The 57,671-nt window shown below is 45.9% G+C and carries 51 protein-coding genes, 2 tRNA genes and 1 other annotated feature (2 of these 54 cut by a window edge); of the genes, 44 read left to right on the top strand and 9 right to left on the bottom strand.

What is annotated here, in order from left to right; all coding sequences use genetic code 11:
* Positions 1 to 196, top strand: the 3' portion of a protein-coding gene (locus tag ACTNBF_RS03750; RefSeq protein ID WP_427806473.1) for a P-type ATPase. It extends 62 nt beyond the left edge of the window; the window shows 196 of its 258 coding nt (coding positions 63-258); its start codon lies off the left edge, out of view; it ends in the stop codon at positions 194 to 196.
* Between the two features lie 47 nt (positions 197 to 243).
* Here ACTNBF_RS03750 and ACTNBF_RS03745 read toward each other — a convergent pair whose 3' ends face one another.
* On the bottom strand, positions 244 to 1,116 hold the full coding sequence (locus ACTNBF_RS03745) for a DegV family protein (protein ID WP_441088784.1): 873 nt from the start codon (positions 1,114 to 1,116) through the stop codon (positions 244 to 246).
* Positions 1,117 to 1,296: 180 nt separating this feature from the next.
* Between ACTNBF_RS03745 and ACTNBF_RS03740 the strand changes: the two genes are divergently transcribed.
* The 3 genes from ACTNBF_RS03740 to ACTNBF_RS03730 all read left to right on the top strand — a co-directional run bounded on the left by ACTNBF_RS03740 (position 1,297) and on the right by ACTNBF_RS03730 (position 5,037).
* Positions 1,297 to 1,866, top strand: coding sequence for a TetR family transcriptional regulator (locus tag ACTNBF_RS03740; RefSeq protein ID WP_427806471.1), 570 nt, complete (start codon positions 1,297 to 1,299; stop codon positions 1,864 to 1,866).
* Between the two features lie 319 nt (positions 1,867 to 2,185).
* The gene (locus tag ACTNBF_RS03735; protein WP_441088783.1) at positions 2,186 to 4,456 is read left to right on the top strand and encodes an AMP-binding protein; all 2,271 of its coding nucleotides are present in this window, start codon (positions 2,186 to 2,188) and stop codon (positions 4,454 to 4,456) included.
* 83 nt (positions 4,457 to 4,539) lie between these two features.
* Positions 4,540 to 5,037: a MarR family winged helix-turn-helix transcriptional regulator gene (locus tag ACTNBF_RS03730; RefSeq protein WP_441088782.1), complete on the top strand. Its 498-nt coding sequence runs from the start codon at positions 4,540 to 4,542 to the stop codon at positions 5,035 to 5,037.
* A gap of 189 nt (positions 5,038 to 5,226) precedes the next feature.
* On the opposite strand, the gene ACTNBF_RS03725 is transcribed toward ACTNBF_RS03730, so the two are convergent.
* Positions 5,227 to 5,811 (bottom strand): AAA family ATPase, encoded by a 585-nt coding sequence (locus ACTNBF_RS03725; RefSeq protein WP_441088780.1) that lies wholly within the window; start codon positions 5,809 to 5,811, stop codon positions 5,227 to 5,229.
* 4 nt (positions 5,812 to 5,815) lie between these two features.
* Complete coding sequence (locus tag ACTNBF_RS03720) at positions 5,816 to 7,201, bottom strand: MATE family efflux transporter (protein ID WP_441088779.1); 1,386 nt, start codon at positions 7,199 to 7,201, stop codon at positions 5,816 to 5,818.
* A gap of 261 nt (positions 7,202 to 7,462) precedes the next feature.
* Here ACTNBF_RS03720 and ACTNBF_RS03715 point away from each other — a divergent pair, with 261 nt between their 5' ends.
* From ACTNBF_RS03715 to ACTNBF_RS03685, 7 genes are all read left to right on the top strand, one after another.
* Positions 7,463 to 7,621, top strand: coding sequence for a DUF2935 domain-containing protein (locus ACTNBF_RS03715; RefSeq protein ID WP_427806468.1), 159 nt, complete (start codon positions 7,463 to 7,465; stop codon positions 7,619 to 7,621).
* A 119-nt stretch (positions 7,622 to 7,740) separates the two neighbouring features.
* The gene (locus tag ACTNBF_RS03710; protein WP_441088778.1) at positions 7,741 to 8,502 is read left to right on the top strand and encodes a class I SAM-dependent DNA methyltransferase; all 762 of its coding nucleotides are present in this window, start codon (positions 7,741 to 7,743) and stop codon (positions 8,500 to 8,502) included.
* A gap of 44 nt (positions 8,503 to 8,546) precedes the next feature.
* Positions 8,547 to 9,425, top strand: coding sequence for an Hsp33 family molecular chaperone HslO (gene hslO / locus ACTNBF_RS03705; protein ID WP_427806466.1), 879 nt, complete (start codon positions 8,547 to 8,549; stop codon positions 9,423 to 9,425).
* Positions 9,426 to 9,435: 10 nt separating this feature from the next.
* Positions 9,436 to 11,346 (top strand): NAD(+) synthase, encoded by a 1,911-nt coding sequence (locus tag ACTNBF_RS03700; protein ID WP_427806465.1) that lies wholly within the window; start codon positions 9,436 to 9,438, stop codon positions 11,344 to 11,346.
* 68 nt (positions 11,347 to 11,414) lie between these two features.
* The gene (locus ACTNBF_RS03695; protein ID WP_427819113.1) at positions 11,415 to 12,773 is read left to right on the top strand and encodes a spore germination protein; all 1,359 of its coding nucleotides are present in this window, start codon (positions 11,415 to 11,417) and stop codon (positions 12,771 to 12,773) included.
* Between the two features lie 122 nt (positions 12,774 to 12,895).
* Positions 12,896 to 14,266 (top strand): MATE family efflux transporter, encoded by a 1,371-nt coding sequence (locus tag ACTNBF_RS03690; RefSeq protein ID WP_441015884.1) that lies wholly within the window; start codon positions 12,896 to 12,898, stop codon positions 14,264 to 14,266.
* Positions 14,267 to 14,285: 19 nt separating this feature from the next.
* The gene (locus ACTNBF_RS03685) at positions 14,286 to 15,152 is read left to right on the top strand and encodes a DegV family protein (RefSeq protein ID WP_427806462.1); all 867 of its coding nucleotides are present in this window, start codon (positions 14,286 to 14,288) and stop codon (positions 15,150 to 15,152) included.
* 124 nt (positions 15,153 to 15,276) lie between these two features.
* On the opposite strand, the gene ACTNBF_RS03680 is transcribed toward ACTNBF_RS03685, so the two are convergent.
* Positions 15,277 to 16,632 carry a sodium-dependent transporter gene (locus tag ACTNBF_RS03680; RefSeq protein ID WP_441088777.1) on the bottom strand — a complete coding sequence of 452 codons (1,356 nt, stop codon included), beginning with the start codon at positions 16,630 to 16,632 and terminating at the stop codon, positions 15,277 to 15,279.
* A gap of 333 nt (positions 16,633 to 16,965) precedes the next feature.
* Between ACTNBF_RS03680 and infC the strand changes: the two genes are divergently transcribed.
* The 8 genes from infC (at position 16,966) to ACTNBF_RS03640 (ending at position 22,860) form a co-directional block, all read left to right on the top strand.
* A complete protein-coding gene (gene infC, locus ACTNBF_RS03675; protein ID WP_427806458.1) occupies positions 16,966 to 17,460 on the top strand; it encodes a translation initiation factor IF-3 in 495 nt (164 codons plus the stop codon).
* A gap of 33 nt (positions 17,461 to 17,493) precedes the next feature.
* A complete protein-coding gene (gene rpmI / locus ACTNBF_RS03670; protein WP_427806457.1) occupies positions 17,494 to 17,691 on the top strand; it encodes a 50S ribosomal protein L35 in 198 nt (65 codons plus the stop codon).
* A 32-nt stretch (positions 17,692 to 17,723) separates the two neighbouring features.
* Positions 17,724 to 18,080, top strand: coding sequence for a 50S ribosomal protein L20 (gene rplT / locus ACTNBF_RS03665; protein WP_427806455.1), 357 nt, complete (start codon positions 17,724 to 17,726; stop codon positions 18,078 to 18,080).
* A 491-nt stretch (positions 18,081 to 18,571) separates the two neighbouring features.
* Positions 18,572 to 19,207, top strand: a complete 636-nt coding sequence (locus ACTNBF_RS03660) for an HD domain-containing protein (protein ID WP_427819116.1) — start codon at positions 18,572 to 18,574, stop codon at positions 19,205 to 19,207.
* 143 nt (positions 19,208 to 19,350) lie between these two features.
* The gene (locus ACTNBF_RS03655) at positions 19,351 to 21,258 is read left to right on the top strand and encodes a BMP family ABC transporter substrate-binding protein (RefSeq protein ID WP_441088776.1); all 1,908 of its coding nucleotides are present in this window, start codon (positions 19,351 to 19,353) and stop codon (positions 21,256 to 21,258) included.
* A 7-nt stretch (positions 21,259 to 21,265) separates the two neighbouring features.
* Entirely contained in the window at positions 21,266 to 21,886 is a 621-nt protein-coding gene (locus ACTNBF_RS03650) for a metallophosphoesterase family protein (protein WP_427806452.1), read from the top strand.
* Positions 21,887 to 21,901: 15 nt separating this feature from the next.
* Entirely contained in the window at positions 21,902 to 22,657 is a 756-nt protein-coding gene (lgt, locus tag ACTNBF_RS03645) for a prolipoprotein diacylglyceryl transferase (RefSeq protein ID WP_441088775.1), read from the top strand.
* On the top strand, positions 22,654 to 22,860 hold the full coding sequence (locus ACTNBF_RS03640; RefSeq protein WP_427806450.1) for a maltose acetyltransferase domain-containing protein: 207 nt from the start codon (positions 22,654 to 22,656) through the stop codon (positions 22,858 to 22,860). The genes lgt and ACTNBF_RS03640 overlap by 4 nt, the downstream gene beginning before the upstream one ends.
* 56 nt (positions 22,861 to 22,916) lie before the next feature.
* Here ACTNBF_RS03640 and ACTNBF_RS03635 read toward each other — a convergent pair.
* Both ACTNBF_RS03635 and ACTNBF_RS03630 read right to left on the bottom strand, forming a co-directional pair.
* Positions 22,917 to 23,001: transfer RNA gene (locus tag ACTNBF_RS03635), tRNA-Leu, on the bottom strand.
* A 152-nt stretch (positions 23,002 to 23,153) separates the two neighbouring features.
* Positions 23,154 to 23,238, bottom strand: a tRNA-Leu gene (locus tag ACTNBF_RS03630).
* Between the two features lie 280 nt (positions 23,239 to 23,518).
* Here ACTNBF_RS03630 and pap point away from each other — a divergent pair.
* The 7 genes from pap to ACTNBF_RS03595 all read left to right on the top strand — a co-directional run bounded on the left by pap (position 23,519) and on the right by ACTNBF_RS03595 (position 32,294).
* Positions 23,519 to 25,009, top strand: a complete 1,491-nt coding sequence (pap, locus tag ACTNBF_RS03625) for a polyphosphate:AMP phosphotransferase (protein ID WP_427806449.1) — start codon at positions 23,519 to 23,521, stop codon at positions 25,007 to 25,009.
* 42 nt (positions 25,010 to 25,051) lie between these two features.
* Positions 25,052 to 26,056, top strand: a complete 1,005-nt coding sequence (locus tag ACTNBF_RS03620; RefSeq protein WP_427806490.1) for a deoxyguanosinetriphosphate triphosphohydrolase — start codon at positions 25,052 to 25,054, stop codon at positions 26,054 to 26,056.
* 99 nt (positions 26,057 to 26,155) lie between these two features.
* The gene (gene dnaG, locus ACTNBF_RS03615) at positions 26,156 to 27,931 is read left to right on the top strand and encodes a DNA primase (RefSeq protein WP_441024484.1); all 1,776 of its coding nucleotides are present in this window, start codon (positions 26,156 to 26,158) and stop codon (positions 27,929 to 27,931) included.
* A 39-nt stretch (positions 27,932 to 27,970) separates the two neighbouring features.
* Positions 27,971 to 29,086, top strand: coding sequence for an RNA polymerase sigma factor RpoD (gene rpoD / locus ACTNBF_RS03610; RefSeq protein ID WP_427806447.1), 1,116 nt, complete (start codon positions 27,971 to 27,973; stop codon positions 29,084 to 29,086).
* 8 nt (positions 29,087 to 29,094) lie between these two features.
* Positions 29,095 to 29,799 (top strand): tRNA (adenine(22)-N(1))-methyltransferase, encoded by a 705-nt coding sequence (locus ACTNBF_RS03605; protein WP_427806446.1) that lies wholly within the window; start codon positions 29,095 to 29,097, stop codon positions 29,797 to 29,799.
* A gap of 12 nt (positions 29,800 to 29,811) precedes the next feature.
* Positions 29,812 to 30,582: a Nif3-like dinuclear metal center hexameric protein gene (locus ACTNBF_RS03600; RefSeq protein WP_427819121.1), complete on the top strand. Its 771-nt coding sequence runs from the start codon at positions 29,812 to 29,814 to the stop codon at positions 30,580 to 30,582.
* Between the two features lie 44 nt (positions 30,583 to 30,626).
* Entirely contained in the window at positions 30,627 to 32,294 is a 1,668-nt protein-coding gene (locus tag ACTNBF_RS03595) for a nucleoside kinase (RefSeq protein WP_441024485.1), read from the top strand.
* A 40-nt stretch (positions 32,295 to 32,334) separates the two neighbouring features.
* On the opposite strand, the gene ACTNBF_RS03590 is transcribed toward ACTNBF_RS03595, so the two are convergent.
* Both ACTNBF_RS03590 and aroC read right to left on the bottom strand, forming a co-directional pair.
* Complete coding sequence (locus ACTNBF_RS03590; RefSeq protein ID WP_427806443.1) at positions 32,335 to 33,276, bottom strand: RluA family pseudouridine synthase; 942 nt, start codon at positions 33,274 to 33,276, stop codon at positions 32,335 to 32,337.
* Positions 33,277 to 33,293: 17 nt separating this feature from the next.
* Positions 33,294 to 34,397 carry a chorismate synthase gene (gene aroC / locus ACTNBF_RS03585; RefSeq protein ID WP_441088774.1) on the bottom strand — a complete coding sequence of 368 codons (1,104 nt, stop codon included), beginning with the start codon at positions 34,395 to 34,397 and terminating at the stop codon, positions 33,294 to 33,296.
* Positions 34,398 to 34,631: 234 nt separating this feature from the next.
* Between aroC and ACTNBF_RS03580 the strand changes: the two genes are divergently transcribed.
* The 14 genes from ACTNBF_RS03580 to aroB all read left to right on the top strand — a co-directional run bounded on the left by ACTNBF_RS03580 (position 34,632) and on the right by aroB (position 52,954).
* Positions 34,632 to 36,521 (top strand): L,D-transpeptidase family protein, encoded by a 1,890-nt coding sequence (locus ACTNBF_RS03580; RefSeq protein ID WP_441088773.1) that lies wholly within the window; start codon positions 34,632 to 34,634, stop codon positions 36,519 to 36,521.
* Positions 36,522 to 36,592: 71 nt separating this feature from the next.
* The gene (tgt, locus tag ACTNBF_RS03575) at positions 36,593 to 37,726 is read left to right on the top strand and encodes a tRNA guanosine(34) transglycosylase Tgt (RefSeq protein ID WP_441088772.1); all 1,134 of its coding nucleotides are present in this window, start codon (positions 36,593 to 36,595) and stop codon (positions 37,724 to 37,726) included.
* Positions 37,727 to 37,836: 110 nt separating this feature from the next.
* Entirely contained in the window at positions 37,837 to 38,115 is a 279-nt protein-coding gene (gene yajC / locus ACTNBF_RS03570; protein ID WP_427806438.1) for a preprotein translocase subunit YajC, read from the top strand.
* 105 nt (positions 38,116 to 38,220) lie between these two features.
* Positions 38,221 to 39,708 carry a 4-alpha-glucanotransferase gene (gene malQ / locus ACTNBF_RS03565; RefSeq protein ID WP_441088771.1) on the top strand — a complete coding sequence of 496 codons (1,488 nt, stop codon included), beginning with the start codon at positions 38,221 to 38,223 and terminating at the stop codon, positions 39,706 to 39,708.
* Positions 39,709 to 39,736: 28 nt separating this feature from the next.
* On the top strand, positions 39,737 to 40,762 hold the full coding sequence (locus ACTNBF_RS03560; protein WP_441049680.1) for a LacI family DNA-binding transcriptional regulator: 1,026 nt from the start codon (positions 39,737 to 39,739) through the stop codon (positions 40,760 to 40,762).
* A gap of 179 nt (positions 40,763 to 40,941) precedes the next feature.
* Complete coding sequence (gene leuB, locus ACTNBF_RS03555) at positions 40,942 to 42,027, top strand: 3-isopropylmalate dehydrogenase (protein ID WP_427806488.1); 1,086 nt, start codon at positions 40,942 to 40,944, stop codon at positions 42,025 to 42,027.
* A 65-nt stretch (positions 42,028 to 42,092) separates the two neighbouring features.
* Positions 42,093 to 43,760, top strand: coding sequence for a dihydroxy-acid dehydratase (ilvD, locus tag ACTNBF_RS03550; RefSeq protein WP_427806436.1), 1,668 nt, complete (start codon positions 42,093 to 42,095; stop codon positions 43,758 to 43,760).
* A gap of 28 nt (positions 43,761 to 43,788) precedes the next feature.
* Positions 43,789 to 45,480 (top strand): biosynthetic-type acetolactate synthase large subunit, encoded by a 1,692-nt coding sequence (ilvB, locus tag ACTNBF_RS03545; protein WP_427819127.1) that lies wholly within the window; start codon positions 43,789 to 43,791, stop codon positions 45,478 to 45,480.
* Between the two features lie 28 nt (positions 45,481 to 45,508).
* On the top strand, positions 45,509 to 46,591 hold the full coding sequence (serC, locus tag ACTNBF_RS03540) for a 3-phosphoserine/phosphohydroxythreonine transaminase (protein WP_441088770.1): 1,083 nt from the start codon (positions 45,509 to 45,511) through the stop codon (positions 46,589 to 46,591).
* A 2-nt stretch (positions 46,592 to 46,593) separates the two neighbouring features.
* Positions 46,594 to 47,754 (top strand): phosphoglycerate dehydrogenase, encoded by a 1,161-nt coding sequence (locus ACTNBF_RS03535; RefSeq protein ID WP_427806433.1) that lies wholly within the window; start codon positions 46,594 to 46,596, stop codon positions 47,752 to 47,754.
* A 207-nt stretch (positions 47,755 to 47,961) separates the two neighbouring features.
* On the top strand, positions 47,962 to 49,440 hold the full coding sequence (locus tag ACTNBF_RS03530) for a polysaccharide deacetylase family protein (protein WP_427806431.1): 1,479 nt from the start codon (positions 47,962 to 47,964) through the stop codon (positions 49,438 to 49,440).
* A gap of 88 nt (positions 49,441 to 49,528) precedes the next feature.
* Positions 49,529 to 50,398, top strand: coding sequence for a shikimate dehydrogenase (locus tag ACTNBF_RS03525; RefSeq protein ID WP_441088769.1), 870 nt, complete (start codon positions 49,529 to 49,531; stop codon positions 50,396 to 50,398).
* A gap of 64 nt (positions 50,399 to 50,462) precedes the next feature.
* Positions 50,463 to 50,725 (top strand) — a binding site (T-box leader).
* A gap of 123 nt (positions 50,726 to 50,848) precedes the next feature.
* Entirely contained in the window at positions 50,849 to 51,862 is a 1,014-nt protein-coding gene (aroF, locus tag ACTNBF_RS03520) for a 3-deoxy-7-phosphoheptulonate synthase (protein ID WP_427806429.1), read from the top strand.
* Positions 51,863 to 51,895: 33 nt separating this feature from the next.
* Positions 51,896 to 52,954 (top strand): 3-dehydroquinate synthase, encoded by a 1,059-nt coding sequence (gene aroB / locus ACTNBF_RS03515; protein ID WP_441016015.1) that lies wholly within the window; start codon positions 51,896 to 51,898, stop codon positions 52,952 to 52,954.
* Between the two features lie 40 nt (positions 52,955 to 52,994).
* Here the strand turns inward: aroB and ACTNBF_RS03510 are convergent, their stop codons facing one another.
* Positions 52,995 to 54,173, bottom strand: coding sequence for a ribose-phosphate pyrophosphokinase (locus tag ACTNBF_RS03510; protein ID WP_427819131.1), 1,179 nt, complete (start codon positions 54,171 to 54,173; stop codon positions 52,995 to 52,997).
* Between the two features lie 112 nt (positions 54,174 to 54,285).
* On the opposite strand from ACTNBF_RS03510, the gene ACTNBF_RS03505 reads away from it, so the two are divergent.
* The 4 genes in view from ACTNBF_RS03505 to ACTNBF_RS03490 are tightly spaced (at most 21 nt apart) and all read left to right on the top strand, a layout consistent with a single transcriptional unit that may run on beyond the window.
* The gene (locus tag ACTNBF_RS03505; RefSeq protein WP_441024491.1) at positions 54,286 to 55,653 is read left to right on the top strand and encodes a DUF512 domain-containing protein; all 1,368 of its coding nucleotides are present in this window, start codon (positions 54,286 to 54,288) and stop codon (positions 55,651 to 55,653) included.
* Entirely contained in the window at positions 55,650 to 56,978 is a 1,329-nt protein-coding gene (gene der, locus ACTNBF_RS03500; protein WP_441088768.1) for a ribosome biogenesis GTPase Der, read from the top strand. The genes ACTNBF_RS03505 and der overlap by 4 nt, the downstream gene beginning before the upstream one ends.
* 1 nt (position 56,979) lies before the next feature.
* Positions 56,980 to 57,624 carry a glycerol-3-phosphate 1-O-acyltransferase PlsY gene (plsY, locus tag ACTNBF_RS03495; protein WP_427819136.1) on the top strand — a complete coding sequence of 215 codons (645 nt, stop codon included), beginning with the start codon at positions 56,980 to 56,982 and terminating at the stop codon, positions 57,622 to 57,624.
* A gap of 21 nt (positions 57,625 to 57,645) precedes the next feature.
* A protein-coding gene (locus tag ACTNBF_RS03490; RefSeq protein WP_427806421.1) for an NAD(P)H-dependent glycerol-3-phosphate dehydrogenase crosses the window boundary here: on the top strand, positions 57,646 to 57,671 show its start. Its footprint extends 988 nt past the window's final position; 26 of the gene's 1,014 nt are visible here — the first part of the coding sequence; it begins with the start codon at positions 57,646 to 57,648; its stop codon lies beyond the right edge, outside the window.

Genomic DNA, 57,671 nt, shown 5'->3' with positions numbered 1-57,671 from the left:
CTGTGGGACGATCAATCGGTTCGGTACCATTGACATCCGCGCAACGGAGGTGGGACAGGATAGTTCTTTGCAGAAAATGATACATATGGTGCAGGAAGCGGAGGAGAAGAAGGCTCCCATGGCAGCAATCGGTCAGGCGACAAAGCACGGTGTGATCATCAAATCCGGGGAAACAAAAGATTTCAACACAATATAATGAGGGAATGCTTAAGAAAATGTAATGTATTTCTGTGGCTGCAAGCGCTATTTACGCTTTGCAGTCACAATGGCTCCTAGCCCGGCGGCATTGATTCCGACATGGCAGGCAATACTGCAGGACAGAGGTGAATAGTAGACCGGATGATCCGGAAATGCGGATTGTACCAGGTCTACCCAACGTTTTGCGTCTTCTTCCTTTTCAAAAGTTCCGGCAGTCGCGATCTGGAGTCTGTCTGACGGAACATCCAGGAAACGGGATGCGATGTCCGCTTTCAGTGCCTCGATCAGCTTCTTTTCACTTTGCCTGCTTCCTCTTACTTTGGCAAAGAGATCCAGTTTTTCGCCCTGTATGGTAAGCAGAGGTTTGATATTGAGAATATTGGCAATGGCGGCAGCGGAGGATGTGATTCTTCCGCTTTTTTTTAGGTATTTCAGCGAATTTACAGTCAGGAAAATGCTTGCCTGATAGGCAGTTTCTTCCAGATACTTTCTGGTTTCTACTGCAGATTTTCCCTGGTCGGCAAGGAATTTTGCATCATAGACGGATTCCATTAAGGTGACAGAAATCCGATGGTTGTCTACGACCTGGACTTTGGAATCATAGTCAAGAGCGAGCTGTTTCGCTGTCTGGCAGGAACCGCTGAGTCCGCTTGACATGGGAATGTGGACGATCTCATCGTATCCGCTTTCTAATACACGGTTCCAGAGATCCATGACATCTCCCGGTGAGGGCTGTGAGGAAGAAAGATTCTTGTCAGCCGTCATTGCCTGGTATAAATCTTCATTTGTGATATCGACTCCTTCCAAATAACAGTGTTCTTCTATAATGACAGGCATGGGAAGAACAAAAATACCGGATTGTCTGCCTTCTTCTACCGTGATTCCACTGTTGGTATCTGTTACGATTGCTGTTTTCATAAGTAGTTTCTCCTTGCTATTGACAAATCAAATTATATAGATAAAATAATATGAAACAACTGTATCACATCTGGAATGATTCAACAAGGGATAAGAGTGATACAAAATGAAGAAAATTGTAACATGTTGATTCACTGTAATGATTTTTGACGGAATTGCAGGGTAGAAGTGGGAGTAGATATGGATAAACGAAAAGAAGCAAATATGCGTGTGAAGGATAATATTACAAAGTCACTGTTTGATTTAATGCACAAGAAAAGTTTTTCGAATATTTCTATTACAGAGCTGATACAGACTGCCGGTGTGGCCCGGGTCTCATTTTACCGGAACTATGATTCCAAGGAGGACGTACTTGTGAAGCTGATCGATGATGTTCTGGAAGAGTATCGCAGTGAGATTGACTGGAGCGGACCGGATTATTATACGGAGCAGAATATCTGCAGGAGTTTCGCTTGCTTTAAAAAATACGGTGAATTTGTGCTGGATCTATGTGAGTTTGGCTATGGATCGATTCTGCTGGAAAAATTGAACCGGTTCCATGAAGAGATAGCGGGAAACATGCCAAACAGTTCGATGGACAAATATTATCTTTATATGTTTATAGGAGCCTTATTTAATACTTCAATCGTTTGGCTTCAGAACGGAGCAAAAGAAGATGAGAGTGAAATTACAGCGACGTTCTGCACCATCTGCGGTATATTCATGAAAAAAAAGAATTGTTCATTTCCTATAGAAGAGCATACAGTATAGAGTAGAGAATGCGCTTGCAATAACAAAATGTTGAATGCTTGGAATCAATGTGACAGGGTATTTTACATTTGTGAAAAAATGTGATTCACATTGACAAAGCGGTTCGCTTTATTGACAAAGAAATTATTGGGGCGTATACTTTCGGAGTATTCTTTGTTTTGGATTTGAAATCAGAAGATCTTGTATATATGGCGTGAATACGATTTTATAATCTGATGAAGATATGAAAGTGTGGTAAAGCGATGAGTTCAAATTGAATTTCCGATTTACTGATATTGATATTCTGGTTAAATGAAAGTACGAAAGAGTGGGTAAGGAAATGAATTTAGAAACAACAGGATTAACAGGGAAAGCAAGTGTAGATAAGCCTTGGCTGAAATACTATCCGGAAGAACTTCGGGATTTGAAAGTACCGAAAATGACAGTAGAAGCATTTTTGAAAATGAAAAACCCGGATGAGAACAAATACGCATTTGAATATTATGGCACGAAGATAACGTGGAAAGAATTTTGGCAGGAGGTTGAAATTGCCGCTAAGGCATTAAAAGTGCTGGGATTTGATGAGGGAGACAGAATTCCTGTTTTCTTACAGGCAGTACCATCGCATTTTATCCTGCTTCTGGCAGCAGAAAAAATTGGGGCGACCATGATCTGCCGTGATGATACTCCTGAGGAACTGTGTTTTGCAATACGTAAATCAAAAGCATCCACAGCTTTTGTTCATGACTATACATCAAAAGAAGACGAGAAGCTATTCAGAGCAACGACACCTATGACACGTATGATCAAGGTTTCACCTTTTGAATATGCGGATAAGAATTGTATACCGGATTATATCATGAAGGAAATTGAATCCCGTTATTCTGCAGAGGCAGGATCAAGTGAAAGTGATCTTACATGGGATGAATTCATGAATCTGGGAAGAAACTATATCGGAGATTTTGCGGCATCCGTGAATCCGAACAGGCCATTATTCGGAGCATATACCAGTGGATCTACGGGAATTTCAAAACTGGTTATTCATTCGGGAGCTAATATCGTGGCTGTTGCGTTCCAGATGTCAATCTTCCTTCCGCCAACAGAGGTACAGGAGACATGGTGGATTCCGATTCTGACACCGGCTCTGGTAGCGGTAACTGTAGCCATGGGAGTATTCCCGCTGTCCGCAGGACTTAGAGTGAATCTGGATCCGTTCTGTCCGGTCAATGATATTGATATCCGGTTTATGGAATTAAAACCGAACTACTGGGCACTGATTCCGATGATGTGCGAGATTATGATGAAGAGCACCAGAATTCCGGATGATTATGATATGTCACATCTGAGAACGATCGGACCGGGCGCAGAAGCTATGAACGAGAGAAAATGTCGTGAAGTTGAAGACTTCTTCCACAGACATAATTGTATGGCTACGTTAAGTGCCGGTTACGGTCAGAGTGAAGGTGGTTCCTGCTTTACACTTCCGAACCCGATGTTCCCGCTGAAAGACGGATGTGTAGGTATGCCGATGCCCGCAACCACCTTAGCAATCTTCGATTCAGAGACCCTGGAAGAGAAGGGATATGGAGAAATCGGAGAACTGTGCATGAATGGTCCGACAAAGATGCTAGGATACAGCGGCTATATGGGTGAGGAAATGACAGATCGTACACTGATTGCCCATCCGGACGGTGAAATCTGGCTGCACACAGGTGATATCGGATATATCACAGAGCAGGGTATTGTTCACGTTCTCGGCCGTGGGTTTACGGAACGTTTTGGCGGTGGACATCTGTTCGTGATGAGAATGGAGAGCCGTGTGGTTGAGGCAGAAGGTGTGAAGGATGCTTTCTTCTGTTTAGTTCCGGATCAGGATCATGAGGGATATTTTGTACCATATTTATTCGTTGAACTGGATGAAGGCAAGACATTAGAAGAAGTAAGACCGGCAATCCTCGCAACACTGGAAGAATACGAATACCCGGCTGATATCACAGTGATCAAGGAAAGACCATATTTCCATTTTAAAACAAACAGAAAAGAATTAACGGCAGCCATCGTTGCAAGACTGGCAGAAAAAGGAACCGGAAAAATGAAGGTTGTATGGACAGAGAACGAGATGGCTTCCGGATATCAGATCTGCTACAGTACAAACAGTGCGTTTAACGGAAGCAAATCCATCGATGTTCCGTCTACTCAGAAGCTTCAGGAAGTGATTGGCGGACTGAAGAAGGGAGACCGTTACTATGTCAGAGTCCGTGCTTTCAATTCTGCCGGCTCTACAACCTACTATTCAGCATGGTCAGAGACCGAGTCCATCATTCATACTTCAATTGATTTGAAGAATGCAGTGGATGGTATTGAAGTTTCATGGACTAAAGTGAATGGGGCAAGCGAGTATCGCATTTATCGTAAGAAATTCGGGGAAAGTAATTTTGCCAGAATTGCAGTGATTAAAGATGACAATCTTTATCTTGATGATGAAGTGGAAAACGGAGCACGTTATTGCTACTATGTGGTACCGCAGGTTCAGGGTGTGAAAGCGACGACTAATATCGCGGCACAGATGTATTTGGCTGTTCCGAAGATTGAAAAATTGTGGAATAATTAATAAATATAGGAAGTTGTTTAGAGGGAACAGTGTTTTGACACTGTTCCTTTTGTAATCTAAGCAACGGATTATGTATTTTACCCATGACGGATTGGAAAGAATGTGCTAAAATTCTGGTAGGAATATTTTGGATAGGAGCAGGTGATAAAATGGATGTTCAAATGGAGATGATTCTGAAAGGCGGGCAGTTTAAGAAGCTGCTGGAAGAGCAGAGCCTTGAACTGCGTCAGAAATATGATATGAAAAAGGCGGAACTGGAAATTTTATATTTTCTCTCTCATAGTGGGATGCATGATACTTCTACCGACATTCATCAGCAGCTGCTGATGAACAGAGGCCACATTTCCCAGGCGGTCGACAGCCTCTGCAGGCGCCGTTATATCATTGCGATTCCGGATACGAATGACCGGCGATATGTTCATTATAAGATTTCGGATTCTGCCAGAGAGATCGTGGTTGAGATGACGAAAAGAAGAGAGGAGATGAACCAGAAGATTCTGGAAGGAATCTCGGAGGAAGAATTGAGAGTTTTCCGGGAAGTTTCTGAGAAGATCAGGAAAAATATCGAGAATCTTTTGTAAAAGCAGAGGAAAAGATGAAGCACAGTATGAAAAATCAATATAATAAGACAGTGACCGCATCAATCTGGACCGATTTATGATTTGGCCCGGAACCTTCAGCAAAGCATCCGCGGCGTTTCCGAAGGGTGGAACTGCGATGTTCGCGCTTCTGGCGCTTGGAGGCGATCTGGGATGTGCAGGAGTATGGATTTATTCCATACTTTTTTTTATGAGTTCCATACAGGTTTCATATCCGAGGATACTGCTGTTCATGCATAAGGCATAGTTGCGTGTATCTCCCCATTTTTGCTCTGTATGGTAGGCGTAGTTGATCGATCTTTTCTTGTCCGTATCCTTCATCATGGCAAGCGCTTCTTTTCTTGATTTCTCATAGAGTTTCATGATTCGCTGGCATTTTTCTTCTTCATTTCCGTGGATAAATACATTCAGCACGTCGGTTCTGTCCTGTAAGATATAGTCGGCACATCTTCCGACGATGACACAGTTTCCTTTTTCTGCAATATCGCGGATAATATTGCGCTGTTTCTGGTAAATATAATCATCTACAGAGCCGCCTTGTGCATTTCTTCCAACGAATGCATAAGAAAAACGGTTGTGGGTCGGAGCATATTCCCCGCGCTCGGCGATGTATTCTTTGGAAAATCCAGTTTCTTTTGCCACCTGTTCGATGATATTCTTGTCATAGAATGTAAAATTCAGTTCCTTTGCCAGCGTTTCTCCGATGAAACGCCCGCCGCTTCCGAACTCGCGGCTGATTGTGATGATCGTTTTCATAGGTTTATCCCTCCAGTTTTGAAATGACGTTATGGTTGATTCTTTTCATAAAAACGGTTGCGATGATGCAGGATAATGTCTCGGCGATGATAAATGTCAGCCACACGGTCCAGATCAGATCGGGTGATTCTCTTGCAAATAAGGAAAATACCCAGGCAACCGGCAATACAAATAAAAATTGTCTCAGTACAGAAATAATCAAGGATTCCAATCCACTGTCCAGGGCCTGGAAGATTCCCTGATAAGCGATGTTCATTCCTGCGAAAATAAAACTGAGTGAGATGATTCTCATCGCGCTGATGCAGATATCCTGTGTGGTTCCGGATAATCCGAAAAGGGATGAAAACGGTACGGCGAGCAGCTCGATCGCTGCAAGTCCGATGATCATGATCAAGATTGTGTAGAGCATTCCGTATTTGACCCCTTCTTTTACACGGCGTTTACTGCGCATACCATGGTTGAAAGAAACGATCGGCGTGATCGCATCTCTGAGACCGAAGGCCGCAAAGAGAATAAACTGTTGTACTTTATAGTACAGACCATAGGCTGTAACAGCAGACTCGCTGATGCTTCCGAGAATAATGTTCATTCCGTAGGTCATGACAGACATCAGCGCCTGCGCGATAATGGCCGGAAGACCGATGGAATAGATTGCTTTGATGATCCGTGGACTCGGCTTCATATATTTCAGACCGTTTGTAATCTCTTTGTTCTGAGTCAGATGGAAAATGAGTCCTAAAAGGGCGGATGCAATCTGACCGAGAATAGTCGCGTACGCAGCACCTGCAACTCCCAGTGCGGAAATACCAAAAAGCCCATAGATCAGCACAGGGTCAAGCACGATATTAATGACAGCCCCTGCAATCTGTGCAATGGTCGAATACATAGAATGCCCCGCAGCCTGCAGTAGTTTCTCAAAAATTGAAAAAAATACGATTCCCATCGAAGCGATACAGCAGATTCTGAGGTAAGTGACCACCATTTCTTTGATTTCCGGATTCGAAGTCTGACTGGAAGCGTAAACGCCGACGCCGAAAATTCCAAATAATAGAAACAGAATATAAATGACGAATCCCAGAAACAGAGAATTTCCCGCTACTTTGCTTGCCTTTTTGTAATCACCCTGCCCAATACTTTTGGAAAGAAGGGCATTGGTGCCGACTCCGGTGCCGATTCCGATTGCCACCATCAGCATCTGCACCGGGAAAGCAAGAGTCAGTGCGTTTAGTGCCATTTCTCCATTTACGGGCATGTTGGAAACGAAAGCGCTGTCAACGATATTATAAACCGCCTGGAGCATCATAGAAAGTATCATTGGAATCCCCATTGACAGCATCAGCTTGCTGATTTTCATCGTTCCTAATTTGTTCATAGATAGTTCTTCGCTCATATGAACCTCCTTCGTGTTTTTTAGGAGACTTTTTTTAATTAGTACACTGACGCATTGATATTTAGACAAAGCTCCTTGACGATGGGAAATGATTCTACGAAGTTTTATCAGATATCAACGTGTCAGCACACCAGGAAAGCTACCATAACCTGTATTATGTGTATGGCCGGTGTGCGCGGTTGCATCACAGTTTCGCAAAAGAAAAAAGGTGTAAATCCAGCAATCTGGATTTACACCTTTTATGGCCACACGACATAAAACATGATAGCAGTTTTTAGGAATAGATGTCAAGTCAAATATTTTGGAAGCAAATTAAAAAAGAATAATCCGCTTTTGATTGAACACATCCTGAGAGAGGCAAATCATTATCTGAGAATCCTGGATATGAAAGAGCAAAGAAAGGAGTGTGACTGCAAATAGCCGGTGAATAGACTTTTGCAAGGACTTTCGTATGCGGCAAAAAATTGGGTTGTCAAAGTGCGTTCCAAAGGATACAATATAGGGAGTGAAAAGGGCTATTTAGACGGGAGATAAGATTTATGGATACATATACAAGTTTTGCCCGCGTTTACGATACCTTCATGGACAATATTCCATACGAAGAGTGGGCGGTATACCTGACAGGGCTTTTAAATGAGTACGGTGTGAACGACGGTCTGGTTCTTGATCTTGGATGCGGGACCGGAAATATGACGGAGCTTCTGGCTAAGGAAGGGTATGATATGATCGGCGTGGATAATGCAGAGGAAATGCTGGAGATCGCGATGGAGAAGCGGGAAAAATCCGGCCATGATATCTTGTATCTTCTGCAGGATATGCGTGAATTCGAGCTTTACGGCACGGTGCGCGCAGTGGTAAGTGTCTGTGATTCGGTGAATTACATCGATGAGGAAGAAGATCTTACGGAGGTGTTCCGTCTGGTAAATAATTATCTGGACCCGGGCGGCGTGTTTATTTTTGATTTTAATACGCTATATAAATACCGTGAGATTTTGGGAGACCGGACGATCGCTGAAAATCGCGAAGACTGCAGTTTCATCTGGGATAATTATTACTATGAAGAAGAACGGATCAATGAGTACGAGCTGAGTATTTTTATCCGTGAGAAAGAGAATCTGTTCCGCAGATACGAGGAGACACATTTTCAGAGAGGCTATACACTGGATGAGATGATACGCATGATCAAAGATTCGGGGTTGGAGTTTGTGACGGCCTATGACGCATTTACCCGCGAAGCGCCGAAGGAAGACAGCGAAAGAATCTATGTGATTGCAAGAGAAAAAGGGAAAATCAAGAAATAAATTTCTGGTTTTGTGGAAAAATATACAGACAGGAGAGTTAAAATATGAAGGATTATATTGTAAGAGCAACAGCAGGAGATGGGCAGGTGCGTGCATTCGCAGCGACGACGGGAAATCTGGTCGAGGAGGCGAGAAGGCGCCATAATACCAGCCCGGTGGCAACGGCTGCTCTTGGGCGTCTTCTTACGGCAGGCGCTATGATGGGAAGTATGATGAAGAATGACACGGATGTTCTGACGCTGCAGATCAAGGGAGATGGGCCGCTTGGGGGCATCACCGTCACCGCAGATGCAAAAGCGAATGTGAAAGGATTTGTGGAAAATCCGGATGCCATGTTGCCGCCGAAGAACGGGAAGCTGGATGTAGGCGGAGCGGTGGGAATCGGTCTTTTGAATGTGATTAAAGATATGGGAATGAAGGAACCCTATGTGGGTCAGACAATCCTTCAGACCAGCGAGATCGCGGAGGATCTGACCTATTATTTTGCGACCAGTGAGCAGGTGCCATCTTCCGTAGGACTTGGTGTGCTGATGAACAAAGACAATACGGTGCACTGCGCCGGTGGGTTTATTGTGCAGGTGATGCCGTTTGTGACAGATGAGGTGCTCAGCCGTCTGGAAGAAAATATTCAGAAAATCTCATCTGTGACACAGATGCTGGATGACGGCCATACACCGGAACAGATGCTGGAACGGGTCCTTGAAGGGCTGGACATCGAGATCACCGATACCATCCCGGCAAATTTCTTCTGTAATTGTTCGCATGAGCGAATTGAAAAGGCAATCATCAGCATCGGGAAAAAGGACATTCAGAGTATGATCGATGAAGGAAAAGAAGTGGAGGTAAAATGCCATTTCTGCAACACGGCATATAAGTTCAGTGTGGAAGAACTGAAGGAGATTCTGAAGCACGCAAAGAGATAGGAGAAAAGACATGAAGCATGGATTTATCAAAGTGGCGGCAGTGACGCCGGATATCCGGGTGGCGGATGTGTGGCATAACTGTGAGGAAGTTCGCAGGAAGATTAAAGAGGCCGAGCAGGAAGGTGCGAAGATCATTGTATTTCCGGAGCTCTGCCTTACCGGTTATACCTGCAGCGATCTGTTTACACAGGATATTCTTCTAAAAGAATCTGAAAAAGCAATTCAGTTCATTGCAAAAGAAACGAAGGAAGGAAACAGTCTTGTATTTGTAGGAATGCCGCTTTCGGTGGACGGGGAGCTCTATAATGTGGCTGCAGCGCTTAATAACGGGGAAATCCTGGGATTTACGACTAAGTCGTTTCTTCCAAACTACGGAGAATTCTATGAGATGCGTCAGTTCCGTCCGGGACCAAAGAAAGTACGGATGATTTCGTTTGGTGGGAAGGAAATTCCGTTCGGACCGCAGATCCTTTACCAGGCAGCGGAGATGAAGGAGCTTGTTGTATCCGCGGAAATCTGTGAGGACGTCTGGTCACCGATTCCACCGAGTATTGATGCGGCAAGGGAAGGAGCGGTGATCCTGGTCAACTGTTCGGCAAGTGATGAGACCATCGGCAAGGACAGTTACCGGGAGGAATTGATTAAAGGACAGTCCGCACGTCTGATCGCAGGGTATGTCTATGCCAATGCGGGGGATGGTGAGTCGACGACCGATGTTGTGTTCGGCGGCCACAATATCATCGCGGAAAACGGAACGATTTTAAAAGAAGCAAGACGTTTTGCGAATGAAATGATCCTAAGTGAAATCGATATCTGCAGGCTTTTAAGTGAGCGCAGAAAGAATACTACCTTCCTGACGAAGGAAGAGCGGATCCTGCCAAGGATTCTATTTACGATTCCGGTGGAAGAGACGGATCTCACCAGAGAATTTTCTCCGGCGCCGTTTGTGCCGCAGAATCAGTCTGAGAGAGACCGGCGCTGTGAGGAAATTCTGATGATCCAGGCGATGGGGCTGAAGAAGCGGCTTGTACACACCAATTCCAGAACGGCAGTTGTGGGAATTTCCGGAGGATTGGATTCAACGCTGGCACTTCTGGTGACTGCCAAGGCATTTGACATGGCGGGGAAGAAAAGGGAGGATATCATTGCGGTGACGATGCCCTGCTTTGGCACGACCGACAGAACTTATCAAAATGCATGCCGGATGTCAGTGAAGCTGGGAGCAACATTAAAAGAAGTGCGGATCGCGGATGCGGTGCAGACCCATTTCCGGGATATCGGGCACGATGAAGAGGTGCATGATGTGACCTATGAAAATTCTCAGGCAAGGGAGAGAACCCAGGTTCTGATGGACATTGCCAATCAGGAATGGGGGATGGTTATCGGTACCGGAGACATGTCGGAGTTGGCACTCGGATGGGCTACCTATAATGGCGATCATATGTCCATGTACGGAGTCAACGCTTCTGTGCCGAAGACGCTCGTGCGGCATCTGGTACAGTATTATGCGGATACCTGCCGGGATGAGGAATTAAAGGCAGTGCTTCTGGATGTGCTGGATACACCGGTCAGCCCGGAACTTCTGCCGCCGAAAGACGGAGAGATCGCGCAGAAGACGGAAGATCTGGTGGGTCCGTATGAGCTGCATGATTTTTATCTCTACTATGTATTGCGATTCGGATTTGAACCGTCCAAGATTTACCGGCTGGCAAAGCTGGCTTTTGCGGGTGTGTATGAGGACGAGATCATACTGAAATGGCTGAAGACGTTCTACAAACGGTTCTTTGCACAGCAGTTTAAACGATCCTGTCTTCCAGACGGACCGAAGATCGGTACGGTGGCACTTTCACCGAGAGGAGACTGGCGTATGCCGAGTGACGCCTGTGCCGCAGTATGGATGAAGGATCTGGAGCGGCTGTAAAATAGAGAAAATATCGTATAATTTCACCTTCTGACGGGAAGAATGATTCCATATGGAGGAATTTCAATATGGAAGATTTAGAGGTAAGTAAAAAACTGGAGGATAATATCCGAAAGATATCCGGCATTCTTCCCGTGCAGGAGAGCTTTGACATCATACAACGGACTATGGAAATCGGAGGACGGAAAGGAACGTTCTATTTTATTGACGGTTTTACAAAAGATGAATCGATGCTGAAAATCATGGATTCATTTTTTCATATCAAGCCGGAAGATATGCCCGATGATGCAACCGCATTTGCAGAGAAAAATGTGCCTTATGTGGAGGTAGACATCCTTGGAAATTTTGATGAGATCGTGAAAAATATCCTGTCGGGGGTGACCTGTCTTTTTATTGAAGGTTATGAGGCGTGCGTTGCGATCGACTGCAGAACCTATCCGGCCAGGAGCGTGGAAGAGCCGGAGAAAGACAAATCCCTGCGTGGATCAAGAGACGGATTCGTGGAAACGATCGTGTTCAACACAGCGTTGATGCGGCGCAGGATCCGGGATGAGAATCTGATCATGGAAATGTCTGAAGTGGGCAAAAGCACCCGAACGGATGTAGCGATTTGCTACATGGCGGATCGGGTGGATCAGGAAATGCTCCAGAATATCCGGAAGAAGCTTGCGGATATTCATGTGGATGATCTTCGCATGAATCAGCAGAGTCTGGCGGAAGCACTGTTCAAGAGGAAATGGTTCAATCCTTTTCCGAAGTTCAAATTTACAGAGCGTCCCGACACAGCTGCAGCCTGCCTTCTGGAGGGGAAGATTATTCTTCTGGTTGACAATTCGCCGTCTGCGCTGGTTGTTCCGACTTCGATCTTTGATATGATCGAGGAGGCGAATGATCACTATTTCCCGCCCATTACAAATATTTATTTGAAGGTCTCCAGAGCGATCATCACCGTGCTGACCATCTTCGTGGTGCCGCTTTTTCTTCTGTTGATGCAGAACCCTCAGTGGGTGCCGAAGGCTTTTGATTTCGTCGTTGTAAGGGATACGGTCAATGTCCCGCTGATTTACCAGATCCTTATCCTGGAACTGGCGATCGACGGATTACGTCTTGCTGCGTTGAATACGCCAAGCATGTTAAGTACGCCGCTCAGTGTGATCGCAGGTATTGTTATGGGCGAGTTTTCGGTGCAATCAGGATGGTTCAACTCCGAAGTGATGCTTTACATGGCGTTTGTTTCCGTTGCCAATTACACACAGCCGAATTTTGAACTGGGTTACGCACTCAAATTCATGCGTCTATTGCTTCTGATTCTGACCGCAGTCTTTAATCTGGTTGGATTTGTTATCGGATGCGTGATCGTAATCTGGTGTATCTGTGTCAATAAAACACTGTCTGGAAAAAGTTATTTGAATGTCAAACTACCTTAAATGAGAGATTATTTTTTACAAAAACTGTAAAAAGAATCTTAAGATGATCTGGGAACGCTTGTGAAAAAAGGAAAAGCATATTATAATCTATCTGTTGAAATTATGAGAAAGCAGGTTATAATATGGAGAAAAAACAGGATGAAAGGCTGGGCACGGAGCCGCTTGGAAGGTTGATTGTAAGTCTCGCGCTTCCGGCGGTTGCGGCCCAGCTGATTAATGTACTCTATAATATCATTGACCGGATTTACATTGGTCATATTGAAGGGTACGGCGATATGGCGCTGACAGGTGTGGGAGTGACGTTCCCGATTATTATGATTATCTCGGCGTTCAGTGCATTTGCAGGTATGGGAGGTGCACCGCTTGCTTCAATTGAACTCGGCAAGAAGAATTACGAGCAGGCAGAAAAGATTCTGGGGACTTGTACGGCACTTCTTATTACGTTCTCGATCGCGCTTACGGTTATTTTCCTGATCGTGAAGACGCCGGTGCTTTATATGTTCGGCGCGACGGAAAATACCATTACTTATGCCAGCGAGTACATTACCATTTACCTTCTGGGAACGATATTTGTACAGTTTGCGCTGGGACTGAATACGTTTATCAGTGGACAGGGGAATGCAAGGACAGCGATGCTGTCGGTCCTCATCGGAGCAGTGATCAATATTATCCTGGATCCGATTTTTATTTTCGTTTTGAAAATGGGAGTCAGGGGTGCGGCATTTGCAACAATCCTTTCACAGGCGGCGAGCGCAGTATGGGTTGTCAGATTCCTGACTTCTAAAAAGAGTGTGGTCCGCATTCGCAAAGACTATGTACGGCTGGACGGAAGAATGATCCGCCATATTGCAGCACTCGGCATTTCGCCCTTTATCATGCAGAGTACCGAATCGCTGGTGATGATTACACTGAACAGCAGGCTGAAGATTTATGGAGGTGACCTTTATGTGGGCTCCATGTCGATCCTGACCAGTGTCATGCAGCTGATCTCTGTTCCGGTACAGGGACTGAATCAGGGAATGCAGCCGATCATCAGCTATAATTATGGAGCAGGCAATAAAGAACGGGTACTCGGCACCTTTAAACGTATGGTGACGATCTGCCTGACGGTGACACTGGTGATGAGTGGGATTGCCATCCTGCACCCGCAGGTGTTCAGTGGGCTTTTTACGAATAAAGAAGAGCTTCTTACAGTTACCAATCAGGTTATGCCGGTCTATTTCCTCGGAACGACATTGTTCGGGATACAGATGGCATGTCAAACTACATTTATCGCCCTGGGACAGGCAAAAGCTTCATTGTTTATCGCTCTTTTGCGTAAAGTGATCCTTTTGATCCCGCTGGCTATGATCCTGCCGCGGTTTTTCGGTGTTATGGGCGTATATTATGCAGAACCGGTGGCAGATATCCTTTCGGTACTTACGACGATCGTTCTTTTTACAATTACAATCAGGAAAGTTCTGAAGAACTGGGAAACAAATGAAACAAGATAGTATTACAGGAGGGTTTCAAATGAGTGAATATATAATTATGACAGACAGTACGGTAGATTTACCAAAAGAGTATCTGATAGAAGAGCTGCAGGTGCCTTATATTCCGTTGTCCTACATTATGGATGGCGTTACGTATGAAGATATGAGCGGGCTCAGCGGAAAAGAATTCTTTGACAAAATTAGAGCCGGTTCTCTTCCGACCACTTCCCAGGTGAATCCGGAGCAGGCAAAAAAAGCACTGGAACCGTATGTGAAGGAAGAAAAGGACATTCTGTTTATCGGATTTTCTTCTGCACTCAGCGGAACATTTAACAGTATCCGGATGGCTGCTGAAGAACTGATGGAGGAATACCCGGAGCGTAAGATCATTACGGTGGATTCCTTGTGCGCCTGCTTAGGAGAAGGACTTCTGGTTTATAAAGCAGTCCAGTTAAAGCGCGCCGGAAAGAGCCTGGAAGAAGTGGCAAAATGGACCGAAGAAAACAAACTGCACATTTGCCATAATGTCGCGATCGATGACCTGAACCACCTTCACAGAGGCGGAAGAGTGTCCAAAACGGCGGCTATCATGGGAACGATGATCCAGATCAAGCCGATCATTCATATGAATGACAACGGAGAGCTTCAGGTGATCGGAAAACAGCGAGGACGCAAAAAAGCACTTCAGCATATTGTGAACATGGCAGTGGAGCAGTCCAAAGGATGGGAGAATGATATCATCATGATCACCCATGGCGACTGCGAAGAGGATGCCCAGTATGTGGCAAAGCTGGTCAGAGAGAAGATGGGGATCGAGAATATCCTGATCAACTGCATCGGAAGCGTGATCGGAAGCCATACCGGCCCGGGCGTGGTGGCAGTGTTCTGTATGGGAGAAAAGAGATAAATTTAGAAAGAATCATGAAAATAAGGGGCGTGACCTGCTGACAGGTTACGCCCCTCTGTTCTTCTAAAATGAAAAATATCCGTTTTTCTGTTTCCATGAAAGAGTTGCAACTAAAGTGCAGGATCTACAGCGCGAGAATCCCCAGAGCACTTGCAATCGAGCTTACGAAAATTGCAGCCAGAAACCATGGTGCAATCCATTTAATCATGAACGAAAACATTTTTTCGGATTTAAATGTCCCATCTGTTTCTTTCACTTCGTCGACGATCGTTTTCGGTTTTATGATAAAACCGACGAACAGACAGGTAAGAATTGCGACAATCGGCATCAGAATACTGTTGCTTATGAAATCCATCATATCGAGGATCGACATTCCACCCAGGGAAATGTGCTTCAGCCTGCCGAATCCCAGAGAGGAGGGAATGCCCAGCGCAAAGGAAAAAGCAGTCACGATCAGGCTGGACGCGGTACGGTTCAGATGAAAACGGTCCATGATAATGGAGACGATCGTTTCCATCAGGGAAATGGCAGATGTGAGTGCCGCTAAAAGTACCAGCAGGAAGAAAACAGCTCCGACCAATTGCCCCATAGGCATGCTGTTAAATACTTTCGGAAGCGTGATGAACATCAGTCCCGGCCCGGCGCTGAGCGCAGAGCTGTCACCGCCGGAAAAAGCGAACACAGCCGGAACGATCATCAGTCCGGCCAGAAAAGCAATTCCCGTGTCAAAAATCTCAATCTGACGGACGGCACTTTCCAGATGATTTTCTTTCTTCATATAAGAACCATAAGTGACCATGATCCCCATAGCAAGTGACATAGAATAAAACATCTGTCCCATGGCAGCGAGGATTGCTTTGACAGAAAAATGCTGCAGGCTCGGCTTCAGATAATAAGCGACCCCTTCCATGGCACCGTCAATCGTACAGGAATAAACTGCGATAAACAGTGTCAGGATGATGAGGACAGGCATCATGACTTTGCTCACTTTCTCGATCCCTTTTTCGACACCCAGCATGACGATAACTGAGGTCGCAAGTAAAAAAATACTGAACCACACGATCGGACCGCCGGTTTCGCCGATAAAATCCGGAAAATAATTATTGTCCGCAGCAGCCGTTATCTCACCGGAAAGAAACGTAAAAAGGTATTTGGTCACCCATCCGCCGATGACAGAATAATAAGGAAAAATAATGACCGGCACGATAGAAGCGAGGATCCCCAAAAATCCGAAACGCCTGTCAAGTGCCTGAAATGCGCCGATGGCGCTCAGCCCGGTCTTACGTCCAAGCGCAGTCTCGGCGATCATGAGCGTGAAGCCGAATGTGACTGTAAGAATCAAATAGACCAGAAGAAAGCTGCCTCCTCCATATTTGGCAGCCAGATATGGGAAACGCCAGATGTTGCCGAGTCCTACCGCAGAACCGGCAGCGGCCAGAACAAATCCCAGTTTGTTGGAAAAATTACTTCTTGTTTGCATGAAAAACCTCCTTGTATGATATGCAAGTAGTATGATTATGACATGATGATGGAAATAAATCAATTATTTTATGGTTATATTGAGGAAATTAATAAACAAACAAAAATAAAGAAATAACTGTTGACACGGGATAAGAAATGTGTTAGATTAATATTTGCGTGAAGCGAAAAAGAAAGCAGAGTGTCCACTCTCACCTTAGCGCAATCGAGCGACTAATGGTTTGATATCGATGACAGTATACCGTGAAAGGGTGTTTTGTGCAATGAGAAGTGGATGGTCTGAGAACTATTCACTTATTTTTATTTATGGAGGTGCACAACAATTAGCGATTTAATGATCAACGAACAAATCCGCGACAGAGAGGTGCGTGTCGTTAGCGAGAGTGGGGAACAATTAGGAATTATGTCAGCAAAGGAAGCAATGAAGCTGGCACAGGAAGCGGAACTCGATCTGGTTAAGATCGCTCCGACAGCAAAGCCGCCTGTATGTAAGATCATCGATTATGGTAAATACCGCTACGAACAGGCGAGAAAAGAAAAAGAAGCAAAGAAAAAGCAAAGGACTGTCGAAGTTAAAGAAGTGCGTCTTTCACCGAATATTGATACGAATGATATGAATACCAAGATGAATAATGCGAAGAAGTTCATTTTGAAAGGTAATAAAGTCAAAGTTACACTTCGCTTCAGAGGTAGAGAAATGGCCCATATGCAGCAGAGTAAACATATCCTTGATGATTTTGCAGATATGCTGAAAGATGTTGCTGTTGTTGAAAAACCGGCCAAACTGGAAGGCAGAAGTCTGAGCATGGTTTTAACTGAAAAACGTTAAAAATAAACATTTTATATTAAGGAGGAAATCATCATGCCAAAAATTAAAACAAATAGAGCAGCTGCAAAGCGCTTCAAAAAAACTGCAACAGGTAAGTTAAAAAGAAATAAAGCTTACAAGAGCCATATCTTAACTAAGAAATCTACAAAGAGAAAAAGAAATCTTAGACAGTCAACTATCACAGATGCTACTAACGTAAAGAACATGAAGAAAGTATTACCATATCTCTAAGATAGGGTTAACGATAGAAGGAGGAGTAAGAAATGGCAAGAATTAAAGGCGGCATGAACGCTAAAAAGAAACATAATAGAACTTTAAAATTAGCGAAAGGATACAGAGGAGCACGTTCTAAACAGTACAGAGTTGCAAAACAGTCTGTTATGAGAGCTCTTACATCTTCCTACGCTGGAAGAAAGCAGAGAAAGCGTCAGATGCGTCAGTTATGGATTGCACGTATCAACGCTGCTGCAAGAATCAATGGTTTATCATACAGCAAGTTAATGCACGGCTTAAAAGTAGCTGGTGTTGACATGAACAGAAAGATGCTTGCTGAGCTCGCAGTTAACGATGCAGCAGGATTTGCAGCAATCGCTGACGTAGCAAAGAAAGCACTTGCATAAGATAAGACGATTTGCTTAACGCTTGAGAGAGAAGAGGGAAGCCCCGCGGAGAAATCTGCGGGGTTTTTTGATAATACCAGGGCATCAAAGACATGAGTTTCATGCTCGCATGAAAACTCATGTCCTTGATGCCCGCTCAATCATGAGAAAGTAGCCCGACAGGGCGGATTTCGAATGATTGGAGGGCACTGGATGTCCAGTGGACATCCGTATAGCGCCGACCGAAGCGGAGCGAAGATGTGGGAGCACGAAGTGCGGAACAATCCGTAGGTATTATCAAAAAACAAAACGATACACTCCCACAAACTTCCATTCGAAACAGCCCGTCAGGGCGGATTTCGAATGATTGGAGGATTGTGGGAGCACGAAGTGCGGAACAATCCGTGGGTATTATCAAAAAACAAAACGACACACCCCACAAACTTCCATTCGAAACAGCCCGACAGGGCGCCTTTCGAATGTCCCACCCCCAAAAGAAAGGAGTTCCCCTTATGAATACCAAAAAAATCACCCCATCCCACCCGGAACAATCCCGCCTGGATCAACAATTCGATTTTATCCGTGAAATTGACAAAGAAAAGTTCATCGGCCGCCAGACCTATCTCACAGGCGCTGCCAGAAAGGAAAATGATGCAGAGCATGCATGGCACATGGCACTGATGACGATTCTCCTTAGTGAATATTCCAATGAGCCGATCGATGTGCTGAAAACAGTTACCATGCTTCTGATCCATGATATCGTGGAGATTGATGCCGGGGATACCTATGCCTATGATGAAGCCGCGAAGGCAACCCAGAGTGAAAGAGAGGAAAAAGCTGCGGAACGCATTTTCGGACTGCTCCCCAAGGATCAGGGACAGCGGCTGAGAAAACTCTGGGAAGAATTTGAAGAGAGAAAGACACCGGAAGCCAGATTCGCAAGAACCATGGATAACGTTCAGCCAATCATGTTGAATGCGGCGACGGACGGAAAAGCATGGGAAGAACATCAGGTGAAGCTTTCACAGATTTTAAAGAGAAATGAACGAACGGCAGAAGGTTCGGAGGAGTTGTGGGATTACTCGCGGAAGAATTTTATCGAGCCAAATCTGAAAAAAGGACGTATTATCGCGGATCGAGAACTGTAGCCGGGGAATCTTCAGCCGATAGATCGGCGTGAAATACAGGCAAAATTATTTTATATGGAAAGGCTTGATTTCCAATCGAGAAGAAGGTATCCTTGTATAGAAAGTATAAGATGGATCAGTAAATTCTCAAAGGAGGATATTTTATGTCATCAGAAGAATATAGCAAAGCATATAAAGCTGGAAAACGCGATTATCAGTCAAGGATGCTTCGGGGAGTCAGACCGACACTTCCTGTCCTTGATGATATACTCCCGACAAAGGGAACATTTTCAGAAGTGCCGCTTGGATTGGTTCAGATCCCGATGGATCAGATCGTGGGTACGAGACATGGTGGAAGAAGTAATGCATTTGCCGGAAATTTTATGCCGATTTTGAGGGAAAATACAGAGTTTGCGCAGAAATGGGCGACCTTAAGTACTATTCATGAAAATGAAGGCTTGAGGGATCCGATCAAGGCGTATGAATTTATGAATAAATTCTATGTAGAAGAAGGAAATAAGCGTGTCAGTGTCATGAAATATTATGGTGTTACGTCTATTCCGGGTACGGTAACGAGGATTATACCAAAACGTACCGATGAAAAAGAAAACAAAATATATTATGAGTTTCTCGATTTCTATGACTTGTCTAAGATCAATTATATTTGGTTCAGTCAGGAAGGTAGTTTTAAAAAGCTGCAGGAGGCTGTCGGAAAAGGCACGAATGAGGTGTGGAGTGAGGATGAAAAGCTGACGTTCAGTTCGGCTTATTCAAGATTTACTGCTGAATTTAAAGCAAGAGGCGGAGAGAAACTCCCGGTTACGGCGGGGGATGCATTTCTGGCTTTCATTAAGCTTTACGGTTATCAGACACTGGAAGAAAAGACCAGCAGTGAGCTGAAAGAAATGATTACCAAGAGCTGGGAAGAATTTGAGCTGATCGGTGTCGACAAAGAAGTGGAGCTTAAGATGAATCCGACAAGCGAGAAGAAACCACTTCTGAGCCGTCTTCTCCCGTTGAGTTCGCCGAAGCTTAAGATTGCCTTTATATATGAAAAAACGCCGTCATCTTCCGCATGGACATATGCCCATGAGCTTGGAAGACTGCATCTGGAGCAGACGTTCCCGGACGAAGTTACGACCGTGTATTATGATAATGTCACGCCGGAGACAGTAGAAGACGTGATAGGTGAGGCAATCCAAAATGGATGTAATATCGTATTTACGACGACACCGGCCTTTACACAGGCCAGTGTGAAAGCGGCGATCGCAAATCAGGATATCCGGATTCTGAACTGTTCTTTGAATACTTCTCATCGTTATATCCGGACTTACTACGCCCGTATGCATGAGGCGAAATTCCTGATGGGAGCGATTGCAGGCGCGATGGCTGAGAATAACAAGATCGCATATCTGGCCGATTACCCGATCTTTGGTGCTATTGCCAATATCAATGCATTTGCGCTGGGAGCGAAAATGATCAATCCGAGAGCACAGGTCTATCTGGAATGGTATAAGAAAAAAGATAGTGATGCGCTTGAAAATATCCGGAAATCAGGGGCAAACATTATTTCCGGTATGGATATGGTGATTCCGGAAGAGTCCTCCAGATATTTTGGTATTTACCGGATGGAAGAGGGGTATCCGAGAAGTCTTGCCATGCCTCTGTGGCACTGGGGAAAATTCTACGAACAGCTGATTCGGACGATTATGGACGGAACATGGAAATACGATGATAAATCTACGGAACTGAAAGCAATCAATTACTGGTGGGGAATGTCATCCGGCGCGATCGATGTTATTTGCTCAGACAGCCTGCCGATTGGCACCAAACGTTTGGTTGAGCTGCTGAAGAAAACAATCAGTAGTGGAGAGTTTAATCCGTTCTCGGGAGTGCTCTATTCTCAGACTGGAATTGTACAGTCAGATCCTTCCAGAGATCTGACGCCGGAAGAAATTGTGACGATGGACTGGTTGGCGGAGAATGTGATCGGAACGATTCCGAAAGCAGATGAAATGCTTGAAGAAACCAAGCCCACGATCCAGCAGCAGGGAATAGAGAAGAAAGGCTAAAGAGATTATGAGGATACTTGCGATTGCAGACGAAGAATCTGCATATTTATGGGATCATTTTGAAAAAAGTAAACTGCAGGGAATTGATTTAATCATTTCCTGCGGTGACCTGGATCCTCATTATCTTTCGTTCCTTGCAACATTTACATCAGCACCGGTACTCTATGTGTGCGGAAATCACGATGATAAATATGCGCAGATTCCGCCGGAAGGATGCATCTGCATCGACGATCAGATTTATGTGTACAAAGGGGTCCGGATCCTGGGGCTGGGCGGTTCTATGCGCTATAAACCGGGAGAGCATCAGTATACAGAGCGCGGCATGAAAAAACGCGTACACAAACTCTGGTTTCAGCTGCTCAGAAGGAGGGGATTTGATATCCTTGTGACGCATGCACCGGCTTATGAACTGAATGACGGGAGAGATCTTCCGCATCAGGGATTCCGGGTGTTCCTGAATTTGATGGAAAAATATCGCCCGAAGTATTTCCTGCACGGACATGTACATATGTCCTACGGAAGACAGCATAAACGATACGACAAATACCAGGATACGCATGTGATCAATGCGTTTGAACGGTGTGTGTTCGATTTTGAGGATGAAAATCCCGGAGAACATATCAGATAGAAATGAGGATAGAACATGAAGACAGACATTTTAACAATTGGAAAAATCACGATCCACGGTTACGGATTGATGATAGCGATCGGCATTTTATGCTGCATTGCAATGGGCATGTACCGAGCTAAAAAATACAAGCTGAATCCGGAAGCGGTCATCGATATTGCACTCTACGGAGTACTTGCCGGTTTTCTCGGAGCGAAGCTTCTCTATGTGATCGTGGAATTCCCTGCATTTATCAAAGATCCTCTCAGCGTTCTGGGATCAGAAGGATTTGTGGTGTACGGCGGAATCATTTTAGGAGTATTGGCAGCCATTATATACTGCAGGATCAAAGGACTTGTTTTTCTGGAATATTTTGATCTGTGTGCACCTTCTATTTCACTGGCTCAGGGATTCGGACGGATCGGTTGTTTTCTGGCAGGCTGCTGTTACGGAAGAGAGACACAGTCCTTTCTGGGAGTGGTTTTCCCGGCCAACAGCATGGCACCGGCAGGTGTCAAGGTATTGCCGACACAGCTCTTTTCGTCAGCGGGCGATTTCCTGATCACGGCAATTCTTCTTCTTTATTATAAAAAGATCAAGCATACCGGAGACGGCGGAGCATTATATATGATACTTTACGGTGTCGGAAGATTCTTGATAGAATTCTTGCGGGCAGATGACAGGGGGAATATAGGAATGCTTTCTACCTCACAGATGATCTCAATCGTGATCGTGGCAGGGGCAGTGGTGTTGCTCTGGCAGAACAGAAGAAGAGACAGAGAGTTGTTATGAACGAATTAGAAAAATGTATGGCTGGTGAATGGTATGACTGTCACAATGCAATTTTTTTGGAGTATAAAAATAATGCAAGAAATTTGTTGTCGCAGTATAATTCTTTTGCATATAACCAGACAAGAGAAAAGACAGAAGTTTTGAAACAACTCTTTGGAAGCATAGGGGAAAATGTTTCGGTAGGAATTCCTTATTATCAGTAATCAAAAAGAACAAAAAATGGGAAGCCTCGAATCAAGGCTTCCCACTTAATTAAAAATGCGGAAGATGGGACTTGAACCCACACGACTGCAATAGTCACAAGATCCTTAGTCTTGCTCGTCTGCCAGTTCCGACACTTCCGCGCGACTGTTTTATTATATATTAAATAAATGGATTTGTCAATAAGAAAAAAGTTTTTTATGATAATTGCTATGGATTATAAAGTGTTTGTTTCTGTGTTTAATGGAGCAAAAGAAAAACCCTTGAAAATTCAAGGGCTTTTTCAAAAAAATAATGCGGAAGATGGGACTTGAACCCACACGACTGCAATAGTCACAAGATCCTTAGTCTTGCTCGTCTGCCAGTTCCGACACTTCCGCATACCAGCTATTTTGTTTATGCTTTGCTGACAACAGTTATAATACATGATTATTTGGGGAAAGTCAACACAATTTTTTTGAAAAAATATATTCGCAATATTAATAATTAAAAAGGAAATAGAAACAAAATTCGATATTTAACAAATACTCTTTCTAATTGAGAGAAAATATAGTAAAATAATAAATAATTGAGCGGTTTATTTATGCGTTTTTTCAATCAATGCCAGACGAATTGAGATAAGAAGAAAAAATGGCGAAACGGATGTCAGGAGGTAGCCGTATGTTAGAAAAAGTAGATTTAACAAAGAAAATGAGCAAGGAAGAATACAAGGAGAAGATGGAGACGCTGGAGCTGGAGCTTGGGCATCTGCAGCGGGAATGCAAGGAACAGAAAATTCCGGTGATGATTGCCTTTGAAGGGTACGGAGCTTCGGGAAAAGGCCTGCAGATCGGACGTCTGATCCAAGGATTGGATCCGAGAGGATTTGAGGTACATGCGGTTAAGAAAGAAACGGAAGAGGAACGGATGCACCCTTTCATGTGGCGTTTCTGGACGAAGACACCAGAGCGGGGAAGAATTGCGATCTACGATACGAGCTGGTACCGCAGAGTACAGATCGACCGGTTCGACGGCAAAGTGTCGGAAGAAGAACTGCCGGCAGACTATGAATCGATTCGTTCTTTTGAAAAGCAGCTTACAGATGACGGAATGGTCATTGTGAAATTGTTTCTTGCGATCGATCAGAAAGAACAGAAAAAGCGGTTCAAAAAGCTGATGGAATCGAAGGAGACGAAGTGGAGAGTCAGCGAGGGCGATCTGAAGAGAAATAAGGAATTTGCACGATATGAGCAGATGAATGAAGAGATGCTTCGGAAAACAGATACGGATTATGCACCGTGGACGATCATTGAAGCGACGGATAAGCGGTATGCAACAGCGAAGATCTTCACGACAGTGATCCATGCAATGCAGATGGCGCTGGAGAAGGTGAAGATGCCGGAGGAAGCACAGGAAGAGAGAAGAAGCGGTGGAGAGAGAGAATTCCAGGAATCGCTGCTTGCGAAGGCGGATTTGTCCAAAAAGCTCAGCAAGAAGCAGTACAAAGAGCAGCTTAAGGAACTGCAGGGCAAGATGGAACGTCTTCACGGTGAACTGTACCGCAGAAGAATTCCGGTGGTGCTCGGCTTCGAGGGATGGGATGCCGGAGGCAAGGGCGGCGCGATCAAGCGTCTGACGGAACACATGGATCCGAGAGGATATGTGGTAAATCCGACTGCATCACCGAATGATATTGAGAAAGCACATCATTACCTGTGGCGTTTCTGGAGAGCTATGCCGAAAGCGGGCCACATTGCGATCTTCGACAGAACCTGGTACGGTCGTGTGATGGTAGAACGAATCGAAGGATTCTGTACGACGAAAGAATGGCAGAGAGCCTACAAGGAAATCAATGATATGGAGCAGGATCTGGTGAATGCCGGCGCTATCGTGCTGAAATTCTGGATGCAGATCGATAAAGATGAGCAGGCAGCAAGGTTTAAGGCGCGCCAGGAAAATCCGGAAAAACAGTGGAAGATCACCGATGAAGACTGGAGAAACCGTGAAAAATGGGATCAGTACGAAGAAGCAGTCAATGAGATGCTGATTCGTACTTCCACACCGCATGCACCGTGGGTCGTAGTGGAAGGAAACTGCAAGTATTATGCAAGGATCAAAGTGCTTGAGACGGTGGTTCATGCCATTGAAGAACGTCTGAAAGAAGAAAAATAATGAGAAGTTCGCATGAACAGATCGCTGAAAGGGAGCAGGAATATGACGATCAGAGAGCAGATGGAACAGCGGGAAAAAGAATATTTAAGTGCGTATGCGACACTAAGCGTCAATACGAGAGGAAGAAAAAGAGAAGAGGCGCAGTGTGATATTCGGCCGGTCTTTCAAAGAGACAGAGACCGGATCCTGCACTGTAAATCGTTTCGCAGGCTGAAACAGAAGACACAGGTATTTCTGCTTCCCAAAGGGGATCATTATCGCACAAGGCTGACACATACTCTGGAGGTTTCACAAAATGCGCGGACCATCGCGAAGGCGCTGCGGCTGAATGAAGATCTGGCAGAAGCGATCAGTCTGGGGCATGATCTCGGGCATACGCCCTTTGGTCATGCTGGAGAGCGGGCTCTGAACGGAGTGTGTCCGGGCGGATTCAAACACAACGAACAGAGCGTGCGCGTGGTGGAAGTGCTGGAAAAGGACGGACAGGGGCTGAATCTCACATGGGAAGTCATCGATGGGATCCGCAATCACAAGAGTGTGGGAAAACCGGCAACTCTTGAGGGGCAGATCGTGAGGCTGTCGGATAAGATCGCCTATATCAACCATGATATTGACGATGCGATACGTGGAGGAATCCTTACTGAAGAGGATATACCGCTCCGGTTTCGAGAGGTGTTTGGAACCGGGATGCGTTCACGGCTGAACACGATGATCCATGATGTGATCATAAGTAGCATGGATCAGCCGGAGATCCGGATGTCGGAGGAAATCGAAGAGGCGATGCGTGATCTGAGAAAGTTTATGTTTGAGCATGTCTACCAGAATCCCCGTGCAAAGGGAGAAGAAACGAAGGCGATCCATATGATCGAAAATTTGTATTTTTATTATGAGGATCATCTGGAACTTCTTCCGGAACAATACCGGATTCAGATGGAGAAAGGCGATTCGGCGGAGCAGGTGGTGTGTGATTATATTGCCGGCATGACGGATAATTATGCCGTAAAAAAATTTGAGGATATTTTTATTCCGGAAGCGTGGAAAAATTAAAGGAAATCAAAAAGTTTTGTCGAATATATTAAATGTGAGGGCTTTTTACTACTGGAAACTTTTGGTTTTGCTTTCACACCAGGAAGGTGTAAAGATTTCATGTATTATTCGGATGAGATTATAGAAGAAGTTAGAATGAAAAATGATATTGTGGACGTAATATCGGGATATGTGAAGCTTCAGAAGAAGGGAAGCTCCTATTTCGGGTTGTGTCCGTTCCACAATGAGAAATCGCCGTCGTTTTCCGTAAGCCGGGATAAGCAGATGTATTATTGCTTTGGCTGCGGTGCGGGCGGCAATGTGTTTACATTTATTATGGAATATGAGAATTACTCTTTTACGGAGGCACTGAAGTTTCTCGCCCAGAGAGCGGGGGTGGAGCTTCCAAAGGAGGAGTATTCCAAAGAGGCGAAGGAGCGGGCGGATCTCAGGGCGACCCTGCTGGAGATGAACAAGCTGGCTGCAAAGTATTACTATGCGCAGCTGAAGGCGCCTGGAGGAAAGATCGCGCATGATTACCTGACGGGACGCAAGCTTAGCGAGGAGACGATCACCGCGTTCGGACTCGGGTATTCAAACAAGTACAGCAATGATCTGTATCAGTATCTGAGATCGAAAGGTTACAATGACGATCTGATCATCAAGGCCGGGCTGGTAAATGTAGACGAGCGAAACGGAATTTATGACAAATTCTGGAATCGTGTCATGTTTCCGATCATGGATGTGAATAACCGTGTCATTGGTTTCGGCGGACGTGTGATGGGAGACGGAAAGCCCAAATATCTGAACTCTCCGGAGACGATGATATTTGACAAGAGCAGGAATCTCTACGGACTGCACCGGGCACGGACATCAAGAAAACCATATTTTCTGATTTGTGAGGGATATATGGATGTGATTTCTTTACATCAGGCAGGTTTTACGAACGCTGTGGCATCGCTGGGAACGGCGCTGACACCCGGACATGCCGCTTTGATCAAACGGTATGTGAGTGAAGTGTACCTGACGTACGACAGTGATGAAGCCGGAACGAAGGCGGCACTCAGGGCGGTGCCGATTCTGAAGGACGCCGGCATCACCGCAAAAGTGATCCGTATGGAACCTTATAAGGATCCGGATGAATTTATCAAGAACCTCGGAGCGGAAGCATTTGAGGAGCGGATCGCAAAGGCCAGAAACGGATTTATGTTCAGTCTGGAGATGATGGAGAAAGATTATGATATGACTTCCCCCGAAGGCAAGACAGAATTTCTGCGGATGGCATCCAGAAAACTTGCAGAATTTGAAGAAGAGATCGAAAGAAATAATTATATTGAAGCAGTTGCAAAAGCGTATCGTGTCGGATATGAGGAACTGAAGAAGCTGGTCGTAAAGACGGCGATTCAGAGTGGACAGGCAACACCGGCGGTAAGGCCGAAGCAGACGCAGGATAAGACCGTTCCAAAAGAGGACGGGCATATGAAGTCGCAGAAGATCCTGCTGACCTGGCTGATCGACCATGAAGAACTGTTCCCGCAGATCAGCCGCTATATCACGCCGGAGGATTTTACAACGGATCTGTACCGGCAGGTGGCGGAGCTTTTGTTTGAACAGTACGAACAGGGCGATGTGAATCCGGCAAAGATCATGAACCATTTTACAGAAGAGGCCGATCACCGAGAAGCGGCGTCCCTTTTCCATACCAGGATCAAGGAACTGACGACAAAGCAGGAACAGGAGAAGGCGATCAAGGAGACGATCATCCGCGTGAAGGCGTACAGTATTGAGGAGGCAACGAAGAAGCTGGATCCCACGGACATCCAGGGACTTCAGCGGCTCATGAATGCAAAGAAGGCTTTGCAGGATTTGCAGAAACTGCATATTTCCATCAATTAGGGATAAAATATAAACAAGCAATGAGAGGAAGGACACGACATGGTAGAGAACGTGGCAAAATTTGAAGAAAAATTAAAGAGTCTGGTTGCGCTTGCCAAAAAGAAAAAGAACATTCTTGAAATCGGTGAGATCAACGAAGTGTTCCATGATATGGAGCTGGAACCGGATCAGATGGAAAAGGTGTTCGAGTATCTGGAATCGTCTGGAATCGACGTACTTCGCATCAGCGGAGATGTGGACGACACAGATGATGATCTGGAGATCATCCTGTCTGACGAGGATGAAGTGGATATGGAGAAAATCGATCTTTCTGTACCGGACGGAATCAGTATCGAAGATCCGGTCCGTATGTATCTGAAAGAGATCGGTAAGGTTCCGCTTCTGAGTGCGGAGGAAGAGATAGAACTGGCAAAGAGAATGGCGGAAGGCGATGAGGACGCAAAGAAGCGCCTGGCTGAGGCGAACTTGAGACTGGTTGTTAGTATTGCAAAGCGATATGTGGGAAGAGGTATGCTGTTCCTGGATCTGATTCAGGAGGGAAATCTCGGACTGATCAAAGCAGTTGAAAAATTTGATTATCAGAAAGGCTTTAAATTCAGTACTTATGCAACCTGGTGGATTCGTCAGGCAATCACGAGAGCAATTGCGGATCAGGCAAGAACCATCCGTATTCCGGTTCATATGGTAGAAACCATCAACAAACTGATTCGAGTGTCCAGACAATTATTGCAGGAGCTGGGACGGGAACCCACGCCGGAAGAGATTGCGGAAGAATTGGACATGCCGGTTGAACGTGTGCGTGAGATTCTGAAGATCTCGCAGGAGCCGGTTTCCCTGGAAACTCCGATCGGCGAGGAGGAAGACAGCCATCTTGGTGATTTTATTCAGGACGACAATGTTCCGGTGCCGGCGGAAGCAGCAGCACAGACGCTTTTGAAGGAACAGCTGGATGAGGTTCTTGATACACTGACCGACAGAGAGCAGAAGGTACTCAGACTCCGCTTTGGTATGAATGACGGAAGAGCGAGAACGCTGGAGGAAGTAGGTAAGGAATTCGATGTTACCCGTGAGCGTATTCGTCAGATCGAGGCTAAAGCGCTCCGTAAACTCCGCCATCCGAGCAGAAGCAGAAAATTAAGAGATTATCTGGATTAGAGGACGAGATGGAATTATCAAAGAGACTTAAGGCTGTCGCGGAGCTGGTAACGCCCGGGATGCGGCTGGCAGATGTGGGGACCGATCATGGGTATATTCCTATTTATCTGACCGAAGCGGGTGTGATACCGTCGGCGATTGCCATGGATATTAATAAAGGTCCTCTTGAAAGGGCAAAGGAGCATATCCGGGAGCACGGACTGGAAGGAAAGATCCAGACGCGGCTGTCGGACGGGCTTAAAAACTTACAAATGAATGAAGCAGACTGTATGATCGCCGCCGGTATGGGCGGCGGTCTTGTCATACGGATTCTTTCCGAGGAAAGAGATACGGCAGGATCGCTCAAAGAACTGATTCTGCAGCCGCAGTCGGAGATTGACAGCGTCAGAAAATACCTGACCGAAGAAGGATACCGGATCGTGGCCGAAGACATGGTCTATGAGGATGGAAAATATTATCCGATGATGAAGGCAGTTCCATGCATGGCAGGTGCCGGGGAAATACCGTATTCCGAAGAAGAACTGGAATTTGGACGGGTGCTTTTGCAGCAGGCACATCCGGTTCTCGGACAGTTTCTTGAACGGGAGATGGAAATCCAGAACAGAATTTTATCTGCGCTCGAAAGTCAGGAATCCGTGCGTGCGAAGAAACGTATGGAAGAGATTTCCTATAGAATCGAATGGATCAGGGGAATTCTGAATACGTATTATTAGGAGGTACATAGCGTGATTTGCAGGGAGATAATTGATACCATTGAAAAACGTTATCCGAAAGAATGTGCGATGGAATGGGATAATGTCGGACTTCTGGCGGGAAGATATGAGAAAGAGGTTGGGAAGATCTATATTGCGCTGGATGCGACCGATGAGGTGATTGAAGATGCGGCTTCATGGGGAGCAGATATGCTGGTTACTCATCATCCTATGATTTTTAAAGCGTTAAAAAAAATCAATGATCAGAGTTTTATCGGACGCAGGGTAATCCGACTGATCCGAGAAGATATTGCATATTATGCTATGCATACAAATTATGATGTGATGGGAATGGCGGATCTTGCCGGAGAATTTATGGAGATGAAGGATCCTGAGATACTGGAGGAGACTTACCCGGACGAGGGGATCGGCAGAGTAGCTGACCTGAAGGAAGCGATGACTCTGGAGGAGTGCTGTGGTTTTGTCAAAGAACGTCTGGCACTGCCGAGTGTGAAAGTCTTCGGAGATCCGAAGAAAACGGTGAAGAGGATGGCTGTATCTCCGGGATCCGGAAAGAGCATGATCGGCCCTGCTCTGGCGAAAGGGGCGGATGTGCTTGTGACCGGTGATATCGATCATCATGAAGGAATCGATGCGCTGGCTCAGGGACTGGCAATCATCGATGCCGGGCATTATGGAACAGAGTATATTTTTATAGCAGATATGGAACAGTTTCTGAAAGAGCATTTTCCGGAGGCCGAGATCAGGACGGCTCCGGTCCGTCATCCGTTCTGGGTTATGTAACGATCGGGAAACAGTTTTTTATGTCAATAAGGAGGTGCCGGAAGGTGGAGACGAAGCGTTATCAGGTTGAAATAAACGGTGAGAAAAGAGCGTATCGCGAGGGAACGACGTATCTTGAAATCGCAAAAGAATATCAGGATCAGTATGAGAATGACATTGTGCTGGTATTTGTGAACGAAAAACTTCAGGAGTTGCGCAAGAAGGTGACGAAGGACTGCAGACTTCGGTTTGTAACAACCGGAGAGGAGCTGGGCAATATGGCCTACAGGCGCGGAGTCAGTTTTCTCCTCATAAAAGCGGTCTACGATGCAGCCGGGCATGAAAATGTGAAAAAAGTAAGGATCCATTATTCAGTCGATAAGGGGTTTTATTTTACGCTTAAAGGGAACCTGTATCTGGATCAGGAGCTGCTTGACAGAATCGAGAGCAGGATGCGCCAGATGGTGGAGATGGATCTGGAAATCGGAAAGCAGGGAATCCATACCGACGATGCGATCGAAAAATTCCACGAGTACGGTATGAAAGATAAGGAGAAGCTTTTCCATTACCGCCGGGTATCCCGGGTCAATCTTTACAGCATCAATGAATTTGAAGACTATTTTTACGGATATATGGTACCGTCTACGGGATATCTAAAATATTTCAAACTGTTTCTATACGACGAGGGATTCGTGGTACAGATGCCGGAAAAGGAAAACCCGAAGCTGGTTCCTCCTTTTAATCCGCAACACAAGCTTTTTCAAGTATTAAAGGAATCAACACAGGGCGGAGATCGGATGGGAATCGAGACAATCGGAGATCTCAACCATTTTGTGACCAGAGGAGATCCACAAGAGCTGATCCTGGTGCAGGAGGCGCTTCAGGAGAAACGAATCGCACAGATCGCCGAGCAGATCGCTTCCCGGCCTGAGAAAAAGTTTGTTCTGATCGCAGGCCCGTCATCTTCCGGTAAGACCACATTTTCACACCGGCTTTCGGTGCAGCTTCGTGTCAACGGACTGGTGCCGCATCCAATTGCGGTGGATAATTATTTTCTGAATCGCTCGGAAACGCCGCTGGACGAGGAAGGAAAGCCGAATTATGAATGCCTTGAGGCAATCGATGTGGCGCAATTCAATCTGGATCTTCAGGCTCTTCTGAATGGGGAGCGGGTGGAAATCCCATATTTCAACTTCAAGACCGGAAAACGGGAATATAAAGGAGATTACAAACAGCTTGGGGGAAATGATATTCTGGTGATTGAAGGAATTCATTGTCTGAATGATGCACTTACAAGAGAGATTCCGAGAGAGCATAAATTCAAAATTTATATCAGCGCACTTACGCAGCTGAATATTGATGAGCACAATCGGATTCCGACGACGGACGGACGGCTTCTTCGAAGAATGGTGAGGGATGCGAGAACCCGCGGTACTTCTGCAAAGGATACGATCGCGATGTGGAAATCGGTGCGAAGAGGCGAGGATAACAACATTTTCCCGTATCAGGAAGAGGCGGATGTGATGTTTAACTCAGCATTGCTTTATGAGCTGGCGGTGCTGAAGGCTTATGCAGAGCCGATCCTGTTCGGAATTGATAAAAACTGCGAGGAATACCTGGAAGCCAAGAGGCTGCTTAAGTTTCTGGATTATGTTGTTGGGATCGGAAGTGAAAATATACCGCAGAACTCGATTTTAAGAGAGTTCATTGGCGGAGGATGTTTCGAAATATAGAAAATAGGAGTGAGAAAAAGAAACGGGAGGCGTATTGCATTTATTGATGCGATACTGCCTCCCGAAATTCATGACAGAGGACCATATCGTCCGGGAGCGGAGAGCGGAAATCCATCTTGGTTCCGGTAATCGGATGACGGAAGGTGAGGCGATAGGAATGGAGAGCCTGGCGGCCGATCACGGAATAATCCGGATTGTACAGAAAATCACCGGGGAGAGGATGCCCGATGTGTTTCATGTGTACCCGGATCTGGTGGGTCCGTCCGGTTTCCAGCGACAGGGCGGCAAGTGAATACTCTTTACCGGTTCCGGGAACGGTCGTATGGGCAAGCCGTTTAAAATGTGTACGCGCAGGCTCTCCGTTTTCGACATTTACTTCGCGCTCAATGGTGGAGCCTTCACAGCGCCCGATCGGGGCATCAACGGTTCCACATTCGGGAAGCAATCCTTCCACAACCGCGCGGTATTCGCGGTGGATTTCACGTCTGGCGACCATGGCGGACAGAAGCGAAGCGCTGTACATGTGGCGGGCCAGAATCAGCAGCCCGGTCGTATCGCGGTCCAGTCGGTTAATGCAGCGGTAGGTGAAGGGTTCGTTTTTTTGAGAAAAATACCAGGCACAGGCATTTGCCAGCGTATTGTCGTAATTTCCCTGGGAGGGATGGATCGGCATGTTGGCAGGCTTATCGATCACGAGCAGATCCTCATCTTCGTAGACAATGGAAAGCGGAAGCGGAACCGGAAGGATGTTTTGGGAAGAAGTGTCTTCCGTGAGCTGAATGGTCAGCATATCGCCCGGCATGAGAGGATCGTGAATATGTGCCCAGGTTCCGTTTCGGCAGATCCCGTTTTCTGTTTCTTTCAGATGGCGGATGACAGCAGAAGAATACCCATGGGCTTTTAAAAACCCATGGATATGATTGGCATTTTTTGTCTGTAATGTTGTTTCTGTAATCTGATATTCAAGAATTCGTTTCCACATAGAGAAAATGCTCCCTTCTACCTTTGGTAGAACTCACTGATTTTGTCCATCCGCGCGCACATATTGGTGAAGAGCAGATCAACGATTGTGATGGCTGCCATTGCCTCAACCACAACGACGGCACGCGGTACAATGACCGGGTCATGGCGGCCGGTTATGGAGAGAGAGACATTTTCCCCATCTTTATTTACAGACTGCTGTTCACGAGAAATCGAAGGGGTCGGCTTTACGGCAGCGCGGAAAAGGATTCGGCTTCCGTCGCTCATGCCTCCAAGCGTGCCGCCTGCGTGGTTGGTAAGTTTGGTAAGGGCTCCGTTTTCATCGTAACGGAACGGGTCGTTATTTGTACTTCCGTTTGATTCGGAAACAGAGAAACCGTCTCCGATCTCAAAGCCTCTGACAGCACCGATGGAGAGGATGCTCTTCGCAAGATTGGCCTCCAGCTTATCGAATACGGTATCTCCGATTCCTGCAGGCATTCCGGTAATAGAACATTCAATGATGCCGCCGGCAGAATCCTGATCCTCCATGCATTTTGAAAGATATTCGGAAGCCTTTGAAGCATAGACGGCATTGGGCATGTAGAGCGGGTTCTCGAAAACCTGGTTAAAATCATATTCCGCTTCGGGAATCATATAAGGGCCGATTGCCTTTGTGTAAGCATGCACTTCGATTCCAAGAGTATTCAGAATTTTGCAGGCTACGGCGCCTGCCGCCACACGTCCTGCGGTCTCCCGCCCGGAAGAACGTCCGCCGCCGCGATAGTCACGGAAGCCGTATTTGGCATCGAAAGTGTAGTCCGCGTGTCCGGGACGGTATACGTTCATGATATTACCGTAATCACGGGAGCGTTGGTCCTGATTGCGGATATCGATGGAAATCGGCGTCCCGGTCGTCTTTCCCTCGAATACACCGGATAAAATTTCTGCGGTATCGCCCTCATTACGTTTCGTTGTGAATTTACTCTGCCCCGGTTTTCTTCTATCTAAATAGATCTGAATGTCTTCTTCAGAAAGCGGAAGTCCGGCGGGACATCCGTCGATCACGACGCCGATCCCCTTTCCATGTGATTCGCCCCAGGTTGAGATCTGAAATAATTTACCATAAATGGAACCTGCCATTTGATACACCAAGCCTTTCTTTTTGAGTATGTGAATACGGGAAAAGGATATTCCCAATATTGTTTTTTGGTTTGACGGGCGGGGCCTGTCTACATGACAGTATAATGGAAGAAAAGTTGGGACGCAAGCAATCTTAATAATTTATTAAGGAAAAAAGGGAGTTTTGTATTGTATTTGGGAATGAGTTCGTATTATAATAACCACATATTGAGTTTAGAGGGAGCAATTATCTGAATGGGTGATAAGGATATGAAAATGACAGAAGAGAATACAGAGAAGAACGCAGAGCTTATCATGGAAGAGACGATGAAAGAAATCTACGATGAGGTGAACAGGAATGAAGAAGAGGGGTCTGTCCGGCAACATAAAAAAGTGGAAAAAGCGGGCAAAACGAATCGGAAGAAAGCATCGGATCGCTCAGGCAGCCATTTATCTGTGGATGACCTGGGTTCTTCGCAGACCGCAGGTCGGGATAAGAAGGCTGATAAGAAGAATGAAGAAGACACGTTAGAGGTGAAGTACAAGGCACAGCGTGGCCGGAAGGTGAAGAAAGAGAAAAGAAAACCACTTCCGGAGGAGGAATATGAGGAAGAACTCCTGCTGGATGCAAAGGACGGCGAAGAGCTGGAGCCGGTATTGAGTGCGGAAGATGGAGAAGCTTTTGAAGAGGAGTTTGACGACAGCTTCGATGAGGAAGAAGAAACCGATGAGGAGAAGGCTGAGCGCCGCAGAAAGCGGAAGAAGGTCGCAAAGATCGTGCTGGCGTCGATCCTGGGAGTTACAGCGGCTGTTTATCTGGGGTTTGCGTTCTTTTTCATGAGTCATTTTCAGTTCCAGACCACGATTAACGGAACAGACCACGCACTTGAATCCGTCAGCGATGTGGAAAATTACATGAAGGAACAGGTGGCGGGCTACACGCTTACATTGCATGAGTCTGACGGAGATACGGAGACGATCAGTGGCAGCGAGATTGATCTTACTTATAAAAAAGGTGAAGAACTGGAGAAGCTTCTGAAAGAACAGAATGCCTTTTTGTGGCCGATGAGCCTCTGGAAAGCGCCTGAGATCACAGCTTCAATCGGGGTGGAGTATGACAGCGCGAAGCTGACCGGGGTTCTGGACGGACTTGCGTGCATGAAAGAGGAAAATCAGCAGGCACCGGTTTCCGCGATTCCGGAATACAACGGGACAGAATTCGTGGTTAAGAAAGAAGAAACAGGATCTCAGATTAACCGTGAAGTATTTGAGGTAAAGGTCAGCGAATATATTGCCGGTTTTCTTCCAGAGATGGATATGACGGAAGAAGAGTGCTATGTGAAACCGCAGTTTACGGAGCAGTCCCAGGAAGTCATTGATGCATGTTCGGCGATGAATAAATATCTGACTGCAAGCATTACCTATACATTCGGTTCTTCAACCGAAGTGGTCGATAAAGAACTGATCTCACAGTGGGTGAAGGTGGATGGGAATATGTCCGTCACCTTTGACACGGATCAGGTGGCTGAATACATCAAAGGGCTTGCAAGTAAATATAATACGTATGGAAGACAGCGTACGTTTACGGCGGGAAATGGAAATACAGTCAATGTAGAAGGCGGAGATTACGGATGGTCGATTGACCGGGATGCGGAATATGAGGCACTTGTTGCCAGTATCCAGAAGGGAGAGACTGTGACGAAGGAGCCTGCATACAGGACAACGGCGGCGACACACGACGGCCCTGACTGGGGGAATACGTATGTGGAAGTGGATCTCACAAACCAGTATTTGTATTTGTTCGTTAACGGAGCGGTCGTAACCCAGGGACCGATTGTTACGGGACTTCCGAGCAGGGGCGATGCGACGCCGCAGGGAGTTTATTACATTAAGTATTGCCAGAGAAATGCGACGCTTCGAGGACCGAAGCAGCCGGACGGCACATACGAGTGGGAATCACCGGTATCTTTCTGGATGCCGTTTAACGGAGGAATCGGGCTGCATGATGCACCGTGGCAGGCTGCGTTCGGAGGAACCCGCTATCTGACACACGGTTCAAGGGGATGTGTGAACCTTCCGTACAGTGTAGCGGAGACTGTATTTAACAACGTGTCAGCTGGGACACCGGTCGTGTGTCACTATTAAAACAAAATCATATGAAATGAATGGATTCAGGACGACAGGAATGCCGTCCTGATACGTTGAAAGAGGGTATTATGTACGAATTAATAAAAAGAGACGTTCTTGCCAAAAGAGGAAGACTCCACACGGTTCACGGGGTGATCGAGACTCCGGTGTTTATGAATGTCGGTACCGTGGCGGCTATCAAGGGAGCAGTGTCTACAGCGGATCTTCAGGAGATCGGAACGCAGGTGGAACTTTCGAACACTTATCATCTGCATGTGCGTCCGGGGGATCAGGTGATCCGGAAGCTTGGAGGACTGCATAAATTTATGGTATGGGACAAGCCGATCCTTACGGATTCCGGTGGATTTCAGGTGTTTTCGCTGGCAGGGCTTAGAAAGATCAAAGAAGAGGGCGTGTATTTCCAGTCCCACATCGATGGAAGAAAGATTTTCATGGGGCCGGAAGAGAGCATGCAGATCCAGTCGAATCTGGCATCCACGATCGCGATGGCATTTGACGAATGTCCGTCGAGTGTGGCGACAAGAGAATATATTCAGGCTTCTGTGGACCGGACAACGAGATGGCTGGCGCGCTGTAAGAAGGAGATGGAGCGTTTGAATTCCCTTGAGGATACGATCAACCGGCAGCAGATGCTGTTCGGGATCAATCAGGGAGCCATTTATGAGGATATCCGGGTGGAACACGCGCAACAAATCGCCGAAATGGATCTGGATGGGTATGCAATCGGCGGACTTGCAGTCGGTGAGTCTCATGAAGAGATGTACCGCATTCTTGACGCAGTCGTTCCGCATCTTCCGCTTAACAAGCCGACCTATCTGATGGGAGTGGGAACTCCGGCCAATATTCTGGAAGCGGTGGACAGAGGAGTGGATTTCTTTGACTGTGTCTACCCGAGCAGAAACGGAAGGCACGGGCATGTTTATACCAGACATGGAAAATTGAATCTGTTTAATGCGAAATATGAGCTGGATACCCGGCCGATTGAAGAGGGATGCCAGTGCCCGGCGTGCCGGAAGTATTCAAGAGCATATATCCGTCATCTGTTGAAAGCAAAAGAAATGCTGGGAATGAGGCTTTGCGTTCTGCACAATCTGTATTACTATAATCACCTGATGGAGCAGATCCGGGATGCCATCGACGAAGGAAGATACAGCCAGTTTAAGGCCGAAACGCTTCGTGCGATGGAAGAGAAAGAAGACTAAATGATAGTAAAATCAGAAAAATCCGGATGAAATTGTGAAAATCACTTGATGAAATCCAAGTTATTGTGTATGATAGCAATAGCGTTTATGAAGATTTAGGAGGAAGTAACATGAATAATTTAGTAATTATTGCAGTTTATGCATTGTTCTTTGGTGGGCTCTGGTTCCTGTTGATCCGTCCTCAGAAGAAAGAGCAGAAGAGAGTACAGCTTATGCTTTCAGAACTTGAAGTAGGAGATACGATTCTTACAACGAGTGGATTTTACGGTGTTGTGATTGATATTACCGAGAATGATGTGATTGTTGAATTCGGAAGCAACAAGAACTGCCGTATCCCGATGCAGAAGCAGGCTATTATGCAGGTTGAAAAGCCGGGAGCAGCTCAGTAGTGCTGTAAGGGTGAAAAAAGCATTGCATGTTTATGCAGTGCTTTTAAAATATATTAATTGGAAACGTTACCGATAACGTTTCCGGAAAGAGTAAGAGGTGCAGATATGAGAGCAAGTGGTATACTGATGCCGGTGGCAAGTCTTCCGTCAGAATATGGAATCGGGGCGTTTTCAAAAGAAGCCTACAAATTCGTTGATATGCTTAAGAAAGCCGGTCAGCGTTACTGGCAGATTCTTCCTCTGGGACCGACCGGATATGGGGATTCGCCGTATCAGTCTTTTTCAACGTTTGCAGGGAATCCGTATTTTATCGATTTGAATACGCTGGTTAAAAAGGGCTGGCTTAAGAAGAAAGAATGCCGTGCCTGTGATTTCGGAAATGACAGCCGCTATATCGATTATGAGAAGATCTATTTGAACCGTTTTGAGATCCTGAGGAAGGCATTTAAGAGAAGCGGGATCGAAAGCGCTCCGGAGTTTCAGACATTTTGCAAAGAAAACGAGGAATGGCTGGATGATTATGCCCTGTATATGGAGCTGAAGCAGGCGAATGGCGGAAAGAGCTGGAGCGAATGGGCGGATCCATATCGTTTGAGAAATGCTGAGGCATTGGAAGCGTTCAGAAAAGAGCATAAAAAAGGGATCCGTTTCCAGAAGTTCCTGCAGTTCGAATTTCTGGAAGAGTGGAAAGCATTGAAAGATTATGCAAATCATAAAGGTATCGAGATCATCGGAGATATTCCGATCTACGTGGCATTTGACAGTGCGGATGCGTGGGCACATCCGGAATTGTTCCAGTTTGACGAGAACAGAATGCCGGTCGGGGTTGCGGGATGTCCGCCGGACGCCTTCAGCGCAACCGGGCAGCTCTGGGGCAATCCACTCTATGACTGGGCGTACCACAAAGAGACGGGATTTGAGTGGTGGATCAAACGGGTCGCGCACTGTCAGAAGTTGTATGATATTATACGAATCGACCACTTCAGAGGATTTGATGAGTATTACTGGATCCCGGCGGCAGATGAGACGGCTGAATTCGGTCGCTGGGAGAAAGGGCCGGGCATGGATATTTTCCGGGCCGTGGAAGAAAAACTTGGAAAGCTCAGGATCATTGCGGAAGATCTGGGCTTCCTTACGGATTCCGTGCTGCAGCTTGTGGCTGATTCCGGATTCCCGGGAATGAAAGTTCTGGAGTTTGCGTTTGATTCCAGAGAACCGAGCGATTACCTTCCGCATAATTATACCAGAAATTGTGTGGTTTATACGGGCACTCATGATAATGAGACGCTTGCGGGATGGTATCGTGAACTGAATGAGAAAGACAAACGCCTTGCACTGAAATATATGGGATATAAAGAACTGGAAGAGCAGGATGCCGTCTGGGCGGTTATCCGCCTGGCACAGGCAAGTGTGGCCGATACCTGTATTATTCCGATCCAGGATTATTTGTGTCTGGGAAATGAGGCGCGAATCAATCAGCCTTCCACGCTTGGCGACAACTGGATCTGGCGCCTTCAGAAAGAAGAGGTTAGCAAGGAACTTATTAAGAAGATCCGGAAGATGACGAAGCTCTACGGAAGACTGCCGGAATAATTGACGAGAGGACTGTTGAACTTTGGGAATGACGATCAAGGATATTGCAAAGAAATGTGGTGTTGGCATCAGTACGGTATCGCGTGCGCTGAACGATCATCCGGATATCAATCCGGAGACGAAAGAGAGAATTCTGAAGACCGTGGCAGAATCGGATTTTGTGCCGAACAACAGTGCCAGAAATCTGAAACGGACCGATGCGCAGGCGATTGCGGTGATGGTTAAAGAGATTGATGATCCGTTCTTTGCTACTATGATGCAAGTCCTGGAGCGTGAGATACGGAAGAGACATTATGCTTTTTTCATCCGGCATATGACTCGTGGAAGAGACGAGCTGGAGGAAGCGGCCGAATTGATCGCGGAGAAGCGGCTGAGAGGCCTGATCTTTCTCGGAGGAAGCTTTGAGAATAAGATGGACCGCCTGAAGAAAATTAAGGTTCCTTTTGTGGTTTGTACGGCTTCTCTGACTGCGGTTCCAGAAGGAAGACTGGCATCCTGGGTCGCCACAGATGACTATCATGCAAGCAGGGAGATTGTAAATTATCTCTGTGAAACAGGCAATAGAAATATTGCAATTCTGGCTTCGGATAAGAATGACAGCAATGTGGGTTATCTTCGGATGAAAGGGTATGAGAAGGCACTTGCGGAACATCAGATTCCTTTGCGGGACGAACTGATCTGCTATCTGGATGAAACGGATACAGCTTATTCTATGGAAAACGGATATCGGATGATGCAGAAGCTGCTCAAAAGAAAATGTGGATTTACAGCTGTTTTTGCAATTTCGGATCTGATGGCAGTCGGGGCGATCCGGGCTTTGCGGGAAGCCGGAAAGCGAATCCCGCAGGATGTGGCGGTTGCGGGATTTGACGGTCTTGCATTTGCAGAGTATTTTGAACCACCGATTACAACGATGGTGCAGCCTGTCGAAGAAATTGCAAAAGAGTCGGTGGTGATCTTATTTCAGATGATTGAAACGCATAAAAGTTGCGAGGGGAGAATTCTGCCGGCGAAGCTGGTTGTCAGAAAATCGACAGAGAGGGGACATATCTAACAGATAGGTCCCTTTTTCATTTTGTTTGATGCCAAAAACAGAGAGCACTCTAATTTTTGCGCTTTTACGAATTAAAGGCTTGAAACTATGAGGAAAATAGGATATTATAGTGTTTAACAGATTTTGAGGGGACGATGGTCTGACCTCTGAACCGGAGATTAACGGAAGGAATGAATAAGATGAATCTGAATATTGGTGTGATTAAGGGAGACGGAATCGGTCCGGAGATCGTGACCGAGGCAATGAAAGTTCTGGACAAGACCGGAGAAATATATGGTTTCCGGTGTACATACGAGCAGCTTCTGATGGGAGGAGCATCGATCGATGTGCATGGAGTGCCGCTGACAGATGAGACGATTGCGAGAGCAAAGGCAAGTGATGCGGTTCTGATGGGATCGATCGGCGGGGATGCGAAGACATCTCCATGGTACCAGCTGGAACCATCAAAAAGACCGGAAGCCGGCCTGCTTAAGATTCGTAAAGCGCTGAATTTGTTTGCAAATCTGCGTCCGGCAGTTCTCTATGAAGAACTTGCAGCCGCTTGTCCTTTGAAAGAAGAGATAACAGAGGGCGGATTCGATCTGATGATCATGCGTGAACTGACCGGCGGATTGTATTTCGGAGAGAGAAAAACAGTTGAAGAAGAAGGAGTCAGAACAGCTTATGATTCTTTGACATATAATGAGAATGAAATACGCAGGATTGCCGTGAGAGCGTTTGATATAGCTATGAAGAGAAGAAAGAAAGTGACCAGCGTTGATAAAGCAAATGTACTGGATTCTTCCAGACTCTGGAGAAAGGTTGTCGAGGAAGTCGCGGCGGATTACCCGGAAGTGACGCTGGAACACATGCTGGTGGATAACTGTGCAATGCAGCTTGTAAGAGATCCGAAGCAGTTTGACGTCATTCTGACTGAGAACATGTTCGGTGATATTTTGTCGGATGAGGCCAGTATGGTAACCGGATCAATCGGAATGCTTGCGAGCGCAAGCCTGAATGAGACGAAGTTCGGTCTTTATGAACCGAGCGGTGGGTCCGCACCGGATATTGCCGGTAAGGGAATCGCGAATCCGATTGCGACGATTTTGTCTGCAGCAATGATGCTTCGGTTTAGCTTTGATCTTGACAAAGCAGCGGATGCAATTGAAGCAGCTGTTTCGCAGGTACTGAAGGACGGCTATCGTACCGGTGATATTATGTCGGAGGGATGCACGAAAGTCGGAACTGCACAGATGGGGGATTTGATCTGTGAACGGATTCATTAGGAAGTCTTGCTTGGCTGAAGTCAGTATAAAGCATACATAGAGGATATTCAGGAGGATACATAGAAATGAAAAGCGATAATGTTAAAAAAGGGATGCAACAGGCACCACATCGGTCCCTGTTCAACGCATTAGGGTATACCAAAGAGGAGCTGGATCGTCCATTGGTCGGAATCGTCAGTTCTTACAATGAGATCGTTCCGGGACATATGAATCTGGATAAGATCGTGAACGCAGTAAAAATGGGAGTTGCCATGGCAGGAGGAACACCGGTTATGTTCCCGGCGATCGCTGTCTGCGATGGAATTGCGATGGGACATATCGGAATGAAATACTCTCTGGTAACCAGAGATCTGATTGCAGATTCCACCGAGGCAATGGCACTGGCTCATCAGTTTGATGCACTTGTTATGGTTCCGAACTGTGACAAGAATGTGCCCGGACTTCTGATGGCAGCAGCACGAATCAACGTGCCTACTATATTTGTCAGCGGTGGCCCGATGCTTGCCGGTCATGTAAAAGGCCAGAAGAGAAGCCTTTCCAGCATGTTTGAAGCAGTTGGTTCTTATGCTGCAGGCACGATGACAGAAGAAGATGTATGTGAATTTGAAAATAAAGTATGCCCGACCTGTGGTTCTTGCTCCGGTATGTATACCGCGAACAGTATGAACTGTCTGACAGAAGTACTCGGTATGGGACTTCCGGGCAATGGAACCATTCCGGCAGTTTATTCAGAGCGTATCCGTCTTGCAAAGCATGCAGGCATGCAGGTAATGGAACTTTACAGAAAGAATATCCGTCCGAGAGATATTATGACAAAAGAAGCGATCCTGAATGCCCTCACTGTAGATATGGCTTTGGGATGCTCTACCAACAGTATGCTGCATCTTCCGGCTATTGCTCATGAGATCGGCATGGATTTCGAGATCGATTTCGCAAACGGAATCAGTGCAAAGACTCCGAATCTTTGCCATCTTGCACCGGCAGGCCCGACTTATATGGAAGATCTGAATGAGGCCGGTGGTGTCTATGCAGTGATGAACGAATTGAATAAGAAGAACCTTCTGAATACAGAGTGTATGACCGTAACCGGTAAAACGGTGGGAGAAAATATTGCGGGATGTGTTAATAAGAATCCGGAAGTTATCCGTCCGATCGACAATCCATACAGCCAGACAGGCGGCCTTGCAGTATTGAAAGGAAATATCGCGCCGGACGGAAGTGTTGTAAAACGTTCGGCAGTTGTAGAAGAAATGCTCGTCCACGAAGGACCGGCCAGAGTATTTGAATGCGAAGAGGATGCAATCACAGCCATCAAGGGCGGACAGATTCATCCGGGAGATGTTGTCGTAATCCGTTATGTCGGACCGAAGGGTGGACCGGGTATGCCGGAAATGCTGAATCCGACTTCTGCAATCGCAGGAATGGGACTTGGCTCATCGGTTGCTCTTATCACCGACGGGCGTTTCAGCGGAGCTTCCAGAGGCGCATCTATCGGACATGTTTCGCCGGAAGCAGCAGTAGGCGGCCCAATTGCACTGATCGAAGAAGGAGATATCATTGAGATCGATATCCCGAATCTGAAACTGAATGTCAGAGTTTCGGATGAAGAACTGGCAGCGAGAAAAGAAAAATGGCAGCCGAGAGAACCGGAAGTTACAACCGGTTATCTTGCACGATATGCATCAATGGTAACATCCGGAAACCGCGGTGCGGTGCTGGAGATACCGCGTTAAGAATAAAGTACAAAGGGGAATGCACAACATGCGGTTAAATGGTTCTGAAATATTGATAGAATGTTTAAAAGAACAAGGCGTTGATACCGTTTTCGGATATCCGGGCGGGGCAATTTTGAATGTATATGACGAATTATATAAGCATAGTAATGAAATTAAGCACATTCTGACTTCTCACGAGCAGGGCGCGTCTCATGCAGCAGACGGTTATGCCCGCGCCACCGGAAAAGTCGGTGTATGTTTTGCAACAAGCGGTCCGGGAGCCACCAATCTGGTAACCGGAATCGCAACAGCATTTATGGATTCGATTCCAATCGTGGCTATCACATGTAATGTCGGGGTGCCGCTTCTTGGAAAAGACAGTTTCCAGGAAATTGATATCACTGGAATCACCATGCCGATCACAAAATATAATTTTATCGTGAAAGATGTCAATGAGCTTGCAAAGACGATCAGAAAAGCATTTGCCATCGCACAGTCAGGAAGACCGGGGCCGGTTCTGATCGATATCCCGAAGGATGTTACCGCAAACATGGCAGAGTATGAACCGATGAAGATCGAGCCGGTGAAGAAGTACAAAAAAGATATTTGTATGGAAGATGTAGAACAAGCGTTACAGATGATTCGTGAAGCTCAAAAGCCTTATATTTTCGTCGGAGGCGGGGCGATCCTCTCTGATGCAAGTGAGGAATTAAGAGCGTTTGTAGAGAAAGTTCAGGCGCCGGTATGTGATACTCTGATGGGAAAAGGAGCATTTCCGGGTACAGATGAACTGTATACAGGAATGCTTGGTATGCATGGAACCAAAACTTCGAATTTTGGTGTCAGCGGATGTGATCTTCTGATCGTAATCGGTGCGAGATTCTCAGATCGTGTTACAGGAAATGCAAAAAGATTTGCGGAAAAGGCTAAGATCCTTCAGATCGATATCGATGTAGCCGAGATGAACAAAAATGTTATGATTGATTGTGGTGTCGTAGGCGATATCAAGGAAGTACTTACCTTGATCAATGAGAGACTTCCGAAGCAGAATCATGATGAATGGATTCGGAAGATTCAGGAGTACAAACAGAAATATCCACTGACTTATCATCCGGATATTCTGACGGGACCTTTTGTTGTCGAAGAGATCTACAGACAGACAAAAGGGGAGGCACTGATCGTCACAGAGGTCGGACAGCATCAGATGTGGGCGGCACAGTATTATAAATATACCAAGCCGAGAACCCTGCTGACTTCCGGAGGACTTGGAACCATGGGATATGGACTTGGTGCATCCATTGGTGCCAAGATGGGATGCCCCGAGAAAACGGTTGTTAATATTGCGGGAGACGGCTGCTTCCGTATGAATATGAATGAGATCGCCACAGCTGCCAGATATCAGATTCCGATCATCCAGGTGGTAATCAATAATCACGTACTCGGAATGGTGCGTCAGTGGCAGAATCTGTTTTATGGTCAGCGTTATTCAGCGACGGTACTGAATGATGCAGTGGATTTTGTAAAACTTTCAGAAGCTATGGGAGCGAAGGCAATTCGCGCAACGACGAAGAAGGACTTTGAAGCCGCTTTTCAGTCGGCGCTTGCGTGTGACGGTCCGTTCGTAATAGATTGCCAGATTGATTGTGATGATAAGGTATGGCCGATGGTGGCACCTGGAGCTGCAATCAGCGAGGCGTTTGATGAAGGAGACCTGCAGGCAGAAAAACAAGAACAATAATTTTAAAGCAGGAATGGAGGAAAAGACTATGAAAAGAGTTTACAACTTTTCAGCAGGACCGGCAGTGCTGCCGGAAGAAGTGCTCAAAGAAGCAGCAGAGGAAATGCTGGATTACCAGGGAACAGGGATGTCCGTTATGGAGATGAGTCATCGTTCCAAAGCTTTTGAGAAAATTATCACAGAAGCGGAACAGGATCTTCGTGATCTTATGAATATTCCGGACAACTATAAAGTATTATTCTTACAGGGCGGAGCAAGCCAGCAGTTTGCAATGATTCCGATGAACCTGATGAAGAATAAGGTTGCTGATTACATTATCACAGGTCAGTGGGCGAAAAAGGCTGCCGCTGAAGCTGAGAAATACGGAAAGGTAAACCGTATCGCATCTTCTGCAGATAAGACATTCAGCTATATTCCGGATTGCTCTGATCTTCCGATTGACGACGATGCAGATTATGTTTATATCTGTGAGAATAACACAATTTACGGAACAAAATACAAAGAACTTCCGAACACCAAGGGAAAACTTCTGGTAGCTGATGTATCTTCCTGTTTCCTTTCTGAGCCGGTTGATGTGACAAAATACGGCATCATTTACGGTGGCGTTCAGAAAAATATCGGACCGGCAGGTACCGTAATTGTGATCATCAGAGAAGATCTGATTACAGAGGATGTTCTTCCGGGAACTCCGACCATGCTGCAGTATAAAACACATGCAGATGCGAAATCACTTTACAACACACCTCCGGCATATGGCATTTACATTTGCGGAAAAGTGTTCAAATGGCTCAAGAAGATGGGCGGTCTTGAAGTGATGAAAGAGCGCAATGAGAAGAAAGCGAAACTTCTCTATAATTATCTGGATCAGAGTAAGCTATTCAAGGGCACCGTTGAGAAGAAGGATCGGTCTCTTATGAACGTACCGTTCGTAACAGGTAGTGATGAACTGGATGCCAAATTCGTAAGAGAAGCAAAAGAAGCAGGCCTTGAGAACTTGAAAGGTCATCGTACAGTCGGCGGTATGCGTGCAAGTATCTACAACGCAATGCCGTACGAAGGCGTAGAAGCACTGGTTGCATTTATGAAAAAATTTGAGAAGGAGAATCTGTAGTTATGTATAAATATTATTGCTTAAATCCAATCTCAAATGTAGGTCTTGATAAATTCACAGATGAATATGCACCGGCAAGCGATGCAAAGGGAGCAGACGCCATTCTGGTAAGAAGTGCGGCAATGCATGAAATGGAATTTGACAAAAGCCTGAAGGCAATCGGCCGTGCAGGAGCCGGCGTAAATAATATCCCGTTGGAAAAATGTGCAGAACAGGGAATCGTCGTATTTAATACACCTGGAGCAAATGCGAACGGGGTAAAGGAACTTGTGATTGCAGGTCTTCTTCTTGCATCCCGTGATATCATCGGAGGTATTAACTGGGTTCAGGAGAATGAAGAAGATGGAAATATCGCAAAAGACGCCGAAAAAGCTAAGAAAGCTTTTGCGGGATGTGAGATCGAGGGCAAGAAGCTCGGAGTAATCGGACTTGGCGCAATCGGTGTTCTTGTTGCAAATGCGGCAACTAATCTCGGAATGGATGTTTACGGATATGATCCGTATGTTTCTGTAGATTCCGCATGGAGACTTTCCAGAAGCATTCATCATGCCAAAAGCGTAGATGAACTTTATAAAGAATGTGATTATATCACGATTCATGTACCGGCACTTCCGGATACCAAAGGCATGATTGATAAGAATGCGATCGATTTAATGAAAGATGGTGTTGTTGTGCTGAATTTCGCAAGAGATGTTCTTGTGAACAGTGAAGCGATGGTAGATGCTCTGATCAGTGGCAAAGTAAAGCGTTATGTGACCGATTTTCCAACACCGGAGATCGCAGGCGTGAAGAATGCGATCGTTATCCCACATCTGGGCGCTTCTACAGAGGAATCTGAAGACAACTGTGCGAAGATGGCTGTTCAGGAACTGAGAGATTTCCTTGAAAATGGAAATATCAAAAATTCTGTCAATTATCCGTCCTGTGATATGGGCGTGAAAGACAAGACCCGTATTACGATCATGCACAGAAATATTCCGAACATGATCGGTCAGTTTACCGCATTGCTTGCAAAAGACAATGTCAATATCGATGACATGACGAACAAGAATAGCGGTGCATATGCATACACTATGATGGATGTGGATTCTGAAGTCGGTGCTGAGGTTGTGGATGGACTGGAAGCAATCGAAGGAGTACTCAAAGTCAGAGTGATTGAATAGAGAAACGATAAGAATAACAGTGGGCTGCGCAGGATATGCGCAGCTCTTTTCGTGTGAAAGAAGAGTTCGGGCATATATTACAAATATTACAAATTCTACTCTGATTTTTAATATATCTTAAGAAAATCTTCCATTGTATACGAAGTTACTATGCCTTATAATGTAGATGAAAACAAGAAAAAACATAGATATTGTGGGGTAATACGAATGAAGAAGAAAGACATGAGAAGGGCGCGTGCAAGAGCAAGAGCAGCCATAAAACGTAGAAATAAAAAGAAACACGGCAAAGTTTCCACAATCAGTATTCTGGGAGTACTGATGGTATGCCTGGTATCGGCATTACTGCTCAGCCATGGAGCTGTCGCAGGAGGACAGCAGGAAATACCGATTACGCTGAAGGTGGATGACATTTCTGTTGTGCAGGGAGAGGAAAGGCCGCTTCTTACAGCAAAAGCCAGCTGCGACGGAGATGTGGAGACGGTCCTGGATGAAGATACGGGGTATACGATCCAGGATCTTGTGGATGAGTTGAACCGTGGTATCGGCTTCACGCTGGAGTGCGATGGAGACGGAAGTACGGAAGGAAAGTTTCCAATCAAGGCAGAACTTACCAGTGAGATCACCACGCCGCTTTATGCAGAGTGGTTTGGTAAAGTGAAGGTTGATGTTGAGGATGGTGTCTTTGAAGTTAAGAACCAATACGGAGAATGGGATGACAGTCGATTCAAACGCTGGGACGGTACATATGTTGCAAATGATTTTATCACTTATCATGGCAGGACCTATTATTTTGGAGAGGACGGCAAGAAAGTAATTGGATGGCAGGAAATTGCTTCGGCCCGTTATTATTTCGATAAAAAGGGTGTCATGCAGACCGGCTGGTATGAAGAAGACGGCGCAAAATACTATTTTGACGATACGGGAATGATGACGGTCGGATGGCTGACACTGGATGATAATAAGTATTATTTTGATCAGGAAGGTAAGATGCTGACCGGAGAACAAAAAATCGGTGTGAGAAAATGCGTCTTTTCCGAAGACGGAGTTCTGGAATCTGAGGAAGGCGGCGTAGATCCGAACGCACCGATGGTTGCACTCACATTTGATGACGGACCGGGGCCAAGAACTGCTGAGCTGCTGGATGTTCTGGCGGAATATGATGCAAGAGCGACATTTTTCATGCTGGGAACTCAGGTGAGCAAGAATCCGGATACTGTGAAGAAAATGGCAGAGATCGGCTGTGAACTGGGCAATCACTCCTATGATCATACAAATCTGACGAAGCTGGATGCAAATGGAATCCAGAAACAGATGAGTGACACGAACAATCAGCTCGTCGAAGCTTGTGGACAGAAAGCGACGGTCATGCGTCCTCCTTACGGTGCGATTAATGATACGGTTAAACAGAACGCAGGCTTGCCTATGATTCTGTGGTCTATAGATACTCTGGACTGGAAGACGAGGAATACGCAGTCCACGATCGACGCAGTTATGAATAATGTCCAGGACGGAGCTGTCATTCTGATGCATGATATTCATACACAGTCCATTGATGCGGCCATTGCATTGATTCCGAAGCTTCAGGAAGCCGGATATCAGCTTGTTACCATCAGTGAGATGGCAGAGGCGAAAGGAATCCAGATGGAAAATGGCGGAAAATATGGATTCTTCCAAAAAAGTGAATAAAAGGTGTTTGCAGTTTTCTAAAAATGTGGTATCATATAGCATAGTAACGCTTTACAGTGTGAAACTATAGAACGAGAGGTACAAAGAAATGGCATATGAAATAACAGGGCATACTGTCCTTACCGGCCTCCTTGGAAGTCCTGTGGCTCACAGTATTTCGCCAATGATGCACAACGAAGCATTCCGCCAACTGGGGCTGGACTATGCATACTTGGCATTTGATGTCGGGACAGATCATTTGAAGACTGCTGTGGAAGGTCTTAAAGTCATGGGAGTCAGGGGCTTTAACCTTACAATGCCGGATAAGAATCTGATGTGTAGTCTGGTTGATAAGCTTTCACCTGCTTCAGAAATCGGTGGGGCAGTGAATACAGTGGTAAATGATGACGGCGTGTTGACCGGATATACAACGGATGGAATCGGATTTATGCGATCAGTTAAGGAAGAAGACATGGATATTATCGGGAAGAAGATGACACTTCTCGGAGCAGGAGGAGCTGCGGCCGCAATCATGATTCAGGCGGCACTGGACGGAGTGGCTGAGATTTCCGTATTCAATATCCGAGATGATTTCTTTACACGTGCAGAAGGTATTATGGAAAAATTGAGAGGGCAGACGGAATGTAAGCTAAATCTTTATGATTTCTCAGATCCGGAAGTTCTGAAGAGAGAGATCGCAGAGAGTGTCATCCTTGTAAACGGAACTTCCATCGGAATGGCACCGCGTACAGACCGCTGCATTATAACTGACGACAGTGTATTCCGGAAAGATCTGTTTGTCTTTGATGTGATTTATAATCCGGAGGAAACCCTTCTTCTTAAGAAGGCGAAAGCGGTCGGATGTCAGACAGCAAACGGTCTGAATATGCTCCTTTATCAGGGCGCGGCTTCTTTTGAACTCTGGACCGGGTGTGAGATGCCGGTTGACATCATCAAGGAAAAATATTTTAAACGTTAATTGACAAATCGGTTTGAATTGTGTATTATGGTTTATATGCTGATAAAATTGAATATTCTACTATCGAAATACGATGAAAAGAAGTAGTAGGTATAATGAAGTGTCACAGAGAGTCCTTGGCAGGTGCGATAAGGATACAACGAGTTATATTGAATTCCTCTTGGAGTAGAGTGCTGAATTACTGTAACAGTATTAGTAGGCATCTCCGGAAGCAGCCGTTATCTGCAAGGGTATAACCGGAATAAAGGCGTACCTGTCGAGGCAGTTGCTGTGAAGTAACTGTGAAGTGAGGTGGAACCACGAAGTATGATTACTCTCGTCCTCTGTATGTGCAGAAGACGGGAGTTTTTTATTACCATTGACTCAATAGGAAACTTCGTTTCTGCAAAAGTACGCTTCCCGGTGGGAGCATGTTTTTCAAAATCTTAAGAGACAGAAAGGAAAAAGACTATGATTATTGTATTAAAACCAAGAACAACAGAAGAAAATATTTTGCGAGTAGAAAACATGGTGCGCGCGAGAGGGCTCGAGACGCATACAGTCCGTGGTGAAGAGCTTACCATTATCGGATGTATCGGCGATACGGTCCGCGTTGACCCGCGGCTTTTTGAAGTGGATAAAAGTGTAGAAAAAGTTATGCATGTGCAGGAACCGTATAAACTGGCGAACAGAGCATTTCATCCGGAAGATACGATCGTTGATGTTGCAGGTGTTAAGGTCGGCGGAGGCCATATGGCGCTGATCGCCGGACCCTGCTCTGTAGAAAGTGAAGAACAGGTGATCGAGATCGCTAAGGCGGCTAAAGAATCCGGTGCAAATATGCTCCGCGGTGGGGCGTTCAAACCGAGAACCAGTCCATATTCTTTCCAGGGAATGGGACTTGCGGGGCTGGATATCCTTTGCAAAGCAAGAGAAGTAACCGGTCTTCCAATCGTAACGGAACTGATGTCTGCAGAGTATCTGGATTTATTTGATGAAAAAGTTGATTTGATCCAGATTGGTGCAAGAAATATGCAGAATTTTGATCTCTTGAAACAGCTTGGTAAAACAAAGAAACCGATTCTTCTGAAGAGAGGGCTGAATGCAACATATGAAGAGTGGATCATGTCGGCAGAATACATTATGTCATCCGGCAACCCGAACGTAATCCTGTGCGAAAGAGGTGTACGTACATTCGAAAGCTACACCAGAAACACACTGGATTTACAGGCAATTCCGGTAATCAGACGTTTGAGTCATCTTCCGATCATCGTGGATCCGAGCCACGCAGGCGGAAAATGGTGGCTGGTAGAACCGATGTCCAAAGCAGCGGTTGCAGCAGGGGCAGATGGTCTTATGATCGAAGTACACAACAATCCGGAGTGTGCGCTCTGCGATGGAGGACAGTCTTTGAAACCGGCGAAATATGATACCCTGTTGAAAGAGATCCGTCAGATTGCAGAAGTTGTAGGTAAGAAAATGTAATTGACAGGAGGATAGAACATGAGTGAACCAGGTATCAAAATGGTCGTTGATTTAAAAGAACATAGTTATCCGATATATATAGAAAGGGGAATTATGGGTCAGGCTGCCGAACGGATCAAAGAAGTATATCATGGCAGAAAAGTGATGATCATCTCGGATGACAGTGTGTACGCTTATTATGGAGAGGCAATTAAGAAAGAACTCTCAGGAAGTTTTGAATGCTATGAAACAATCATTCCTCATGGCGAACCGTCTAAAAGTTTTCAGACCCTTCCGAGGGTATACAGTTCACTTCTGAAGGCGAAGATTACCAGAACGGATCTGATTGTGGCACTCGGCGGTGGGGTGACCGGTGATCTGGCAGGATTTGTGGCAGCCACTTTCTTAAGAGGAATTCAATTTGTCCAGATCCCGACTTCCATATTGGCACAGGTGGATTCGTCTGTAGGAGGAAAAGTGGCAGTTGATCTTCCGGAGGGAAAGAACCTGGTTGGCGCATTTTACCAGCCGAAAATGGTTCTGATCGATCCGGATGTACTGGACACTCTTCCGGAACGCTATGTAACCGATGGAATGGGAGAGGTCATTAAATACGGATGCATCAAGGACGCAGAATTATTTGCAAAACTAGAAGAGTACGGCTCTTTCGAGAATCTGAAGGCGCATTTAACCGACGTGATCGCGACTTGTGTAAACATTAAAAGAGTGGTCGTGGAAGAAGACGAATTTGACATGGGAGAACGGATTCTTCTGAATTTCGGGCATACGCTGGCACATACGATTGAGCAGTATTATCACTATGAGAGAGAAAGCCACGGAGAAGCGGTTGCTATCGGAATGTATCAGATCACCAAGATCGCGGAGGAGAAGGGGCTTACGAAAACGGGGGAGGCCGAGAGAATCAAGAATGTCCTGAAGGCTTATGGACTTCCGACAGAAGCGCATCTTCCGCTTCCGGAATTGATCGAGGCAATGAAGCTGGATAAGAAAACAATGGGAAATAAATTGAAGGTCGTGCTGCTTCACGAGATCGGAGATGCTTATGCATATCCGACGAGCATAGAATTTTTCGCGGGAGACCGTCAGGTATAAAAAAAGAGTTCCGAAAGGAACTCTTTTTAAAATCGTGAATTTATTTCTGGTTCGCCATGCGCCCCTCAAGAAGATCGTGAATCTTGTCGGTCGGGTTCAGAACGGAGCTGATCGGGATGTCATGATTCAGAGAATCGATGATCAGTGCGAGGAACTTGCTCATGTCTGCTTTGATAAAGTACGGCTTTGAGTTAAGTTCAGGCGGAAGATACGTCAGGTTGGTCGTGATCAATCCATCCATATAGCCTTTTTCGTAGTATTTGTCGAATTTTCCGAGACCTTCCGTGAAAAGACCGAAGGTGGTGCAAACATATACACGTGCGGCGCCGCGGTCTTTGAGCTGCTTGGTTACATCCAACATACTTTCTCCGGATGAGATCATATCATCGACGATGATGACCGTTCTTCCATGAACATCATCCCCGAGAAACTCATGCGCTACAATTGGGTTTTTCCCATTTACAACGGTTGAATAATCGCGTCGTTTGTAGAACATTCCCATATCTACACCGAGTACATTGGAAAAGTATACGGCTCTGCCCATTGCACCCTCGTCCGGGCTGATGATCATCAGATGCTCCTTGTCGACAGCAAGGTCAGGTACAGCCTTAAGAAGTGCTTTCATAAACTGGTAAGCAGGTGAGAAGTTGTCGAATCCCTTCAATGCGATTGCGTTCTGGACTCTCGGGTCATGTGCATCGAAGGTGATGATGTTGGAAACGCCCATCTGAACCAGCTCATCCAGTGCCATGGCACAGTCAAGGGATTCTCTCTTGGTACGCTTGTGCTGCCTGCTCTCATAGAGAAACGGCATGATCACGTTGATGCGGTGTGCTTTACCGGTACATGCGGCGATCACACGCTTCAAATCCTGGAAATGATCATCCGGTGACATATGGTTCAGATGTCCGTTCACGGTATAAGTAAGGCTGTAGTTGCAGACATCGACCATAATGAATAAGTCTTTTCCGCGGACACTTTCTCCGATGACGGCTTTGGCTTCCCCAGTACCAAAACGCGGACAGTTGTGTTCTGTCAGATACGTGTCAGCTTCGTAAGAAGAAAAAATCGCAGGATCCAGAAAATCATGAAGAGATTCCTTACGAAAAGAGACAATATAATTGTCTACCTTCTTTGCGAGCGGCTCGCAGCTCTTTAAAGCGATAATCTTAAGCGGTGCGATCGGCAGCGCTTTTTCCATAAATTCTATATTTGTCATATGTGCCTCCTGTATTCGAATGTCGCTCATTTCTCCTACTCATTTATACCATTATTTTAGAACTATGGCAAGAAAGAGCTGTAAAAAATTGCAATTTTCGCGGAAATCTAGTATGATAAGAAAGAATAGAAAATGGGGAGCTTTTAATTTTATGAAGCATGAGCATATTATAAAGAGTGTAGAAGAAGGAAGCATTGCCTGGGAAATGGGGATCGAACCGGGAGACAGGCTGCTTCAGATTAACGGAAGTATCATAGAAGATGTATTTGATTATCACTATTATACGAACGATGAAGAACTTCTTATTCTGATCCAGAAGGAAAATGGAGAGGAATGGGAGCTTGAGATTGAAAAAGATTATGATGAAGATCTGGGAATCGAGTTTGAACAGGGTCTGATGGATGAGTACCGTTCCTGCAGGAACAAGTGCATGTTCTGTTTTATCGACCAGATGCCGAAGGGGATGCGGGACACCCTGTATTTTAAAGATGATGATTCCAGACTTTCTTTCCTCCAGGGAAATTATATTACGTTGACAAATATGAGCGATCATGATATACAGCGTATCGTGGATTATCATCTGGAACCGATCAATGTTTCGATTCATACAACGAATCCAGAGCTTCGCTGCAAGATGCTGCATAACCGCTTTGCGGGAGATGCGCTGAAGAAGATTCAGATTTTATACGACGGCGGGATCACGATGAACGGGCAGATCGTATTGTGTAAAGGGATCAACGACGGAGAAGAGCTGGAGAGAAGTATCCGGGATATGACGAAATGGCTTCCGAATCTTCAGAGCGTATCGGTTGTTCCGGTGGGACTTACGAAGTTCCGTGACGGGCTCTATCCGCTGGAGCCGTTTACAAAAGAAGATGCAAAGGAAGTACTTGGCATCATTCACAAGTGGCAGAAAAAGATTTATGAAGAATACGGAATACATTTTATCCATGCCGGAGACGAATGGTATTTGCTGGCGGAGGAGGAACTACCGGAAGAGGAGCGGTATGACGGATATTTACAGCTGGAGAACGGGGTAGGTATGCTGCGCCTTCTTCTGAATGAATTTGAGGAAGCATATGAGCCGCTTGCAGGTGATGGAAGAGAGATCCATCTGTCCATGGCGACGGGCAAACTGGCCTATCCGTATCTGAAGGAGATGCTGGAACGGCTGAAGGCGAAGTACCCGAATCTGAATGTGAATCTGTTTGAGATCCGCAATGATTTCTTCGGGGAGCGGATCACCGTTGCAGGACTGATCACCGGACAGGATCTGATCGCACAGCTTAAGGGGCAGGATCTGGGAGATGCGCTTCTTCTCCCGTGCAGTATGTTGCGGAGCGGAGAGGAAGTATTTCTGGATGATGTGACCGTGACGGAATTATCGGATGCTTTACAAGTTCCGATAGATATTGTAAAATCAAGCGGTCAGGATTTTATAGAAGCAGTATTACAGCAAACGAAAGGGGCAAGATTATGAGTAAACCTGTAGTTGCCATTGTGGGGCGTCCGAATGTGGGAAAATCAACGCTGTTCAACGCATTGGCAGGAGAGAAGATAGCAATTGTGAAAGATACGCCGGGGGTGACCCGGGATCGTATTTACGCCGAGGTAAACTGGCTGGATAAAGATTTTACACTGATTGATACGGGAGGTATTGAACCGGAGAGCAGGGATGTGATCCTTGCCCAGATGCGGGAACAGGCGCAGATTGCGATCGACACGGCAGACGTGATCCTGTTCATGACTGATGTGAAGCAGGGATTGGTAGATGCGGATTCGAAGGTGGCAGACATGCTCAGACGGTCGCACAAGCCGGTGATCCTCGTTGTGAATAAAGTAGATAATTTCCAGAAAATGATGCCGGATGTTTATGAATTCTATAATCTGGGCATCGGTGATCCAATGCCGATTTCAGCGGCAGAGCGGATCGGAATCGGGGATATGCTGGACAAGGTACTGGAGCATTTCCCGGAAAGAAGCGGGATGGAAGAGGAGGACGAGCGTCCGAGAATCGCGATCGTAGGAAAGCCGAACGTTGGGAAATCTTCCATTATCAATAAGCTGATCGGGGAAGACCGGGTGATCGTATCGGATATTGCAGGAACGACGCGAGATGCCATCGATACGGATATTGTGCATAACGGAAGAGAATATGTTTTTATCGACACCGCCGGACTTCGCAGAAAGAATAAGATCAAGGAAGAGCTGGAGCGCTACAGTATCATTCGTACTGTGACTGCGGTAGAGAGGGCGGATGTGGTCCTCATTGTGATCGATGCGGTGGAAGGTGTGACTGAACAGGATGCAAAGATTGCAGGAATCGCACATGACCGTGGTAAGGGGGTTATCATTGTAGTAAATAAATGGGATGCCATTGAGAAAAATGACAAGACCGTGAAGGAATATGAGCAGAAGATCCGTATGGTTCTCTCCTTCATGCCTTATGCAGAAATCATGTATGTCTCAGCCAAAACGGGACAGAGACTTCCGAAACTGTTTGATATGATAGACATGGTCATCGAAAATCAGACACTCCGTATTGCAACCGGTGTTCTGAATGAGATCATGACTGAGGCCGTTGCGCTTCAGCAGCCCCCGTCAGATAAAGGAAAACGACTGAAACTGTATTACATTACCCAGGTCGCTGTAAAGCCGCCGACATTTGTCATCTTTGTAAATGATAAAGAACTGATGCATTTTTCGTATACACGTTATCTAGAAAACAGAATTCGCGAGGCCTTCGGCTTCAAGGGAACTTCGCTGAAATTCTTTATACGTGAGAGAAAGGAGAAGGATCAGTAGGATGGAACGGCTTATTTGTTTGGGAATAGGATATGTGTTTGGATTGTTTCAGACTGGATATATTTACGGGAGAATGCATGGAATGGATATCCGCAAGCATGGAAGCGGAAATGCGGGTTCCACCAATGCACTCAGAACAATGGGTGTTAAGGCAGGCGCGATCACTCTTTTGGGGGATTGTTTTAAATGTGTGATCGCTGTGCTGGTAGTCCGGGGAATCTTCGCAAGCCGGTGTCCGGAAATCCTGCCGCTCCTTTCACTGTATGCCGGATTCGGAGCAGTACTTGGGCACAACTATCCGTTTTATCTCGGATTTAAGGGAGGAAAGGGAATTGCGGCTACGGCTGGTATGATCCTTGCGACGGATCTTAGAATGGCTGCGGTATGTCTTGTGGTTTTTGTGGTGATCGTAGCGGTTACAAGATATGTTTCTTTAGGGTCACTTGTAGTTACGGTACTGTTTCTGGCAGGACTTGTGATCTGTGGACAGATGGGGGAGTTTGGAATGGCGCAGAACTATCTTTTTGAAATGTATGGGGTAGGGCTGTTGTTTACACTATCAGCTTTCTTCCAGCACAGAGCGAATATTAAGAGACTTCGGGAAGGAACAGAGAATAAAATCGGCCTGAAGAAGAAAGAAGCATAGAAAAAGATTAGGAGAATGACAATGAAGAAGATTGGAATTATGGGTGC

Source organism: Bariatricus sp. HCP28S3_A4 (genome assembly GCF_052066395.1).
Taxonomy (GTDB): Bacteria; Bacillota; Clostridia; order Lachnospirales; family Lachnospiraceae; genus Allocoprococcus.
This window is presented reverse-complemented; position numbering and strand designations above follow the sequence as displayed.

Excerpts from the sequence above, each read along its gene's own strand:
- ACTNBF_RS03745 (WP_441088784.1), bottom strand. The coding sequence starts at position 1,116 with ATGAAAACAGCAATCGTAACAGATACCAACAGTGGAATCACGGTAGAA.
- ACTNBF_RS03740 (WP_427806471.1), top strand. The coding sequence starts at position 1,297 with ATGGATAAACGAAAAGAAGCAAATATGCGTGTGAAGGATAATATTACA.
- ACTNBF_RS03735 (WP_441088783.1), top strand. The coding sequence starts at position 2,186 with ATGAATTTAGAAACAACAGGATTAACAGGGAAAGCAAGTGTAGATAAG.
- ACTNBF_RS03730 (WP_441088782.1), top strand. The coding sequence starts at position 4,540 with ATGACGGATTGGAAAGAATGTGCTAAAATTCTGGTAGGAATATTTTGG.
- ACTNBF_RS03725 (WP_441088780.1), bottom strand. The coding sequence starts at position 5,811 with ATGAAAACGATCATCACAATCAGCCGCGAGTTCGGAAGCGGCGGGCGT.
- ACTNBF_RS03720 (WP_441088779.1), bottom strand. The coding sequence starts at position 7,201 with ATGAGCGAAGAACTATCTATGAACAAATTAGGAACGATGAAAATCAGC.
- ACTNBF_RS03715 (WP_427806468.1), top strand. The coding sequence starts at position 7,463 with ATGATAGCAGTTTTTAGGAATAGATGTCAAGTCAAATATTTTGGAAGC.
- ACTNBF_RS03710 (WP_441088778.1), top strand. The coding sequence starts at position 7,741 with ATGGATACATATACAAGTTTTGCCCGCGTTTACGATACCTTCATGGAC.
- hslO (WP_427806466.1), top strand. The coding sequence starts at position 8,547 with ATGAAGGATTATATTGTAAGAGCAACAGCAGGAGATGGGCAGGTGCGT.
- ACTNBF_RS03700 (WP_427806465.1), top strand. The coding sequence starts at position 9,436 with ATGAAGCATGGATTTATCAAAGTGGCGGCAGTGACGCCGGATATCCGG.
- ACTNBF_RS03695 (WP_427819113.1), top strand. The coding sequence starts at position 11,415 with ATGGAAGATTTAGAGGTAAGTAAAAAACTGGAGGATAATATCCGAAAG.
- ACTNBF_RS03690 (WP_441015884.1), top strand. The coding sequence starts at position 12,896 with ATGGAGAAAAAACAGGATGAAAGGCTGGGCACGGAGCCGCTTGGAAGG.
- ACTNBF_RS03685 (WP_427806462.1), top strand. The coding sequence starts at position 14,286 with ATGAGTGAATATATAATTATGACAGACAGTACGGTAGATTTACCAAAA.
- ACTNBF_RS03680 (WP_441088777.1), bottom strand. The coding sequence starts at position 16,632 with ATGCAAACAAGAAGTAATTTTTCCAACAAACTGGGATTTGTTCTGGCC.
- infC (WP_427806458.1), top strand. The coding sequence starts at position 16,966 with ATGATCAACGAACAAATCCGCGACAGAGAGGTGCGTGTCGTTAGCGAG.
- rpmI (WP_427806457.1), top strand. The coding sequence starts at position 17,494 with ATGCCAAAAATTAAAACAAATAGAGCAGCTGCAAAGCGCTTCAAAAAA.
- rplT (WP_427806455.1), top strand. The coding sequence starts at position 17,724 with ATGGCAAGAATTAAAGGCGGCATGAACGCTAAAAAGAAACATAATAGA.
- ACTNBF_RS03660 (WP_427819116.1), top strand. The coding sequence starts at position 18,572 with ATGAATACCAAAAAAATCACCCCATCCCACCCGGAACAATCCCGCCTG.
- ACTNBF_RS03655 (WP_441088776.1), top strand. The coding sequence starts at position 19,351 with ATGTCATCAGAAGAATATAGCAAAGCATATAAAGCTGGAAAACGCGAT.
- ACTNBF_RS03650 (WP_427806452.1), top strand. The coding sequence starts at position 21,266 with ATGAGGATACTTGCGATTGCAGACGAAGAATCTGCATATTTATGGGAT.
- lgt (WP_441088775.1), top strand. The coding sequence starts at position 21,902 with ATGAAGACAGACATTTTAACAATTGGAAAAATCACGATCCACGGTTAC.
- ACTNBF_RS03640 (WP_427806450.1), top strand. The coding sequence starts at position 22,654 with ATGAACGAATTAGAAAAATGTATGGCTGGTGAATGGTATGACTGTCAC.
- pap (WP_427806449.1), top strand. The coding sequence starts at position 23,519 with ATGTTAGAAAAAGTAGATTTAACAAAGAAAATGAGCAAGGAAGAATAC.
- ACTNBF_RS03620 (WP_427806490.1), top strand. The coding sequence starts at position 25,052 with ATGACGATCAGAGAGCAGATGGAACAGCGGGAAAAAGAATATTTAAGT.
- dnaG (WP_441024484.1), top strand. The coding sequence starts at position 26,156 with ATGTATTATTCGGATGAGATTATAGAAGAAGTTAGAATGAAAAATGAT.
- rpoD (WP_427806447.1), top strand. The coding sequence starts at position 27,971 with ATGGTAGAGAACGTGGCAAAATTTGAAGAAAAATTAAAGAGTCTGGTT.
- ACTNBF_RS03605 (WP_427806446.1), top strand. The coding sequence starts at position 29,095 with ATGGAATTATCAAAGAGACTTAAGGCTGTCGCGGAGCTGGTAACGCCC.
- ACTNBF_RS03590 (WP_427806443.1), bottom strand. The coding sequence starts at position 33,276 with ATGTGGAAACGAATTCTTGAATATCAGATTACAGAAACAACATTACAG.
- aroC (WP_441088774.1), bottom strand. The coding sequence starts at position 34,397 with ATGGCAGGTTCCATTTATGGTAAATTATTTCAGATCTCAACCTGGGGC.
- ACTNBF_RS03580 (WP_441088773.1), top strand. The coding sequence starts at position 34,632 with ATGGGTGATAAGGATATGAAAATGACAGAAGAGAATACAGAGAAGAAC.
- tgt (WP_441088772.1), top strand. The coding sequence starts at position 36,593 with ATGTACGAATTAATAAAAAGAGACGTTCTTGCCAAAAGAGGAAGACTC.
- yajC (WP_427806438.1), top strand. The coding sequence starts at position 37,837 with ATGAATAATTTAGTAATTATTGCAGTTTATGCATTGTTCTTTGGTGGG.
- malQ (WP_441088771.1), top strand. The coding sequence starts at position 38,221 with ATGAGAGCAAGTGGTATACTGATGCCGGTGGCAAGTCTTCCGTCAGAA.
- ACTNBF_RS03560 (WP_441049680.1), top strand. The coding sequence starts at position 39,737 with ATGACGATCAAGGATATTGCAAAGAAATGTGGTGTTGGCATCAGTACG.
- leuB (WP_427806488.1), top strand. The coding sequence starts at position 40,942 with ATGAATCTGAATATTGGTGTGATTAAGGGAGACGGAATCGGTCCGGAG.
- ilvD (WP_427806436.1), top strand. The coding sequence starts at position 42,093 with ATGAAAAGCGATAATGTTAAAAAAGGGATGCAACAGGCACCACATCGG.
- ilvB (WP_427819127.1), top strand. The coding sequence starts at position 43,789 with ATGCGGTTAAATGGTTCTGAAATATTGATAGAATGTTTAAAAGAACAA.
- serC (WP_441088770.1), top strand. The coding sequence starts at position 45,509 with ATGAAAAGAGTTTACAACTTTTCAGCAGGACCGGCAGTGCTGCCGGAA.
- ACTNBF_RS03535 (WP_427806433.1), top strand. The coding sequence starts at position 46,594 with ATGTATAAATATTATTGCTTAAATCCAATCTCAAATGTAGGTCTTGAT.
- ACTNBF_RS03530 (WP_427806431.1), top strand. The coding sequence starts at position 47,962 with ATGAAGAAGAAAGACATGAGAAGGGCGCGTGCAAGAGCAAGAGCAGCC.
- ACTNBF_RS03525 (WP_441088769.1), top strand. The coding sequence starts at position 49,529 with ATGGCATATGAAATAACAGGGCATACTGTCCTTACCGGCCTCCTTGGA.
- aroF (WP_427806429.1), top strand. The coding sequence starts at position 50,849 with ATGATTATTGTATTAAAACCAAGAACAACAGAAGAAAATATTTTGCGA.
- ACTNBF_RS03510 (WP_427819131.1), bottom strand. The coding sequence starts at position 54,173 with ATGACAAATATAGAATTTATGGAAAAAGCGCTGCCGATCGCACCGCTT.
- ACTNBF_RS03505 (WP_441024491.1), top strand. The coding sequence starts at position 54,286 with ATGATAAGAAAGAATAGAAAATGGGGAGCTTTTAATTTTATGAAGCAT.
- der (WP_441088768.1), top strand. The coding sequence starts at position 55,650 with ATGAGTAAACCTGTAGTTGCCATTGTGGGGCGTCCGAATGTGGGAAAA.
- plsY (WP_427819136.1), top strand. The coding sequence starts at position 56,980 with ATGGAACGGCTTATTTGTTTGGGAATAGGATATGTGTTTGGATTGTTT.